Source organism: Nocardia vaccinii NBRC 15922, assembly GCF_001613305.1.
GTDB classification, from domain to species: Bacteria; Actinomycetota; Actinomycetes; order Mycobacteriales; family Mycobacteriaceae; genus Nocardia; species Nocardia vaccinii.
Window position 1 is genome coordinate 1 of the sequence record NZ_BDCC01000012.1, and the last position, 57,671, is coordinate 57,671.

General features: G+C 68.3%; 56 protein-coding genes (1 of these 56 running past the window's edge). 37 read left to right on the forward strand and 19 right to left on the reverse strand.

The genetic code is table 11. The features are described 5' to 3' along the window. Nucleotides 1-79 precede the first annotated feature (79 nt). On the reverse strand, nt 80-2,146 hold the full coding sequence (locus NV1_RS08570) for a ribonuclease J (RefSeq protein WP_174557417.1): 2,067 nt from the start codon (nt 2,144-2,146) through the stop codon (nt 80-82). Further along, on the reverse strand, nt 2,143-3,051 hold the full coding sequence (gene dapA, locus NV1_RS08575) for a 4-hydroxy-tetrahydrodipicolinate synthase (RefSeq protein ID WP_067887625.1): 909 nt from the start codon (nt 3,049-3,051) through the stop codon (nt 2,143-2,145). The genes NV1_RS08570 and dapA overlap by 4 nt, the downstream gene beginning before the upstream one ends. A 152-nt stretch (nt 3,052-3,203) precedes the next feature. Between dapA and NV1_RS08580 the strand changes: the two genes are divergently transcribed. Continuing rightward, on the forward strand, nt 3,204-3,656 hold the full coding sequence (locus NV1_RS08580; protein ID WP_067887636.1) for a hypothetical protein: 453 nt from the start codon (nt 3,204-3,206) through the stop codon (nt 3,654-3,656). A gap of 141 nt (nt 3,657-3,797) precedes the next feature. Here the strand turns inward: NV1_RS08580 and NV1_RS08585 are convergent, their stop codons facing one another. The 5 genes from NV1_RS08585 to NV1_RS08605 form a co-directional block, all read right to left on the reverse strand. Further along, nucleotides 3,798-4,844 (reverse strand): DUF8320 family protein, encoded by a 1,047-nt coding sequence (locus tag NV1_RS08585; protein ID WP_067888712.1) that lies wholly within the window; start codon nt 4,842-4,844, stop codon nt 3,798-3,800. Further along, nucleotides 4,831-6,075 (reverse strand): sensor histidine kinase, encoded by a 1,245-nt coding sequence (locus NV1_RS08590; RefSeq protein WP_174557418.1) that lies wholly within the window; start codon nt 6,073-6,075, stop codon nt 4,831-4,833. The genes NV1_RS08585 and NV1_RS08590 overlap by 14 nt, the downstream gene beginning before the upstream one ends. Nucleotides 6,076-6,158: 83 nt before the next feature. After that, nucleotides 6,159-6,836 carry a response regulator transcription factor gene (locus NV1_RS08595; RefSeq protein ID WP_067887642.1) on the reverse strand — a complete coding sequence of 226 codons (678 nt, stop codon included), beginning with the start codon at nt 6,834-6,836 and terminating at the stop codon, nt 6,159-6,161. A 179-nt stretch (nt 6,837-7,015) separates the two neighbouring features. Further along, on the reverse strand, nt 7,016-7,468 hold the full coding sequence (locus NV1_RS08600) for a flavodoxin family protein (protein WP_067887644.1): 453 nt from the start codon (nt 7,466-7,468) through the stop codon (nt 7,016-7,018). 52 nt (nt 7,469-7,520) lie between these two features. Further along, on the reverse strand, nt 7,521-8,240 hold the full coding sequence (locus NV1_RS08605) for an enoyl-CoA hydratase/isomerase family protein (protein WP_067888715.1): 720 nt from the start codon (nt 8,238-8,240) through the stop codon (nt 7,521-7,523). Between the two features lie 158 nt (nt 8,241-8,398). On the opposite strand from NV1_RS08605, the gene NV1_RS08610 reads away from it, so the two are divergent. The 22 genes from NV1_RS08610 to NV1_RS08710 all read left to right on the forward strand — a co-directional run bounded on the left by NV1_RS08610 (nt 8,399) and on the right by NV1_RS08710 (nt 30,533). Continuing rightward, on the forward strand, nt 8,399-9,931 hold the full coding sequence (locus tag NV1_RS08610) for an AMP-binding protein (RefSeq protein ID WP_067888718.1): 1,533 nt from the start codon (nt 8,399-8,401) through the stop codon (nt 9,929-9,931). 193 nt (nt 9,932-10,124) lie between these two features. Further along, nucleotides 10,125-10,844, forward strand: coding sequence for a TetR/AcrR family transcriptional regulator (locus NV1_RS08615; RefSeq protein ID WP_245713615.1), 720 nt, complete (start codon nt 10,125-10,127; stop codon nt 10,842-10,844). Between the two features lie 160 nt (nt 10,845-11,004). Then, nucleotides 11,005-11,559 (forward strand): TetR/AcrR family transcriptional regulator, encoded by a 555-nt coding sequence (locus NV1_RS08620; RefSeq protein WP_067887646.1) that lies wholly within the window; start codon nt 11,005-11,007, stop codon nt 11,557-11,559. Between the two features lie 164 nt (nt 11,560-11,723). Next, nucleotides 11,724-13,310: a GMC oxidoreductase gene (locus NV1_RS08625; protein ID WP_067887648.1), complete on the forward strand. Its 1,587-nt coding sequence runs from the start codon at nt 11,724-11,726 to the stop codon at nt 13,308-13,310. Nucleotides 13,311-13,375: 65 nt separating this feature from the next. Continuing rightward, entirely contained in the window at nt 13,376-14,689 is a 1,314-nt protein-coding gene (locus NV1_RS08630) for a lipase family protein (protein ID WP_245713616.1), read from the forward strand. A gap of 385 nt (nt 14,690-15,074) precedes the next feature. After that, nucleotides 15,075-15,449 (forward strand): hydrogenase maturation nickel metallochaperone HypA/HybF, encoded by a 375-nt coding sequence (locus NV1_RS08635; RefSeq protein ID WP_067887649.1) that lies wholly within the window; start codon nt 15,075-15,077, stop codon nt 15,447-15,449. Then, nucleotides 15,407-16,204 (forward strand): hydrogenase nickel incorporation protein HypB, encoded by a 798-nt coding sequence (gene hypB, locus NV1_RS08640; protein ID WP_067887651.1) that lies wholly within the window; start codon nt 15,407-15,409, stop codon nt 16,202-16,204. Before NV1_RS08635 ends, hypB begins: the two co-directional genes overlap by 43 nt. A gap of 103 nt (nt 16,205-16,307) precedes the next feature. Beyond that, the gene (locus NV1_RS08645; RefSeq protein ID WP_067888724.1) at nt 16,308-17,366 is read left to right on the forward strand and encodes an NADH-quinone oxidoreductase subunit B family protein; all 1,059 of its coding nucleotides are present in this window, start codon (nt 16,308-16,310) and stop codon (nt 17,364-17,366) included. Nucleotides 17,367-17,378: 12 nt separating this feature from the next. After that, nucleotides 17,379-19,175 carry a nickel-dependent hydrogenase large subunit gene (locus NV1_RS08650; protein WP_067887654.1) on the forward strand — a complete coding sequence of 599 codons (1,797 nt, stop codon included), beginning with the start codon at nt 17,379-17,381 and terminating at the stop codon, nt 19,173-19,175. 43 nt (nt 19,176-19,218) lie between these two features. After that, nucleotides 19,219-20,121, forward strand: a complete 903-nt coding sequence (locus NV1_RS08655; protein WP_067888727.1) for a NifU family protein — start codon at nt 19,219-19,221, stop codon at nt 20,119-20,121. Next, nucleotides 20,121-20,774, forward strand: coding sequence for a DUF5947 family protein (locus tag NV1_RS08660; RefSeq protein WP_067887657.1), 654 nt, complete (start codon nt 20,121-20,123; stop codon nt 20,772-20,774). Before NV1_RS08655 ends, NV1_RS08660 begins: the two co-directional genes overlap by 1 nt. Beyond that, on the forward strand, nt 20,771-21,418 hold the full coding sequence (locus NV1_RS08665) for a DUF6084 family protein (protein WP_067887661.1): 648 nt from the start codon (nt 20,771-20,773) through the stop codon (nt 21,416-21,418). The genes NV1_RS08660 and NV1_RS08665 overlap by 4 nt, the downstream gene beginning before the upstream one ends. A gap of 128 nt (nt 21,419-21,546) precedes the next feature. After that, the gene (locus tag NV1_RS08670) at nt 21,547-22,935 is read left to right on the forward strand and encodes a hypothetical protein (RefSeq protein WP_245713617.1); all 1,389 of its coding nucleotides are present in this window, start codon (nt 21,547-21,549) and stop codon (nt 22,933-22,935) included. A gap of 52 nt (nt 22,936-22,987) precedes the next feature. Continuing rightward, nucleotides 22,988-23,098, forward strand: a complete 111-nt coding sequence (locus NV1_RS46740) for a DUF6893 family small protein (protein WP_373864601.1) — start codon at nt 22,988-22,990, stop codon at nt 23,096-23,098. Then, complete coding sequence (locus NV1_RS08675; protein WP_067887671.1) at nt 23,095-23,571, forward strand: hydrogenase maturation protease; 477 nt, start codon at nt 23,095-23,097, stop codon at nt 23,569-23,571. The genes NV1_RS46740 and NV1_RS08675 overlap by 4 nt, the downstream gene beginning before the upstream one ends. A gap of 2 nt (nt 23,572-23,573) precedes the next feature. Beyond that, nucleotides 23,574-23,816: a HypC/HybG/HupF family hydrogenase formation chaperone gene (locus NV1_RS08680; RefSeq protein ID WP_067887674.1), complete on the forward strand. Its 243-nt coding sequence runs from the start codon at nt 23,574-23,576 to the stop codon at nt 23,814-23,816. Next, nucleotides 23,813-26,116 (forward strand): carbamoyltransferase HypF, encoded by a 2,304-nt coding sequence (hypF, locus tag NV1_RS08685; RefSeq protein ID WP_067887686.1) that lies wholly within the window; start codon nt 23,813-23,815, stop codon nt 26,114-26,116. Before NV1_RS08680 ends, hypF begins: the two co-directional genes overlap by 4 nt. A gap of 20 nt (nt 26,117-26,136) precedes the next feature. After that, complete coding sequence (locus NV1_RS08690) at nt 26,137-26,466, forward strand: HypC/HybG/HupF family hydrogenase formation chaperone (protein ID WP_067888733.1); 330 nt, start codon at nt 26,137-26,139, stop codon at nt 26,464-26,466. Next, nucleotides 26,463-27,575 (forward strand): hydrogenase formation protein HypD, encoded by a 1,113-nt coding sequence (gene hypD, locus NV1_RS08695; protein ID WP_067887688.1) that lies wholly within the window; start codon nt 26,463-26,465, stop codon nt 27,573-27,575. Before NV1_RS08690 ends, hypD begins: the two co-directional genes overlap by 4 nt. Next, a complete protein-coding gene (gene hypE / locus NV1_RS08700; protein WP_067887691.1) occupies nt 27,568-28,653 on the forward strand; it encodes a hydrogenase expression/formation protein HypE in 1,086 nt (361 codons plus the stop codon). The genes hypD and hypE overlap by 8 nt, the downstream gene beginning before the upstream one ends. 18 nt (nt 28,654-28,671) lie before the next feature. Beyond that, entirely contained in the window at nt 28,672-29,805 is a 1,134-nt protein-coding gene (nicT, locus tag NV1_RS08705; protein WP_218026940.1) for a Nickel transporter NicT, read from the forward strand. After that, the gene (locus tag NV1_RS08710; protein WP_067887695.1) at nt 29,802-30,533 is read left to right on the forward strand and encodes a DUF6390 family protein; all 732 of its coding nucleotides are present in this window, start codon (nt 29,802-29,804) and stop codon (nt 30,531-30,533) included. The genes nicT and NV1_RS08710 overlap by 4 nt, the downstream gene beginning before the upstream one ends. A 33-nt stretch (nt 30,534-30,566) precedes the next feature. On the opposite strand, the gene NV1_RS08715 is transcribed toward NV1_RS08710, so the two are convergent. Further along, a complete protein-coding gene (locus NV1_RS08715) occupies nt 30,567-31,211 on the reverse strand; it encodes a TetR/AcrR family transcriptional regulator (protein WP_067887698.1) in 645 nt (214 codons plus the stop codon). A 101-nt stretch (nt 31,212-31,312) separates the two neighbouring features. Between NV1_RS08715 and NV1_RS08720 the strand changes: the two genes are divergently transcribed. The 3 genes from NV1_RS08720 (at nt 31,313) to NV1_RS08730 (ending at nt 35,579) form a co-directional block, all read left to right on the forward strand. Then, nucleotides 31,313-32,863, forward strand: coding sequence for an MFS transporter (locus NV1_RS08720; protein WP_067887700.1), 1,551 nt, complete (start codon nt 31,313-31,315; stop codon nt 32,861-32,863). An 88-nt stretch (nt 32,864-32,951) separates the two neighbouring features. Next, nucleotides 32,952-34,133 carry an amidohydrolase family protein gene (locus tag NV1_RS08725; protein WP_067887703.1) on the forward strand — a complete coding sequence of 394 codons (1,182 nt, stop codon included), beginning with the start codon at nt 32,952-32,954 and terminating at the stop codon, nt 34,131-34,133. Nucleotides 34,134-34,148: 15 nt separating this feature from the next. Then, nucleotides 34,149-35,579 (forward strand): FadD3 family acyl-CoA ligase, encoded by a 1,431-nt coding sequence (locus NV1_RS08730; RefSeq protein WP_067888739.1) that lies wholly within the window; start codon nt 34,149-34,151, stop codon nt 35,577-35,579. On the opposite strand, the gene NV1_RS08735 is transcribed toward NV1_RS08730, so the two are convergent. Together NV1_RS08735 and NV1_RS08740 are read right to left on the reverse strand one after the other, a co-directional pair. Then, nucleotides 35,560-36,417 carry an LLM class flavin-dependent oxidoreductase gene (locus NV1_RS08735; protein WP_067887705.1) on the reverse strand — a complete coding sequence of 286 codons (858 nt, stop codon included), beginning with the start codon at nt 36,415-36,417 and terminating at the stop codon, nt 35,560-35,562. The two genes, NV1_RS08730 and NV1_RS08735, sit on opposite strands and share 20 nt — an antisense overlap. A gap of 15 nt (nt 36,418-36,432) precedes the next feature. Next, nucleotides 36,433-37,269, reverse strand: coding sequence for a mycofactocin-coupled SDR family oxidoreductase (locus tag NV1_RS08740; protein ID WP_245713618.1), 837 nt, complete (start codon nt 37,267-37,269; stop codon nt 36,433-36,435). Between the two features lie 320 nt (nt 37,270-37,589). Here NV1_RS08740 and NV1_RS08745 point away from each other — a divergent pair, with 320 nt between their 5' ends. Then, nucleotides 37,590-37,886: a DUF4286 family protein gene (locus NV1_RS08745; protein ID WP_157116710.1), complete on the forward strand. Its 297-nt coding sequence runs from the start codon at nt 37,590-37,592 to the stop codon at nt 37,884-37,886. Nucleotides 37,887-37,896: 10 nt separating this feature from the next. Here the strand turns inward: NV1_RS08745 and NV1_RS08750 are convergent, their stop codons facing one another. Beyond that, nucleotides 37,897-38,541 carry a TetR/AcrR family transcriptional regulator gene (locus tag NV1_RS08750; protein WP_067888744.1) on the reverse strand — a complete coding sequence of 215 codons (645 nt, stop codon included), beginning with the start codon at nt 38,539-38,541 and terminating at the stop codon, nt 37,897-37,899. Between the two features lie 109 nt (nt 38,542-38,650). Between NV1_RS08750 and NV1_RS43355 the strand changes: the two genes are divergently transcribed. Both NV1_RS43355 and NV1_RS08760 read left to right on the forward strand, forming a co-directional pair. Further along, a complete protein-coding gene (locus NV1_RS43355; protein ID WP_067888748.1) occupies nt 38,651-40,012 on the forward strand; it encodes a hypothetical protein in 1,362 nt (453 codons plus the stop codon). Then, nucleotides 40,009-41,436: an acyl-CoA reductase gene (locus NV1_RS08760; RefSeq protein ID WP_067887709.1), complete on the forward strand. Its 1,428-nt coding sequence runs from the start codon at nt 40,009-40,011 to the stop codon at nt 41,434-41,436. Before NV1_RS43355 ends, NV1_RS08760 begins: the two co-directional genes overlap by 4 nt. An 8-nt stretch (nt 41,437-41,444) precedes the next feature. On the opposite strand, the gene NV1_RS08765 is transcribed toward NV1_RS08760, so the two are convergent. From NV1_RS08765 to NV1_RS08785, 5 genes are all read right to left on the reverse strand, one after another. Beyond that, the gene (locus tag NV1_RS08765) at nt 41,445-41,837 is read right to left on the reverse strand and encodes a hypothetical protein (protein ID WP_067887712.1); all 393 of its coding nucleotides are present in this window, start codon (nt 41,835-41,837) and stop codon (nt 41,445-41,447) included. 1 nt (nt 41,838) lies between these two features. Further along, nucleotides 41,839-42,999 carry a thiolase C-terminal domain-containing protein gene (locus NV1_RS08770; RefSeq protein WP_067887715.1) on the reverse strand — a complete coding sequence of 387 codons (1,161 nt, stop codon included), beginning with the start codon at nt 42,997-42,999 and terminating at the stop codon, nt 41,839-41,841. 145 nt (nt 43,000-43,144) lie between these two features. Next, nucleotides 43,145-44,317 (reverse strand): OB-fold domain-containing protein, encoded by a 1,173-nt coding sequence (locus NV1_RS08775; RefSeq protein ID WP_067887718.1) that lies wholly within the window; start codon nt 44,315-44,317, stop codon nt 43,145-43,147. Between the two features lie 15 nt (nt 44,318-44,332). Next, nucleotides 44,333-45,547, reverse strand: coding sequence for a CaiB/BaiF CoA transferase family protein (locus tag NV1_RS08780; RefSeq protein WP_067887721.1), 1,215 nt, complete (start codon nt 45,545-45,547; stop codon nt 44,333-44,335). Further along, nucleotides 45,544-47,007, reverse strand: coding sequence for an aldehyde dehydrogenase family protein (locus tag NV1_RS08785; protein WP_067887724.1), 1,464 nt, complete (start codon nt 47,005-47,007; stop codon nt 45,544-45,546). The genes NV1_RS08780 and NV1_RS08785 overlap by 4 nt, the downstream gene beginning before the upstream one ends. Nucleotides 47,008-47,214: 207 nt before the next feature. Between NV1_RS08785 and NV1_RS08790 the strand changes: the two genes are divergently transcribed. The 7 genes from NV1_RS08790 to NV1_RS08820 all read left to right on the forward strand — a co-directional run bounded on the left by NV1_RS08790 (nt 47,215) and on the right by NV1_RS08820 (nt 53,504). After that, on the forward strand, nt 47,215-47,922 hold the full coding sequence (locus tag NV1_RS08790) for an SDR family NAD(P)-dependent oxidoreductase (protein ID WP_067887727.1): 708 nt from the start codon (nt 47,215-47,217) through the stop codon (nt 47,920-47,922). Nucleotides 47,923-47,986: 64 nt separating this feature from the next. Continuing rightward, entirely contained in the window at nt 47,987-48,181 is a 195-nt protein-coding gene (locus NV1_RS08795) for a ferredoxin (protein ID WP_067887730.1), read from the forward strand. A gap of 11 nt (nt 48,182-48,192) precedes the next feature. Then, the gene (locus tag NV1_RS08800) at nt 48,193-49,542 is read left to right on the forward strand and encodes a cytochrome P450 (protein ID WP_067887735.1); all 1,350 of its coding nucleotides are present in this window, start codon (nt 48,193-48,195) and stop codon (nt 49,540-49,542) included. A 53-nt stretch (nt 49,543-49,595) separates the two neighbouring features. Next, entirely contained in the window at nt 49,596-51,257 is a 1,662-nt protein-coding gene (locus NV1_RS08805) for a thiolase C-terminal domain-containing protein (protein ID WP_067887737.1), read from the forward strand. A gap of 29 nt (nt 51,258-51,286) precedes the next feature. Then, the gene (locus tag NV1_RS08810) at nt 51,287-51,802 is read left to right on the forward strand and encodes a DoxX family protein (RefSeq protein ID WP_067887739.1); all 516 of its coding nucleotides are present in this window, start codon (nt 51,287-51,289) and stop codon (nt 51,800-51,802) included. A gap of 35 nt (nt 51,803-51,837) precedes the next feature. Next, entirely contained in the window at nt 51,838-52,653 is an 816-nt protein-coding gene (locus tag NV1_RS08815; RefSeq protein WP_067887741.1) for an NAD(P)-dependent oxidoreductase, read from the forward strand. A gap of 41 nt (nt 52,654-52,694) precedes the next feature. Further along, nucleotides 52,695-53,504 (forward strand): NAD(P)-dependent oxidoreductase, encoded by an 810-nt coding sequence (locus tag NV1_RS08820; RefSeq protein WP_067887743.1) that lies wholly within the window; start codon nt 52,695-52,697, stop codon nt 53,502-53,504. Between the two features lie 344 nt (nt 53,505-53,848). Here NV1_RS08820 and NV1_RS08830 read toward each other — a convergent pair whose 3' ends face one another. Beyond that, the gene (locus NV1_RS08830) at nt 53,849-54,883 is read right to left on the reverse strand and encodes a TIGR03617 family F420-dependent LLM class oxidoreductase (protein ID WP_067887748.1); all 1,035 of its coding nucleotides are present in this window, start codon (nt 54,881-54,883) and stop codon (nt 53,849-53,851) included. A 262-nt stretch (nt 54,884-55,145) separates the two neighbouring features. On the opposite strand from NV1_RS08830, the gene NV1_RS08835 reads away from it, so the two are divergent. Then, nucleotides 55,146-55,952: an enoyl-CoA hydratase gene (locus tag NV1_RS08835; protein WP_067887751.1), complete on the forward strand. Its 807-nt coding sequence runs from the start codon at nt 55,146-55,148 to the stop codon at nt 55,950-55,952. Here NV1_RS08835 and NV1_RS08840 read toward each other — a convergent pair. Together NV1_RS08840 and NV1_RS08845 are read right to left on the reverse strand one after the other, a co-directional pair. Then, on the reverse strand, nt 55,949-57,562 hold the full coding sequence (locus NV1_RS08840; protein ID WP_084525203.1) for an acyl-CoA synthetase: 1,614 nt from the start codon (nt 57,560-57,562) through the stop codon (nt 55,949-55,951). The two genes, NV1_RS08835 and NV1_RS08840, sit on opposite strands and share 4 nt — an antisense overlap. A 27-nt stretch (nt 57,563-57,589) precedes the next feature. After that, on the reverse strand, nt 57,590-57,671 hold the 3' end of the coding sequence (locus tag NV1_RS08845) for a ferredoxin (protein WP_067887754.1). 104 nt of this gene lie beyond the right edge of the window; 82 of the gene's 186 nt are visible here — the last part of the coding sequence; the start codon falls outside the window, past its right edge; its stop codon occupies nt 57,590-57,592.

Genomic DNA, 57,671 nt, shown 5'->3' on the forward strand with positions numbered 1-57,671 from the left:
GCCCGAGTCTCGAGGGCTGAACGACGAACCGTACAACGCCGAAAACCCGCCGGAGCGAAGCGGAGGCCGAAAATACAGCTCAGACACCCAGTACCGTCGGCACGATCATCGGGCGACGGCGGTAGGTGTCGGCGACCCAACGGCCGACCACGCGGCGGACGCTCTGGGCGATGCGGTGGGTGTCGGTGATGCTCTCACCGGCCAGACGCACCAGTTCGGCCTCGACCAGGATCTGAGCCTCGCTCAGCGCGTCGGGGTCATCGGAGAAGCCGCGACCGCTGACCTCGGGGGTGCTGATCGCCTTGCCGGTCGTCGCGTCGACGGCGACGGTGATCGAGATGAAACCGCCCTCACCCAGCACCAGGCGATCGGACAGGGTCGACTCGCCGACATCGCCGACCGACAGGCCGTCGACGTAGACCTGCCCGACCGGCACCCGGCCCACAATCGAGGCGATGCCGTCGACCAGATCGACCACCACGCCGTCCTCGGCCAGGATCACCCGATCGACCGGGACGCCGGTCGCCACCGCCAGTGCGCCGTTGGCCCGCAGGTGACGCCATTCGCCGTGCACCGGCATCGCATTGGTCGGCCGCACCGCGTTGTAGAGGTACAGCAGCTCGCCGGCCGAGGCATGGCCGGAGACGTGCACCTTGGCACTCTGCTGGGTAACCACGGTCGCGCCGAGCCGGGCCAGGCCGTTGACCACGCCGAACACGGCGTTCTCGTTGCCCGGGATGAGCGAGGAGGCCAGCACGACCAGATCGTCGGCGCGAATGTTGATCTGCCGATGATCCCCGCGCGCCATCCGGGACAGCGCCGAGAGCGGCTCGCCCTGCGATCCGGTGGAGATCAGCACCAGCTTGTGCACCGGCAGGTTGGCGGCCTGATCCAGATCCACCACCACGCCGTCGGGAATGCTCAGATAGCCCAGGTCCTGCGCGATCTGCATATTGCGCACCATGGATCGCCCGACGAAGCAGACCCTCCGGTCGTAGCGCTGAGCGACCTCGACGACCTGCTGGATGCGGTGCACGTGACTGGCGAAGGAAGCGACGATGACCCGTCCCTTGGCCTTGCCGATGACATTGTCCAGCACAGGCCCGATCTCACGCTCGGGCGTGACGAATCCGGGCACCTCGGCATTGGTGGAGTCGACCAGGAACAGATCCACCCCCTCGTCACCGAGTCGGGAGAATCCGGCCAGGTCGGTCAGGCGGCCGTCCAGGGGCAGCTGATCGAGTTTGATGTCCCCGGTGTGCAGCGCCAGGCCCGCCGGGGTGCGGATGGCGACGGCGATGGCGTCCGGAATCGAGTGGTTGACCGCGAAGTATTCGCATTCGAACGGACCGTGGGTGGTCTTCTCCCCCTCGGTGACCTCGATCAGTCTCGGCTGCAGCCGGTGCTCCCGGCATTTCGCCGCGACCAGGGCGAGGGTGAACTTCGAACCGATCACCGGGATGTCCCGGCGCTGGCGCAGCAGGAACGGCACCGCACCGATGTGATCCTCGTGACCGTGCGTCAGCACGACGGCGACCACATCGTCCATCCGGTCCTCGATCGGCCGGAAATCGGGCAGGATCAGGTCCACGCCGGGCTGCTGATCCTCCGGGAACAGCACACCGCAGTCGACGATCAGCAGTTTGCCGCCGAATTCGAAAACGGTCATATTGCGCCCGATTTCACCGATACCGCCGAGTGCGAAGACGCGTAATCCGTTGCGCGGCAACGCCGGAGGCAGACCCGCGGGCTGACCCGCGACCGAGGCCGGTTGCGGCGCAGCGGTTTCGGACCGCTTCGAGGGCTGACGACCACGACCCGACCGACGCGCGGAACCGCCGCGGTCGGATCTGTCCTGGTTTGCCTGCTCCGGCCCGGAGTCACTCTTCCCGGCGCGAGCGGCCTTCTCCGGCCGTGCGTCCTGTGCCCGGGTCTTCCCGGCCCGGGCCTCTTCCTTGGCCGATTTGGCCCGCCCGGACCTCTTCTGCGGCTCCTGCGAAACCGATTCCTGCGACACCTGCTCCCGCGAAACCGGCTCGGCCACAATCGGTTCCGGCGGCGGAGCGGGCGCGGGCGCACCGGCCGAGCGGGTCGCGGCCCGCCGGGGACGTCGGGTCACGGGCACGCCCGTATTCTCTTCACTCATTTCAGCACCCCCGCGGCCCGCAGATCCGCGGCGACCGCTTCGAGTTGTTCGGAATCGGGCATCAGCTGGGGCAGGCGCGGCTCACCGGTCTCCACCCCGAGCAGCCGCAACGCCGCTTTGGTCATCGACACACCGCCCACGCGGGCCATCGCCCGGCACAGCGGCAACATACTCACATGCAGCTCACGCGCCTTCACCACGTCACCGGCGAGATAGGCGTCGCGCAGCCGGCACAGCCGCTCGGGCACCAGATGCCCGATGACGCTGATGAATCCCACCGCGCCGACCGACAACCACGGCAGATTCAGGATGTCGTCGCCGGAGTAGTAGGCCAGATCGGTCTCGCTGATCAGCTGCGCGCCACCGGCCAGATCACCCTTGGCGTCCTTCACCGCGACGATCCGCGGATGCTCCGACAGGCGCAGGATCGTCTCGGAGGCGATCGGCACCACCGAGCGCGGCGGGATGTCATACAGCGTCACCGGCAGGTCGGTCGCGTCGGCGACCGCGGTGAAGTGCGCGATCAGGCCCTCCTGCGTGGGGCGCGAGTAGTACGGGGTCACCACCAGCAACCCCTGTGCGCCCGCGCGCTGGGCGTTGCGGGCCAGCTCGATGCTGTGCGCGGTGTCGTAGGTGCCCGCTCCGGCGATGACGGTCGCGCGGCCACCGATCCCGTCGACGACCGCTCGCAACAGATCGAACTTCTCCGAATCGGTGGTGGTCGGCGACTCGCCGGTGGTCCCGGAGATGGCGAGCAGATCGACCCCCCGATCGACCAGATGGTCGGCCAGTGCGACGCCGGCATCGACATCGAGCTTGCCGTCGGCAGTAAAGGGAGTCACCATCGCGACACCGACCGTGCCGGACGCGCGCAGCCCGGTCCCCGTCGATTCACCGTTCGTCATGGTCAAAAGGCTACTGGGTCTGTTGCCCCCGCTTCGCTCCGGCATGTTTTCTCCCGGCGTGGCCGCCACTTCGCTTCGGCTGTTTCGGCGCCCGAGGGCTTGTCACCGGCATTTTCCTTGAATGATGTCATCCATGACGTCACAATGGCGTCATGGATATCGATAAGTACACCGCGCGGCTGCGCGAGGACCTGGTCGCCGCTGCCGCACTCGGCGACGAGAAGACGCAGGCCACTGCCGCGGCGCTGGCATCCGCGACCGAGAACGCCGCGCGGCTGACCCTGCTGGCGGCGCTGTCGGATCTGGCCGCCGAGGTCAGCGAGGCGCTCGGCGATCGCACCGTGCACGTCTCGCTGAACGGGACGGACGCGACGGTCGACGTTCGCAAGAACGCGCCGTCGCCCGACGAGGAGGGGCCGACCCTCGAGGACATCACCGGCGACATCAGCCGCGTCACCCTGCGCATGGTCGACCAGATCAAGACCCGTGCGCAGCAGGCCGCCGAGCAGAACGGCATGTCGTTGAACTCGTGGCTGTCCAGCACCGTCCAGGACGCCTTGCGCGATCAGACGCGGTGGGGCGGGCCGGGGCGTCGAGAGGAATGAAACACATTCGGGCACAATGCATTTCGCAGAGCGTCAGCAATATGACGTCACCGTGACGCCAGGGCGGCGCCCGGGTGCACCGACTGTCCTCGCCCGAGCGGATCGATCACGCCTGCCGCGAAATATCACCGGCGCGCTCACTCACGTGCTCACCGCGACATTGCCGTCGGTATCGATCTCGGTGCGCCGGTCGTCGTCGGCGGCGTGCGCCAAAACGGTGGCCAGCACTCGCCGCCCCAGCGGCAGCACCCGCACCGTCACCGATCCCGAGTTCGCGGCGTCCAATTGCTTCACGGCGGAATCGATCACGCGTTGACGCACCCACTGCGGCACCCCCTCGAAACCTCCGTCGTCGAGAAGTACCACCTCGACCCCGCGTGACCGCGCACCCCGGGCCGCGCCGCTGAGCTCCTCGGTCACCAACTGCGGCGCGCGCAGACCATCGCGCAGTTCGGCCTCGAGCAAACGGCACTGTTCGCGCTCGGCGGCGGTCAGGACGGCGCCGTCGGCAATCCGCTCCAGAATCGGCCGGGCCACCCGATCCAGCCGGGCCAGCTGGCGGATCCGCTCACCGTCCGCGGCGGCCATCGTCGCCTCGGCCGCCGCGCGGATCGTGGCCTCCTCGCGCAGCATCCGCAGCGAACGCTGGGTCGGCCGGATGATCACCGCGAACGCCGAAACGGCCGCGACCGTGCCGATCGGGACGATCGATGCCGAGACGATCGCGTCGAACCGCACGTCGATCCGCAGGCCCGCGGTCACCAGGACCGACGCCGAGGCGGCCACGCTCACCCACGCCGCCGCGATCCGGCCGCGCACCACCAGCGCGGCCAGGACGTAGGAGCAGGCGAAGGCCGTCCACACGACGTGGTGCGCGGGCGCGGATCCCAGATCAACCGCCGTCAGCGCGGTCGCCACGGGCCCCGCTGCGGTGACGAACACCGTCGCGGGCCACGGCAGCGGATCGACCGGCACCAGCAGTACCAGCGCCCCGGCCACGGCCATGATCGCGAGCGCGACCAGGGTCTGCGTCACGGACGCGGCCTGCAGATTGCCGAGCATGTACAGCACGATGATCAGTTCCAGGATCAGTACGAACAGCCACGCCATACCGCCGCGCAGGCCCAGCAGATCCTGTAGCACGAATCGGGGATCCGAATCGGCGCCGCCCGCGTCACGCCGATCCATCGCCACCCCACACCAGCGTCACGGTGGTGCCCTCGCCCGGTTGCGATTCGACGAAACCAGCGCCACCGGCCAGTTGACGCATCCGTCCCAGAATGCTCACCGAGATGCCCAGCCGGTCCACGGATACCCGCGCCACATCGAAACCCGCGCCGTCGTCGTTGAATACGAGCCGGATACTGCCCGCGCTGATGGTGCAGGTGACCGTGCGGTGCACCGGCTGTCCGGGGATCGCGGCGTGGCGCAGGCTGTTGCGAACCGCCTCGCCCAGCGCCGCGGCCAACGTCCCGGCGACGGCGACGGGCATGCGCAGATCGTCGAATCCGGGCCAGGTGCGAGTGGCGAAACGAATACCGGGATTGATCTCGTGCACCGCCGAACGCAGGAAGATCACCGCCGACCGCGCGTCGAGCACATCGGGTTCGCGCACGTCGACCCGGATCTCGTCGAGCTGATCCAGCGTCGACTGCGCCTGCCGCCGCAGCACCGAGACCTCGCCGGGTGAGCTGCCGGGACAGGGTTTGGGGGCGCCCGCGGGCGCGTCCTCGGCGCCCCGGGAGGCATCCAGCAGCGTGGACAGCACCGCGTCGTGGATGAGCGCGGCGAACCGGGCGCGTTCGTGGTCGCGGGCGGTGGATGCGGCCGTCGCGGCCGCGCGCCGACCGGCAACGGCGGACTCCCGATCGACCCGCGCGGCCGCGCCCTCGGCGCAGGTCACACACCACAGAAATAGGGTCGCAAGCCCGCAGGCTCGCAGCAGACCGCTCAGGGCCGACATCGCGCTGAACTGCTCGACCAGATACACGTTGACGAATGCCACCGCGGTCGACCCGACCAGCAGGTAAGTCACCGAGTACAGCAGCCGCCAGGCCAACGCGGCGGCGAGCATGCCCAGCGGCAGCATCCGATACAGCCATACCGAGGACGCGTCGAGCGTGTGCGGCCGCACAACGATCGGCGTGATCGCCAGTGCGACAAGGAAACTCAGCGCCGTCACGCCCGACACCGCGCGGATCACCGCGGGACGCGACCGGACCGACACCGCGGCCAGCACCGGGAATCCGCCGAAGGTGAGCAGCGCCGCGACCGGACTCCACCAGCCCGGCGCCGCCCGGCCCTGCTCGAGGATCTCCGGCACGGTCACCAGGCCCATGATCACCCCGCCCAGCCCCATTGACAGGCCCAGGCGCCGCCTGATCCTCTCCGACGCGGTCGGCGAGACATGGTGCGACACAACATATCTCCCCGTCCGGCGGATACCTTCCGCCGCCCGCGCACCGGAACCCGCGCGCGGGAGGCCCCGCACCGCGGACACGGTCATGCCCGTGGGTTGCGTTCGGGCACCGGCAGCCACCCGTCCTCCACCGCCCGCTTGTAGAGATCCGTCTTGGTGGGTGCGGGACGCCCGGCGTCGGCGTACTTCTGCCGGATCCGGCCGAGGTAGTCGTTGACGGTCTGCTCGGACAGACCGGTCATCCGCGCCACCCGCGAGGCCTTCTCCCCCGAGGCGTACAGCGTGAGCACCTCCTGCTGACGCGGACTGAGCCCGACGTCGGGCAGTTGCGGATCTCCGTCGATGGCCGCGGCCCAATCGGTGGTGACCACCTGTTCACCCGATGCGGCCGCGCGTACCGCGGACACCACCGTCTGCACATCCTCGGATTTGCGGACCACCCCGAGCACCCCCGCTCGGGCGGCCGCGCGGACCAGGAACGGGTTGTCCGCGCCGGTGAAGACGAGCACCTCGTGCCCGCTCGCGCGCAGCGTGCGCACGTTGTCCTCCGGCGCCGATCCGTCGGCAAGCCGCAGATCGAGTACTACCAAATCCAATTCCGTTGCAGCAGAGAGTAATTCAGCCACGGTGCCGACGGTGATGATCAGGTCCAGATCCGGCTCGGGAGCCAGCATGCTGGCCAGCCCGAGCGCCACGGATTCGTGATCCTCGACCAGCCCGATCCGTCGCGGCCGGACCGCCCCCTGATATGTCGACTCCACAGCGTTCTCACCTCTTCCCAGTCCCGTATGCCGGGAACGACCACCTCGCCCCACCGGCCGGCACGCGCACCGGCCGAATCTCGGAACGTATCGCGTTCGAGTATGCCGGGGCCGCAGCCCCGGCGTGAGCCGTTGATTTCAGGGGGAAGCCGAAAGCGTCCGGGCGGCGGGGGTCTTCACTACCCCATGAGTTGAGCGGCAACCGTCGCGCCGAGTTCCCAGCATGCCTCGATATCGCCCTTGCTGGGCTTGTTCGACGCGATGACGTACTCGGCGGCCTTCACCCACCCCAGCCCTGTCGTGATCGAATCCACCGCGCGCACAGCCCCTTCGGTGCCCTCGTTGCCGTGCAGGTAGAGGCCGAACGGACGGCCCTTGGTCGAGTCCAGGCACGGGTAGTAAATGGTGTCCAGTGCGTGTTTGAGCGCACCGCTGACGTATCCGAGGTTGGCCGGGGTGCCGAGCAGGTAGCCGTCGGCGGCCAGCGCATCCGGCGCGGTGACCTCCAGCGCGGCGCGGCGCACGACCTCCACGCCCTCGATCTCCGGATCGGTCGCACCCGAGACCACGGCTTCGAACATCGCCTGCAGGTGCGGCGACGGGGTGTGATGGATGATCAGCAAGCGAGGCACGAGTTCAGGCTAGTTCGCGGTGTGCGGGGCACGCGTGAGGTGACCCGGCGCGCTACTTCTTCACCTTGTTCAGCGCCCGGTCCGCCGCGGCCCAGTGTTCATCCGAAATCCACAGGTGGGCAAAGGCATCCACGGCCTCGGCGGGGGTGACTCCGGACAGGACGTGTTTGATGCGGCCGGCCGGGACGTTGGCCAGGGAGCGGGCCGCCGCACGCCAGCCCTCCTCGAAGGACTCGCGCGGGAGTACGCGATCGATCAGGCCGAGGCGTTCGGCCTCGGCGGCGTCGAGCACCGTGCCCGCACCCGCGAGCAGGAGCGCGCGGCCGCGGCCGACGAGTGCGGCCAGGCGCTCCGCGCCGCCCCAGGCCGGCATGATGCCGAGGGCGACCTGATTGAATCCGATCCGGATGTCGTCGGCGGCGATCCGGATATCCGCGGCGACGGCCACCTCCGCACCGCCGCCGAAGGCGTGTCCGTTGAGGGCGGCGATCACCGGGGCCGGGAATTCCGCGAGTCGATCGCAGATGCCGCGCATGCGCCAGGCCATCTCCGCCGCACCGTCGAGGGTGCGAATCGCGGCGAGCTGTTTGAGGTCACCGCCCGAGACGAACGCCTTGTCCCCGGCGCCCCGGATCACCAGAGCGCGAGCGCCCTTGGCGGCGTCCAGCGCCTCGTCGAGCTGATCCATCGTCTCGGGCGCGATGGCGTTGCGCGCTTGGGGGCGGTCGATGGTGACCACTGCCAGCCCGTCGTCCAACTCGAGGTCCACCACGGCCGGTTCTCCAATCGAGATATTGGAATTCTTGTAATCGGAGAATAGTATATCCGCCACGGACAGCCCCCGTTGCCCTCGTTTCGATGATCCCTGCAACCACCCGGCAGCCCGCGGGTGTGGCCGTCACGCCCGCGCATCCGGACTTGGAGTCCACCATGCGCACGATCCCCACCGAACTGGTCAAACGCTATGAAGACGAGGGGTGGTGGACCCGCGACACCCTGGGCGACCTGCTGGCGCGCGGCCTGGCCTCGGCACCCGGCGCGACATTGCGCGTCCACTCCGCGATCCGGCCCTACACCGGCACATTCGGCGAGGTCGAACTGATCGCTCGCCGCCTGGCCCAGGGGCTGCGCGAGCGCGGCGTGGGGCCGGGCGACGCCGTCGCCTTCCAACTGCCCAATTGGATGGAGGCCGCCGCAACCTTCTGGGCCACAACATTTCTCGGCGCGATGGTGGTCCCGATCGTGCACATCTACGGCCCCCGCGAGGTGCGGTACATCCTGGACGCGGTGCGACCCAAGGCATTCGTGACCACCGACCACTTCGGATCGATCAGCTACGACCCCGCGGTGTACGAGCAGGTGCCGGTCACCGGAATCGTCGGGAGCACCTTCGAGGACCTGCTCGCGGCCGAGCCGTTCGAGGGAGTGACCGCGGTGGACCCCAGCGGCCCCGCCCTGATCGCGTTCACCTCCGGAACCACCCGCGCGCCCAAAGGCGTGGTGCACAGCCATCAGACCCTCGGCTGCGAGACCCGCCAGCTCGCCGAGCATTACCCCGACGATCTGGGCCCGCAGATCACCGCCGCACCGGTCGGGCATTTCATCGGCATGCTCAACGCATTCCTCATCCCGATCCGCGACGGCATCTCGGTCGACCTGGTGGACACCTGGAATCCGGAGCTGATCCTGAACCTGATGACCACCTATGACGTCACCATCGGCGGCGGGGTGCCATACTACCTGACCAGCCTCATCGAACATCCCACCTTCGGCCCGGCCCACCTGGCGCGGATGAAGTACGCCGGCATGGGCGGCGCGTCGGTCCCGGCCTCGGTCACCGAACGCCTCACCGATCTGGGCCTGACGGTCTACCGCTCCTACGGCAGTACCGAACATCCCTCGATCACCGCATCGGACGCCACCGACCCACGCCACAAGCGCCTCTACACCGATGGCGATCCGCAACCCGGCGTCGAGATCATGCTCACCGAGGACGGCGAAATCCTCAGTCGCGGACCGGATCTGTGCCTCGGCTACACCGACGACGCCCTCACCGAGAAGGCGTTCGACGCGCAGGGCTGGTACCACACCGGCGATATCGGCGTCCTGGACGCGGACGGCTACCTGACCATCACCGACCGCACCACCGATCTGATCATCCGCGGCGGGGAGAACATCAGCGCACTCGAGGTGGAGGAGGTGTTGCTGAGCATGCCGCACATCGCCGAGGCCGTCGCCGTCGCCGCACCCGATGCCCGCCTCGGTGAGCACGTCGCGGCGGTGGTGCGCCTGGCCGCGGGCTCGCCCGCACCGTCGCTCGAGGAGCTGCGCGCGCAATTCGCCGAGGTGGGCCTGGCCAAGCAGAAGTGGCCAGAGGAGATCCACGTGGTCGAGGATTTTCCGCGCACCCCCAGCGGCAAGATCCAGAAATACAAGGTGCGGCAGAGCATGATTCGCGATTGATCCCACACCCCGCCGCCGCCCGCGATCGGCGGGCGCGTATCGTCGTCCCGTTCGGCAGCGCGACCGGGGCGTCAATGCCGTTGTGCCGCAAACGCTCCGCGCACGTTCGGCAATTCCGCCGATTTCCCCGCCGAGCACGGCCCGGGAAAGCCGAGTAACAATGTTACTGCGGTAACCGTGTTACAGTAATCGAGTGAGTCGGGCCCCTGGACGCGACGCGTCGGAGCAGATCATCGACGTGGTGCTCACGTTGCTGCAAACCGAAGGTTACGACGCGGTGCAGCTGCGGGAGGTGGCTCGTCGTGCCCGCGTTTCGCTGGCGACGGTCTACAAGCTGTTCCACACCCGAGACGAACTGATCGTCACCGCGATCGAGCGGTGGATGGCCGATCACGCGTACCCGGACCTCGCACCGCCCGCACCGGAGGAGACGCTGCACGACGGCCTGATGCGCGTGCTGCACAGCGTGTTCCAGCCGTGGGAACGCAGCCCGAAGATGCTCGAGGCCTTCCACCGCGCCCGTTCGGGTCCGGGCGGGACGCGGCTGGACACCCAGGGCCTGGACGCGGTACTGCCGGTGGCCGGGCAGATCTTCGGCGGCGCGGAGCTGGAGTACATCGAGGATGTCGGCCTGGTCCTGGCCAATATGTCCTATGCGCTGATGGGCCGGGTCGCGGACAAGACGTTGGAGATCACCGAGATCCTGCCCATCCTGGAGCGGGTGATGCGCCGGTTGACCGCGAACAACGAGCCGGCCGCCCGCCGCGCCCGCGACCGGCCGGCCACACAGGATCCCGCCCAGCCGTTCCGCCTGGATCCGACCGTCATCGCGGCCTTCAACCGCGGTATGGAGGTGGCCTCGGGTTCCTCCTCCGACGAACGCGACACCGTGCGCCACTCCGACGCGGGCTGATTTCGGTTCAGTGTGCCTGTTGCCGAGAAATCGCTCTCAACGTGTCGCTGCCATGCCCGATCGCTCGGCTCCGGCCGGCGCCGGACACAGCGACTCGGGCCTGCGGCACGCCCGGCAACGTTCAGCAACGCCCCCGCCGACGATCGCAGATACTGGTGAGATGCGGTCGCGGAGGAAGATTCTGGACGCCACGCTCGAACTGATCGCGAGCGAGGGCTTCGGCGGTGTGAACATCGCCGCCGCCGCGCACGCGGCCGGGGTGACCCGCCAGACCGTGTACTCCAATTTCGGCTCCCGCGAGGATCTGGTCTCCGAGGCGATGGCGGATCTGCTGCTGCGCGCCACGAGCGGACTGCGCGACCGGCTCGGCGAGATCGATACGGCCGCCGAATACATCGTCGAACTGTTCGTCGTGGGGCGCGCGGTGGTCCGGGACGACCCGATCCTGTCGCGCTTGATCCGCATCGAGCCCGGAAATCCGATCTTCGACGCCGATATGATCTCCCGCGCGAAACCCATTGCCCACGAATTGCTCCGTCCGCTGACGAAGCTGGATCCGGCGATCGAGCCACAGTTCGACGATATCGCCCAAATCGGGATCCGCCTGGGATTGTCGGTGGTCCTCTTCGACGATCCGGACGTCGAGTCCGACGACGATCTGCGGCGACTGATCACGCGCTGGGTGGTGCCTGCGTTGTCGCTCACACAGCATTGATCTCCAAGCACGACAGTAATTCTTGACACTTTTACTCTGGACTGTCTAGTTTTAGCGAGCCCGAACACGCCGATTCGGGCAAACTTCCGCAGTGTGGCGGACGGTCGGGATGTTCGGCCTCACGCGACGTGCGGAGATGTCCGTCGGCGTTCTGGAGGTCATCCATGCCCGCACTCTCGCGTCGTTCCTTCCTGGGCGCGACCGCCGCCACCGGGATCGCGCTGGCGAGCCCGGGAATCGCACGCGCCCAACGGAATCCGGCCGCACGCGTGCGGGTCACCCGCGAGGAACATCGCGTCATCGTGATCGGCTCGGGCTTCGGCGGTGGCGTGGCGTCACTGCGATTGGCACAGGCGGGGGTTCCGGTCCTGGTGCTCGAGCGCGGCCGGCGCTGGCAGACCGGTCCGAACTCGACCACATTCCCGCTGGCCACCAAGCCGGACAAGCGCATCCTCTGGTACCGCTCGAACCCGAACGTCTTCGGCACGCCGTTGATCTTCGAGCCCTACACCGGTCTGGTCGAGGCGGTGGCCGGGGACAATATGACCGCCCTGTGCGCGGCCGGTGTCGGCGGCGGATCGCTTGTCTACCAAGGGATGTCACTCCAGCCGACCGAGGCCGTGTTCAACTCCCTGTTCCCGGCGGAGATGGACTGGCAGACGATGAACCGGGTGCACTATCCGCGCGTGGCGCGCATGCTGCAACTGCAGACCGCACCCGATGCGCTGATCGACAGCCCGAACTACCAGGCCGCCCGGATCTTCGCCGAACACGCCCGCAAGGCCGGGCTGCCGGTATCGAAGATCCCGATGCCGATCGACTGGAACTACGCGCTGGACGAGTTGCGCGGCAAGATGACCCCCTCCTACACCAATGGCGCGGGAGCGATGGGGGTCAACAACGGCGGTAAGCATTCGGTCGACGTCACCTACATCGCCGCGGGCGAGGCCACCGGCAAGGTCGAGGTCCGCACACTGCACGAGGTCACCGATATCCAACGGGCCAAGGACGGCCGCTGGAGCGTCTCGGTGAACCGGATCGACACCTCCGGCAAGGTCCTGGAGAATCTGATCCTCATCACCCCGGCGCTGATCATGGCCGCGGGCAGCCTCAACACCACCAAGCTGCTCGTGCGCACCGCGGGCAAGGGCCACATCCCGGATATGCCCGATGGGCTGGGTGGCAACTGGGGCACCAATGCCGACCGCATCTACGTCTGGGCCCAGCCCGACGAGGCATTCGGCTACCCGCAGGGCGGCCCGGTCGTCTTCGGCAGCCTGAACTGGAGTGATCCGGCCACCGCGGCGACGATCATCCAGGCGTCCATCCCGCCGATGGGGATGGATCTGCACAGCACGATGATGGTCGGCTACGGCGTGAGCAAGACGCGCGGCCACTTCGACTACACCTCGGCCGACGACAACGCCGTGCTGCGCTGGCCGCTGGAGGGCGATACGGCCATCCAGAACGGCCGGATCGGGCCGCTGGCGCACAAGATCGCCGGGCCGAACGCCGTCCTGACCGATACCAACCTCGAGTTCCCCTCGACCTGGCATCCGCTCGGCGGGGCGAGTATGGGCGCGGTGTGCGACGTCGACGGCCGGGTGCACGGGCAGCGCGGACTCTATGTGCTCGACGGCGCGCTGATCCCGGGCAACTGCGGGGCGTGCAACCCCTCGATGACCATCGCGGCCGTCGCCGAACGCGCCATGGACCACCTGGTGCCGCGGGACGTGGGCACCGTCATCTGAGTCCGCCGCGACCAGCCGAATCCACGCTCGCCCGGCTTGGGGCATCAACAGAGGGGAAATATCCAGTGCGACAACTCGACTCGCGACTACGGCGGTTCGCCGCGTGCACCGTCGCCGCCGTGGCCGTGGCGGCCGGATCCTACGCCGGAACCTGCGGGTCCGCCGCTGCCGCACCGTCCGGCGCCTTCTACACCCCGCCTGCCCAGCTGCCCGCCCAGGCGGGAGCGATCGTCAAATCCGAGCCGATGCCGGTCTTCGCGACGCTGCCGGGTGGCGGCGGGCAGTGGCCGGTGGCCGCACAGCGCGTGATGTACACCTCACGCACCCAGGACGGGACGCCCGCCGCGGTCAGCGGCACCTACATCGAGCCGACGCGGCCGTGGCAGCGGTCCGGCCCGCGGCCGACGGTGGTGATCGCGCCGGGCACGGTCGGTCAGGGCACCCAGTGCGCGCCCTCGATCGCGTTCTCCACCGGATTCGTCGTCAGCACCGACCCGCTGTCGATGTCGCCCAATCAGGAGGCGATCGCCGCGGCGGCGTGGAGTTCGATGGGTGCGCGCGTTCTGGTCACCGATTACATCGGCCTCGGCACACCTGGCATCCACACCTATGTGAATCGGGTCGAAGAGGCGCACGCGGTCCTGGACGGCGCGCGGGCCGCGGACCGTCTCGGCGGCGTTCCGGAGAGCACTCCCCTGGTCTTCTGGGGTTACTCCCAGGGCGGCGGGGCGACCGCGGCGGCCGCGGAGTTGCAGCCGAGCTACGCGCCCGAGCTGAATCTGAAGGGCACCTGGGCGGGCGCGCCGCCCGCGGATCTGGCCAAGGTGCTCGGCCAGGTCGACGGGACGCTGATCAGCGGGGTGATCGGCTTCGCGATCAACGGATTCGTCGCGCGGTACCCGCAGCTGCGCAGCGCGCTGGAAACCACGGCCACCCCGCAGGGACGCGCGGTGCTCGACACCCTGGCCACCGAATGCATCGGCGACGTCATCGTGCGGCAGCCGTTCATGCACACCAGTGCGCTCACCGTCGACCACCGCTCGATGCTGGACAACCTCAACGCCATCCCCGCGGCCGTGCGGGTCCTGGACGACCAGCGCATCGGCACCCTGCGCCCCAGCTCCCCGGTGCTGATCACCAGCGGCCGCAACGACGACACCGTGCCCTACGGCCAGGCCCGCCGGCTCGCCGCGGACTGGTGCGCGAAGGGGGCCACGGTCACCTTCCGCACCAACGACCTGCCGCCCGTCCTCCCCGGCGCGGTCCTGCCCAACCACTTCGGCCCCGAACTGATCGACGGCTACGGCACCAACAACGCCATCGGCTACCTGGTCGACCGCTTGGCCGGAAAACCGGTCTCCGGCTGCGCATTCGACTAACCGGCTCGCCGAACCTCTTTCAGGCCATAGGTATTCGTCACGCCGTGACCAATACCTCTGGCCTCCAAGCATTTCCGGCATAGCGGGCAACCTCGTGGGCAAGAGCCCCTCCGGTCGCTCACGAGTGCTGCCGGTTCTGCCGAACCGCGATACCTCCTCGTCGACACGTCGCACCGCACGACTGCCCGGCCTCGACAGCGGCATACCCCTCACAGATCGCAACATTGGAGCAATCCTTCGTCGCCATCCGAGGGATGATGCCCCTCAGGTGTCGGCCGACCACCCCAGCGGCATCTGCGTACCTGTTCCGCAGCGATGTCGCGGGGGTATGCTCAGTGAGTCGGCGTTCCGCGATCGATGAGTATCCGAGGAATCGAGATATCTCATGCATGAGCTGGCAATTGCACAGGGAATCATCAGCGGGGCATGTGAGCATGCGGCGGGTCGGCGAATATATCGCGTGACCGTCGCGGTCGGAGCGCTGTGCGCGGTGGTGCCGGACGCCCTGCAGTTCTGTTTCGAACTGGCGGCCGAGGGCAGCCTCGCCGAGGGCGCCGAGCTGATCATCGAGGAGGTTCCCGCCCGGGGACACTGTCATCGTTGCGGGCGCGAGTTCACCCTGTACGAGCCGATTCCCCTGTGCGACTGCGGAAGTGCGGACGTCGATATCAGCGCGGGCCGAGACCTGCGAATTCGTTCGATGGAGGTGAGCGATCCATGTGCGCTACCTGCGGATGCGGCCGCGACAGCACAGCGGTGATCACCGAACCACACGACCACGAGCACGAGCACGAGCATCCGCACCCCCATGATCACGGTCATCCGGCCACCGAGACGGTGATCCTGGAACAGCGGGTGCTCGCCAAGAACGACGAACTGGCACAGCGCAATCGGCAGTGGTTCGCCGACCGCGGAATCCTGGCGCTGAACCTGACCAGCTCGCCCGGCGCGGGCAAGACCACGCTGCTCGAGCGAACCATCCGCGAATGCCCGAACCTCCCGATCGGGGTCATCGAGGGCGATCAGGAGACCGCGCTCGACTCCCAGCGCATCGCGTCCACGGGCTGCCGGGTCGTGCAGATCAACACCGGCGCGGGCTGTCATCTGGACGCGGCGATGACTCGGAGGGCACTGGACGCGCTGAACCCGCCGGACCGCGGCGTCGTCTTCATCGAGAACGTCGGAAATCTGGTGTGCCCGGCGCTGTTCGACCTCGGCGAGCAGGCCAAGGTCGTGATCGTCTCGGTCACCGAGGGGACGGACAAACCGCTGAAGTATCCGCACATGTTCGCCGCGGCCGGGCTGGTGCTGATCAACAAGATCGACCTGCTGCCCTACGTCGATTTCGATCTCGACGAGTGCGCACACTACGCCCGCGCGACGAATCCGAGCGTCGAAGTGCTGGCGCTGTCGGCGACGACGGGCGAAGGACTCGGCGAATGGTACGACCGGCTGAACGACAGGCGTCGTTTCATCCCCGAGCGGCCCATTGAGGTTACTTTCCAGCAAGCTTAAAATGATGTGGCAGATGTGACCTGAATCACAGGTTGGTATACAGTAGATCGAGACGCTTCGAGCCGGACCGGCCAGCCCCCGCCGGCTCGGGAAGGTGGCGCTGATGCCCACACAGGAAGCAGTCGAGGCCGAGCAAACGCTGATACACGTGCTGTGGATCAACGCGGGCCTGAGTTGCGACGGCGATTCGGTGGCGTTGACTGCCGCCACCCAGCCCAGTGTCGAGGAGATCGCTCTCGGAGCGCTTCCCGGCTTGCCCAAGATCGCCGTACATTGGCCGCTCATCGATTTCGAATGCGGCCCGACCGGCGGAGCCGACGATTTCCTCGAATGGTTCTTCAAGGCCGATCGCGGTGAACTCGAGCCGTTCGTACTCGTCGTCGAGGGATCCATTCCCAACGAACAGATTCACGGCGACGGCGGCTATTGGTGCGGCTTCGGTAACAATCCCGAGACGAATCAGCCCATGACGACCAGCGAATGGCTCGATCGCCTGACGCCGAAAGCCACCGCCGTGGTTGCGGTCGGCACCTGCGCGACCTACGGCGGAATTCACGCGATGGCCGGTAATCCGACCGGCGCGATGGGTGTGCCGGACTATCTCGGCTGGGACTGGAAGTCCAAGGCCGGTATTCCGATCGTCTGCGTGCCCGGCTGCCCGATCCAGCCGGACAATCTGTCCGAGACGCTGACCTATCTGCTCTATATGGCCACCGGGCAAGCCCCGATGATTCCGCTCGACGAAGCCCTGCGACCCAAATGGCTGTTCGGCGCGACGGTCCACGAGGGCTGCGACCGCGCGGGGTACTACGAGGAGGGCGATTTCGCCGGCGAATACGGCTCGCCGAAATGCATCGTGAAGCTGGGATGCTGGGGGCCGGTCGTGAAATGCAATGTGCCCAAACGCGGTTGGCTCAACGGCGTGGGCGGGTGCCCGAATGTCGGCGGCATCTGCATCGGCTGCACGATGCCGGGCTTCCCGGACATGTTCATGCCGTTCATGGACGAACCACCCGGCGGAAAACTCTCGTCCACGGCATCGGAGCTGTACGGATCGGTGATCCGCAGCCTGCGGCACATCACCGGTCGCACGGTCGACAGGGAGCCGCACTGGCGGCACCGGGGGGAGAAATTGGATACAGGGGCCACTCGCACCTGGTAGGAGGATCTCCCGATGACCCAGATCATCCCGGAGGCTTCACACAAGAAGATCGAGCCGGATTCGCTCGTCGAAATGGCGTGGGACCCGATCACCCGCATCGTGGGCAGCCTCGGCATCTATACGAAGATCGATTTCGAGAACCGGGAAGTGGTCGAATGTCACAGCACCTCGTCCATCTTCCGCGGCTACTCGATATTCATGCGCGGCAAGGATCCGCGCGACGCGCATTTCATCACCAGCCGCATCTGCGGCATCTGCGGTGACAACCACGCGACCTGTTCCTGCTACTGCCAGAACATGGCCTACGGGGTGAAACCGCCGCATCTGGGTGAATGGATCGTCAATCTCGGCGAGGCCGCGGAATACATGTTCGACCACAACATCTTCCAGGAGAATCTGGTCGGCGTGGACTTCTGCGAGAAAATGGTCGCCGAGACCAATCCCAGCGTCCTGGACACCGCCCGCAGGACCGAGGCGCCGCACGCGGCGATGCACGGCTACCGCACCATCGGCGAGATCATGGAGGCGCTCAATCCGTTCACCGGTGAGTTCTACCGGGAGGCGCTACAGGTCAGCCGCTATACGCGAGAGATGTTCTGCCTCATGGAAGGTCGGCACGTACATCCCTCCACGCTGTATCCCGGCGGCGTCGGAACGGTGGCAACCATCCAGCTGATGACCGATTACATGTCGCGGCTGATGCGGTACGTGGAATTCATGAAGAAGGTCGTGCCGATGCACGACGATCTGTTCGACTTCTTCTACACCGCCATACCCGGCTACGAGAAGGTCGGGCTGCGGCGCACGCTGCTGGGCTGCTGGGGTTCGTTCCAGGATCCGGAGGTCTGCAACTTCACCTACCGGGACATGGAGAACTGGGGTCGGAAGATGTTCGTGACCCCGGGCGTGGTCGTGGACGGCAAACTGGTCACCACCTCGCTCGTCGACATCAACCTCGGCATCCGAATCCTTTTGGGCAGTTCGTATTACGACGACTGGACCGACCAGGAGATGTTCGTGAAGACCGATCCGCTGGGCAATCCGGTGGACCGGCGGCACCCCTGGAACCAACACACCAACCCCAAACCGCAGAAGCGTGATCTGGACGAGAAGTACAGCTGGGTGATGTCACCGCGCTGGTTCGACGGCACCGATCACCTCGCCCTGGACACCGGCGGCGGCCCGCTGGCCCGGCTGTGGTCGACCGCGCTGGCCGGACTGGTCGACATCGGCTATGTGCGTTCGACCGGACACAGCGTGCAGATCAATCTGCCCAAGACCGCGCTGAAGGGGCCGGTGGAGTTCGAGTGGAAGATCCCGGCGTACGGGAGCAACACCATCGAACGCGACCGCGCCCGCACCTACTTCCAGGCCTATGCGGCCGCCTGCGCACTGCACTTCGCCGAGCAGGCGCTCGCCGAGATCCGCGCCGGCCACACCAAGACCTGGGAGAAGTTCGAGGTGCCCGACGAAAGCATCGGCTGCGGATTCACCGAGGCCGTGCGCGGCGTGCTCTCGCACCACATGGTGATCCGCGACGGCAAGATCGCCAACTACCACCCGTATCCGCCGACGCCGTGGAATGCGAACCCGCGCGACAGTTTCGGCACCCCGGGCCCCTACGAGGACGCGGTGCAGGGCCAGCCGATCTTCGAGGAGAACGATCGGGAGCATTTCAAGGGCATCGACATCATGCGCACGGTGCGCAGCTTCGATCCCTGCCTGCCCTGCGGCGTGCACATGTATCTGGGCAAGGGCAAATCGCTGGATGCCCTGCACTCCCCGACCCAGACGCTGACCGGCGAATAACGCCCGGCCCGGTCGCACCGGCCGGGCCACGGTGGAGGAGGCGATGCTCACGCGCTCCGAAGACAACGATCCCGACGCAGCGGTCGATGACGACCGGTGGCGCGGTGTGGGCGATCGGATCGAGAGCCTGCTCGATGCCGCGTCGGCGCACGGCACGGTGGCCCGGGAACGAGCCGAGGCGCTCGTCGGCGAGGTCGTGGATCTGTACGGCGCCGGGCTGCGGCGCATCGTCGAGAGCCTCGACGACGTCGCGGTGCGGCGCCTGATCCAGGACGATCTCGTGGCCAGTCTGCTGTTGGTCCACGGTCTGCATCCGCACGACGTGCGGACCCGGGTCGCCGCCGGGCTCGACAGTGTGCGCCCGTACCTGGGTTCGCACGGTGGCGATGTGCGCCTGCTCGACATCACCGGGGAGGGCGTGGTCCGGCTCGAACTGACCGGCAGCTGCCGCAGTTGCCCGTCCTCGGCGGTGACATTGGAGCTGGCGGTGGAGGATGCGGTGCGCGCGGCCGCGCCGGAGATCACCGCGATCGAGGTAGCCGCGGCCGAACCGTCCGGCGAGGCCGCGGTGATCGCACCGGACACGCTGTTCTCTCGTGTGCGATCCGGCGGAAACTGGCTTGCCGCACCGGAATTGGCCGATCTGGCAGCCGGCGAGGTGGGCGGGTTCGAACTGGGCGGTACCGCGCTGCTGGCCTGCCGCGTCGGCGAGGAGGTCTACGTCTACCGCGACTTGTGCGCGGTGTGCGGGCGGTCCCTGGCGGGCGCGGCGCTGCACCGCGGACTCGGGTCCGGTGATCCGGTGTTGCGCTGTCCGAGTTGCCGTGCCCACTTCGACGTGGTGCACGCCGGGGACCGGCTCGACGGCGACGGCCATCTGGAACCGTTCCCGGTGCTGGTGCGCTCGGGCGAACTGTCGGTCGCGGTGCCCGCGGGGGTGACCTGATGAATCCGACGGTACGGGCACTGCGGCGGATCGCGGCCGATCGGCCACCCGCCCCGGCCCCCGGCGAGCGGTGTGAGATGTGCGCGGAAGCCATCGCCGAGGAACATCAGCACGTCGTCGACGTCGAAGCGCGACAACTGATGTGCGTATGCCGCGGCTGCTATCTGCTGTTCACCGACCGTCGCGCCGCGCTGCGCTTCCGGGCCGTGCCGCAGCGGTACCTGTCGTTTCCGGACTTCACCCTGAGCCTGCCGGAATGGGACGGGCTGGAGATCCCGGTCGGCCTGGCCTTCTTCTTCCGCAACTCGGCCGCGAACCGCACCGTCGCCCTGTATCCCGGCCCGGCCGGGGCGACCGAATCCGAACTGCCGCTCCGTGATTGGCAGCGCTTCGTCGAACGGCACGGCGAATTCGCCGATCTCGCGGACGATGTGGAGGCGCTGTTGATCAGGGTGCCCGATCGCGATGCCGCCGCGGCGCAGTGCCTGCTGTTGCCGATCGACGCGTGCTACGAGTTCGTCGGGCGAATCCGCCTGCTGTGGCACGGTTTCGACGGTGGTTCGGCGGTGCACCGTTACGTGGACGAGTTCTTCGCCACGATGTCGGCCAGGGCTCGCCCGGCCGAGGTGGCGGGATCCGGGGAGGTCTCGTGAGCCCGGCCTACTCCACGACGTTCGCGGTGCTGGGCATCCGCCCCGAACCCTATGCGGTGACCCCGATCCTGTCCGCGCGGATCGGGATCGCCTCGGTCGGGGACGAACCCGTGCACGCGATCGCCCTGCGCGCCCAGGTGCGGATCGAGCCGGGCCGGCGCGGCTACACCGACGCCGAGAGCGCCGGGCTGCTGGATCTGTTCGGACCGCGCGAACGCTGGGCGCAGACGCAGCGATCCTTTCTCTGGATGCACTGCGCGACAACGATTCCAGGGTTCAGCGGCGGCTCGGAGGTGGACCTGCCGATGTCGTGCACCTACGATTTCGAGGTCGCCGGATCGAAATATCTGCACGCGCTGCGAGAGGGCACCATCCCGCTGCAGTTCCTGTTCAGCGGCACGGTGTTCACCCGTGGCAGTTCGGGTTTCGCGGTCCAGCAGATCCCCTGGGATCGCGAGGACCGATACGAGATGCCGGTCGCGGTATGGCGCGAGCTGATGGCGGCGCACTTCCCGAACGCGGGCTGGGTTCGCCTGCGCGAGGACACCATGACCGCGCTCGCCGCGTTCAAGGCCCAGCACGGCCTGCTCGGATTCGACGACACCGTCGAGCGACTGCTCGCCACCGCCGGGGAGTCGGCATGAGCGGGTCAGGGCCGGAGACGGCAGCGCAGCGTCACCACGAAGGCCCCCCGCCCATGCCCAGCGAACACAGCATGAGCGGGTCAGGGCCGGAGACGGCAGCGCAGCGTCACCACGAAGGCCCCCCGCCCATGCCCAGCGAACACAGCATGAGCGGGTCGGGGCCGGAGGCGGCAGCGGGGCGGCCGGAGACGGGAGCGCGGTCCGGCCGGGACCGTGCCCGCGCGGTCGCCGATGCGGTGCTCTACGAGGGATACCTGCTGTACCCGTACCGGGCCGATGCGCGAAAGAACCGCTCCCGGTGGCAGTTCGGCGTCCTGGGCCCGGTCGATGCGGCAGCGGACGGGTTCGGCGAGGACAGCGAATTCAGCGGGCAGGCGCTGCTGGATGTCATCGGTGCCTGCTCGCTGCGAATCACCGTGCGGTTCCTGCAAATTCAGCATCGCGGCATCCGCGATGCCGGCGACGAGCCCGTCGCGGAGCTGACCGCCGCCGGACGGACCTGGCTGGACTGGGACGAGGCGGTCGAGCGGGAGGTCGTCCTGGAACCCGGTGCGCCCGTGGCGTTCACCGCGCCGATCGAGATTCCCGGCGGCATCGACGTCGAGCGACTCGGCGACCCGGCGGGCGACCCCGAGGGCTCGGTCGTACGCACCCGGTGCGCGCTGGACGGACAGTTCGAACTGGCCGTCGAACCGGACGACGGATATCTGCGCCTCACCATGACGGTGCGCAATATCGCGGAACCCGCCACCGACCAGCGGGACGCCATCACCCGATCGTTGATCGGCGCCCACATCATCGCTGAAACCGAAGGCGCGCGGTTCGTTTCGCTGCTCGAACCGCCGCCGGAGGCCGAAGCGGCGGTGCGCCGCTGCGCGCACCATCGCTGTTTCCCCGTGCTGGCCGGACCGCCCGGCGATCACAGCCTGCTGCTGGTCTCGCCGATCATCCTCTACGACCACCCCGAGATCGCCGAGCAGAGCCCCGAACCGCTGTTCGACTCGACCGAGATCGACGAGATCCTGACGCTGCGCGTGATGACGATGACCGACGAGGAGAAGGCCGTCGCGCGGGCGACCGATCCGCGCGCGGCGCGCATCGTGGACCGCTGCGATGCGATGACCGCGCAAGACCTCGCCGGGCTGCACGGCGTCCTGCGCGACCCGCACGCCGCCGAGGTCCGCGCGATCCCGGAGATCCCGCCCGATGTGGACTGGTGGGATCCGGCCGCCGACGGTGCGGTCCGGCCGGAATCGGATGCGGTGCCCATCGCGGGTGTGCTGGTGCGCCGGGGCAGCCGGGTGCGACTGCATCCCGCCCGCCGCGCGGACATCCACGACATGTTCTTCGACGGCCGTGACGCGCGGGTCACCTCGGTGCACGCCGACGTGGACGGACGCACCCACGTGGGCGTGGTCATCCTCGACGACCCCGGCGCCGACCTGCACGAATGGTACGGGCGCTACGTGTATTTCGACCCGGACGAGCTGGAACCGCTCGAGGGACCGGACAACTGAACCCACGACCGCCCGCGACGCGGGCACGAGGAAAGGAGCACCCGTGGAGATCATGGGAATCATCTTGACGGTGATCGTCGTGGTGGCGATCCTCTTCGCCGCGGCGATCGGCCTGCGGTCCATCCCCGACGTGCGGCGTTACCTGCGAATGCGGCGGATGTGACCGGTCGGGTCCTGGTTGCCGGGATCGGCAACATCTTCCTGAGCGACGACGGCTTCGGCCCGGAGGTGGTGCGCCGGATGCCTTCCGTCCCCGGGGAATCGGCGCGGATCGTCGATTACGGCATCCGCGGTATGCACCTGGCCTACGACCTGCTCGGGGACTGGGATGCGCTGGTGCTCGTGGACGCCGTGCCGAACCGAGGTGAGCCGGGCCGGCTCGAGGTGATCCGCGCCGAACCCGATCGGGACCGTCCGGCCGATCTCGATGCGCACGGTATGGATCCGGCCGCGGTGTTCGCCGGTGTGCGTGCGCTGGGCGGAGCGGTGCCGCCCACGCTGGTCGTCGGCTGTCAGGCGCTTTCGACCGAGGAGGGCATCGGGTTGTCCGATCCCGTTGCGGCCGCGGTGGATCCGGCCATCGACACCGTCCGACGGGTCGTGGCCGATCTGTGTGACCAGCGAGCGGAGGTGTGAGCATGTGTCTCGGGATTCCCGGACGCGTCGTGGAGATCGTCGAGGGCTACAACCGGCAGCTGGCCCTGGTCGACGTCTCCGGCGAGCAGCGGAAGGTGAATATCGGCCTGCTCCAGGATGATCCGGTAGAAGCCGGAGAGTGGGTGATCATCCACATGGGGCTGGCGGTCGAACGGACCGACGAGGCGGGGGCGCGCCGGGCGCTGGCGGGCTTGGAACTGATGGGCCGGGGTGAGCCGTCGTGAGCGAGCGTGCGAGCGAACCATCGACACAGCGCACCGAGCGCGGCCGCTGCCGGTTGCTGGTGCGCGGCGTCGTGCAGGGCGTGGGATTTCGGCCGTTCGTCTACAGCACGGCCGCCGAACTCGCGTTGACCGGCAGCGTCGCCAACGACAGCGCCGGAGTGATCATCGAAATCGAGGGCGCGCCCACCGCCCTGCGCGAGTTCACCGAACGCTTACAGCACCGGCCGCCCCCGTTGGCGGTCATCGACTCGATCGAACGCATCGAACTGCCGGTGCGCGGCGGAACCGGATTCCGGATCGCCGGAACCACCCGGGGCAGTGGCCGCACCCTGGCCTCGCCCGATGTGGCGATCTGCGCGGACTGTGCGCGCGAACTGACCGATCCGGACGATCGCCGGTACCGTCACCCGTTCATCAACTGCACCAACTGCGGTCCCCGGTTCACCATCATCGCGAGCCTGCCGTACGACCGCGATCGGACCTCGATGGCCGATTTCGCGATGTGCGAGCGGTGCGCCCGCGAATATCACGATCCGGCGGACCGCCGCTTCCACGCCCAGCCGATCGCCTGCCCGGATTGCGGCCCTGGACTCACCTATTCCATTGCCGATAGCGGTGATCCGCTCGCTGAAGCGCGGAAGCTGCTGCGCGACGGCGGAATTCTCGCGGTCAAGGGGATCGGCGGATATCACCTGGCGTGCGACGCCGGCAACGAGGACGCCGTGGCACTGCTGCGGGCCCGGAAACGGCGCGGCGACAAGCCTTTCGCCGTGATGGTCGCCGATCCGGCCACCGCGGGCGCGATCGCCGATGTCGACGGCGACGCCGCCGTGATCCTGACCGGGCCGCAGCGTCCGATTCTGTTGCTGCCGCGCGGAACCCGACCCGTCGCAGGGTCGGTGGCTCCGGGCAATCGGGATCTCGGCGTGATGCTGGCCTACACGCCGCTGCATCTGCTGCTGTTCGGGCTGCCCGGTGATCCGCCCGGCCCGGACGTGCTGGTGATGACCTCGGCCAATCTCGGCGGCGAGCCGATTTGCTACACCGACGACGATGCCGCGCAACGACTCACGGATCTCGCCGATGCGGTCCTCGGGCACAACCGGCGCATTCTGGTGCCCTGCGACGATTCGGTGGTCCGGCTCGTCGACGGCGAGGAGTTGCCGATCCGCCGGTCGCGCGGATACGCGCCGCTGCCGCTGGCACTGCCGATGCCACTGGCACCCACCGTCGCGGTCGGCGCGGATGTGAAGAACACCTGCGCGGTCGCCGACGGGCGGTACGCGTGGCTGAGCCAGCACATCGGCGATATGGACGAGCTGGCCACCCTGCGCGCGTTCGAGGCCGCCGAGGCTCATCTCGAGGAACTCACCGGCGTCCGGCCGCGACAGCTGGCCGCCGACGCCCACCCGGGCTATCGCTCGAGTGCGTGGGCGCACCGCACCGCGGGCGAGCGCCCGGTGTCCTCGGTGCAGCACCATCACGCGCACATCGCGGCGGTGATGGGCGAGCACGGCCTGCCCGGTTCCGCGACGGTCACCGGAATCGCGTTCGACGGCACCGGATTCGGCGCCGACGGGGCGATCTGGGGCGGGGAGATACTCGCCGCGGGGTACAAGGGTTTCCGCCGCCTCGCGCACCTGGCCTACGTCCCGCTGCCGGGCGGTGACACCAGCGTGCACCGGCCCTACCGGATGGCGCTGGCGCACCTGCACGCCGCCGGGATCGACTGGTCCGAGGCGATCGGATCGGTCGCCGCCTGCCCGCCCGACGAACGCCGGATCCTGCTGCACCAGTTGACGACCGGACTGGGCTGCGTACCGACCTCGAGCATGGGGCGGCTGTTCGACGCGGTGTCCTCGCTGGCCGGTGTGCGGCATCGCGTCGACTACGAGGCGCAGGCCGCCATCGAACTCGAGGGCCTGGCCCGCGATATCGCGCCCGAGCACGCCTACCGCTTCGAGATCACCGATCCGGACGCCGACGGGGTCGCCCGCATCTGTCCCGCATCCCTGCTGGCCGCGGTGGTCGCCGACGCGCTCGCGGGCGCCGGAGCCGAGCTGATCGGCGCGCGATTCCATGCGGCGGTGGCGGAGTTGATCCTGGACGCGGCGTGCCGATTCGGCGAACCGGGCGTCCCGGTCGCCCTGTCCGGTGGAGTGTTCCAGAACGCTCTGCTGTTGTCGCTCGCGCGTCGTCGCCTGCAGGAGAACGGATTTCACGTCATCACCCACCACAGGGTGCCACCCAACGACGGCGGCCTGGCCTTCGGGCAGTTGCTCGCTGCCGGAGCCCGATGAGCGAAAGGCAGGAACCGATCATGTGCCTGGCAGTCCCGGGGAAGGTGCTCGAACTCTACGAGCGCGACGAAACCCTGATGTCGGTGGTCGACTTCGGTGGTGTCCACAAGGACGTCTGCTTGCAATACATCCCGGACGCGGCCGTCGGCGACTACGTCGTCGTCCACGTCGGATTCGCCATCCAGCGCCTCGACGAGGAATCGGCCCTGAGCACCCTGGCCGAATTCCAGCATCTGGGCGTGCTGAAGGAGGAATTCGGCGACGGGTTCGCCAGCGCGGCCCGTCAGTCCGGCCTGCCCGACCCGACCGCACCGTCCCAGCCCGCTTGCGACAACGAGGTGAACCCGTGAAATACCTGGACGAATTCAGCAATCCCGAGCTGGCCCAACGCCTGCTCGAACGTATTCGCGCCACCACCACACGCCGCTGGGCGATCATGGAAGTCTGTGGCGGACAGACGCATTCGATCATCCGGCACGGTATCGACCAGTTGCTGCCGGATCAGATCGAGATGATCCACGGCCCCGGCTGCCCGGTCTGTGTCACCCCGCTGGAAATCATCGACAAGGCGCTCGAGATCGCCGCGCGCCCGAACGTGATCTTCTGCTCCTTCGGCGACATGCTGCGCGTACCGGGAAGTTCGAAGGATCTGTTCCGGGTCAAGAGCGAGGGCGGCGATGTGCGCGTGGTGTATTCGCCGCTGGACGCGCTCACCATCGCCAAGGAGAATCCCGACCGGCAGGTGGTGTTCTTCGGCATCGGATTCGAGACCACCGCCCCGGCCAACGCGATGACGGTGTATCAGGCGCAGCGCCTGGGCATCGAGAACTTCTCGCTGCTGGTCTCGCATGTGCTCGTACCGCCCGCGATTGCCGCCATCATGGAATCACCCGACTGCCGGGTGCAGGCATTTCTCGCCGCGGGGCACGTCTGCTCGGTGATGGGCACCGCGGAGTATCCGCCGCTGGCGGAGCAGTACCGAGTTCCCATGGTGGTCACCGGATTCGAGCCGCTGGACATCCTCGAAGGCATCCGCCGCACGGTGATCCAGCTGGAGGAGGGCAGGCACGAGGTCGAGAACGCCTACCCGCGCGCGGTTCCGGCGCAGGGCAATCCGGCCGCGAAGGCGATGCTCGAAGACGTATTCGAGGTCACCGATCGCGGCTGGCGCGGTATCGGCGTGATTCCGCGCAGCGGCTGGCGACTGTCCGCGGCGTACCGCGACTACGACGCCGAATACCGGTTCAGCGTGACGGACGTGCACACCGACGAGTCCCCGGTCTGCCGGTCCGGTGAGGTGTTGCAGGGCCTGATCAAACCGACCGACTGCGCGGCGTTCGGCACGAAGTGCACACCGCGTAATCCGTTGGGCGCCACCATGGTGTCCTCCGAGGGCGCATGCGCCGCCTACTACCTGTACCGGCGGCTGGATCAGCCCGCGGAGGTGGCACATGCTTGACCGGACCGGAATCTCCGTCTCGCCGCCGGAATTCGATGCCGGCAGCTGGGTGTGCCCACTGCCGCTACGGGATTCGCCGACGATCGTGATGGCGCACGGCGGCGGTGGCGCGATGTCGGGGGAATTGATCGAGCACCTGTTCCTGCCCGCGTTCGGGGCGGCCGCCGACGCCGCTCTCGGCGATGCGGCGGTAATCGACGTGGCCGGTGTCCGCCTGGCGTTCTCGACCGATTCATTCGTGGTCAAACCGCTGACGTTTCCCGGGGGCACGATCGGCGAACTGGCGGTCAACGGCACCGTCAACGATCTGGCCATGATGGGCGCGCGTCCGCTGGTCCTGTCCACCGCCTTCATCCTCGAGGAGGGCACCGAACTGGCCGAGATCGCCCGTGTCGCAGAATCTCTCGGCACCGCGGCCGCCATCGCGGGGGTGAAACTGGTCACCGGCGACACCAAGGTCGTCGATGCCGGACACGGCGACGGGATATTCGTCAACACCGCCGGAATCGGCCTCGTCCCCGAGGGTGTGGACATCGGCCCGCATCGGGCGCGCCCCGGTGACGTCGTGCTGATCAGCGGCGATATCGGTGTGCACGGGGTCGCGGTGATGAGTTGCCGCGAGGGCCTGGAATTCGGCACCACCGTGCGCAGCGACACCGCACCCCTGAACGGTCTGGTCGCCGACCTGCTGGCCACCGGCGCGGATGTGCACGTGATGCGTGACCCGACCCGCGGCGGCGTGGCGGCGGCGCTCAACGAGATCGCCGCCCTGGCGAATGTCGGTGTGCGACTGGACGAACGCGCATTGCCGATTCCCGATCCGGTGCGCGACGCCTGCGGTCTGCTCGGTCTCGATCCGCTGTACGTCGCGAACGAGGGCAAGCTCGTCGCCTTCCTCGCGCCGCAGGACGCGGATCGCGCGCTCGAGGCGATGCGAGCGCATCCGCTCGGTGCGCGAGCACAGGCGATCGGGGTCTGCGTCGACGACCATCCGGGTATGGTTGTCGCCCGGACCGCACTGGGCGGAACGCGCGTGGTGGACCTTCCCGCCGGTGAACAGCTGCCGCGGATCTGCTGAGCGATCACCGGCGAGGCGATGCGGCAGGCAGCAGTGCGGACGCGCCCGGCGATCCCGGCGGCGCTCACCCGGATCTGGACGAAATCCACCCGGGCGCAACGTCGTAGCGTGACGCTGATGACGAGCGTCGTGCTGATTCTGCATCTGGGCGGCTGGGGCATGCTGCTCACCCTCGTCGCACCCGGTCACTACACGGCCGGTACGACGGTCTTCGGAATCGGCTTGGGCGTCACCGCGTACACGCTGGGCATCCGGCACGCCTTCGACGCCGACCACATCGCCGCCATAGACAACGCCACCCGGAAACTGGTGTCCGACAACCGGAAACCGCTGTCGGCCGGATTCTGGTTCTCCCTGGGGCATTCGACGGTCGTCTTCGTGATGGTGCTGGCGCTCGGGCTCGGCGGGCGGGCGCTGACGCACGGCATCGAGAACCGGAATTCGGGCCTGCAACGGTGGACCGGGGTCGTCGGCACCGGAGTGTCGGGCGCCTTCCTCATCCTGCTCGGCCTGCTGAACCTGGTATCGCTGATCGGCATCGGCCGGGTGTTCGGCACGGCCCGGCGCGGGCGGTACGACGAGCGCGAACTCGAGCGACGGCTGCAATCGCGGGGCGCGGTCAACCGGGTGCTCGCGCCGCTGCTGCGCGCGGTCCGCGCGCCGGGGCAGCTGTACCCGGTCGGGCTGCTGTTCGGCCTGGGATTCGACACCGTCACCGAGGTGAGCCTGCTGGTGCTGGCCGGAGGCGCGGCCACCACCGGCATGCCCTGGTACGCGATCGTCGTTCTGCCCCTGCTGTTCTCGGCGGGCATGACGCTGTTCGACTCGCTCGACGGCGCGTACATGAACTACGCCTACGGCTGGGCCTTCGCCGAACCGGTCCGCAAGATCTACTACAACCTGGTCATGACCGGACTGTCGGTCACCGTCGCGCTGCTCATCGGCGCGCAGGAGATCATCTCCATCCTGGCCGATCGGCTCGACATCACCTCCGGGCCGCTGGCATGGATCGGCGATCTCGATCTGGGCTCGATGGGCGTCGTCCTGGTGGCGCTGTTCCTCGGGACGTGGCTGCTGGCTCTGGCCCTGTGGCGGTACACCGCACTGGGCCGACGCCGCGGCGACGAGCTGATCGCCGGGCCCCCGTCGTGACCGCCGTGAGCGGGCCGCAACTGTTCGCGCGCTACGCCTACGCCCCCAACGCCCTCGGCTACTGCGGTCCCCCGGACGCGGCGGCCATGGCCGGGGGGACCGACGCCGAAATCCGCTCGCTGGCACGCCGGTTCTCGGGGGTGTGGCCGTATCTGCGGGTGCTGTCGAAAATGACCGGAATCACCGATCCGCTGGATTCGCGGCTGGTCGAATCCTATTGGCTCGGTGGCGGAGTCGGCGCGAATGTCGACCGCGCGGAGTTCCTGTCGAATCTGCTCGCGCTCATCGGCCCGATCGCGGGAGGGTACTGGCAGCACCTCACCGCGGATCTGTCGGAGGAGGCCGCCGCCGATCACGGCTTCCACGTCTTCGGCATCTATCCGTGGACCCGGCTGCTGGGCCGCGGCCCGGACGAGCTACCGCTGCGGATTCTGGACAACTGCCGGATAACCCCGGCGCGGGTCTGCGAACGGGACGGCTCGGCCCTCGTGGTCCTCGCCCGCCGCCTGTGCTGGGACGGCGAGCAGTTGTTCCTATCCGAGGAGATCCCGCGTGTGGTCGAGATAACCGGCCCGGCAGACGAATCCGTGGCCGATATCGGGATCGGCCACGATATCGCCCTGCACTGGGACCACGTCTGCGGCCGCCTCGACAGCGACCACGTCGAGCATCTGGCGACCGCCACCGAACGCCGGCTGACGGCGACCAATCACCGCCTGAACAGATGACGGGCGGTGGTGCTCGAGACTGCCGCTGATCGATCAGGCCGAAGCCGAGGGCTCACCGTTCGAAACCGCTGCGGCAGTGAGGAAGTCGTCGACTATGCGGGTGCAGTCGGCCCGGGTGGCATAGCCGATGCCGGTGAGGCGGGGAAAGATGATGGGGCCGATGAGCTGGGCCAGCACCGTGGCCATTTCGCGGCCCGCGAGCAGCGGGCGCGCCTCGGGGGCTTCGAACAATTCGTCGAAGGGCTTGCGGTACTGCTCGATCAGGCGGTGTCGCAGGGAACCGACGCGGGCGCCGGCGCTGTCGTCGGCGCGTTCCGCGGTGGCCAGCCAGGCCAGGGTCGTCAGGTATACGGGGGCCTCGTTGATCGCATCGGCCTGACGGGTGACCAGTTCGATCAGGCGTTCGCGCAGGGTGCCCTCGGCGGGAGCCCGTACCACCGGCGGCAGCATGCGTTCGAGGGTGGCGGCGCGCAGCTGCACCACATTGTCGAAATGCCGGTACAGGGTCGTGCGGGCGACATGCGACATTCGCGTGACGCCGTCGATGGTCACCGCCTCGAGCCCGCCCGACTCGAGCAACGCGGTGGCGGCGTCGAGCAGGCGGGCGCGTGAGCGCACCTTGCGTGGATCGCCGTCGTCATCGTGCTCCGGCCGAGCATCGGCACCGCTCCTGGTCATGTACGGCGAAGGCTCCTCGGGGATATCTGTCGTTATCAGCCACACTATGATACTGGTAGTTGCGTAGCGATACCCATAGTTTCGTTTCTTGGGAGGCAACGATGAACCACCCGGTGGCGCAGATGTCCGCAAGAATGCGATGGGTCGTGTCGCTGTCCTGCCTGGCCGTGGCGCTGGTCGTCGCGGCGATGGCCGCGCTGTATACCGCATTGCCGCACATCGCCACCGAAACCGGTGCGACCCAGGGACAACTCACCTGGATCATCGACGGGTACACCCTGGCCCTGGCATGTCTGGTACTGCCTGCCGGAGCTCTCGGCGACCGCTTCGGCCGACGGCTGATGCTGCTGGGCGGGCTGGCGGTATTCACCGTCGCCTCGATCGTGCCACTGATCGTCCACGGGCCGATCTGGCTGATCGCGGCACGCGCGATCGCCGGGGCCGGGGCCGCGTTCGTGATGCCGTCCACGCTGTCGATCCTCACCGCCGGGCTGCCCCGCGACCGGCGCAACATCGCGGTGGGCATCTGGGCCGGCACGGTGGGCGTCGGGGCGATCGTGGGCATTCTCGGCTCGGGACTGCTGCTGACGTGCTTCTCGTGGGAGTCCATCATGGTCGCGATGGCCGCCGTGGGCGGCGTGCTGACGATCGCGACCGGCACCGTCCCGGAATCGCGCGACTCCTCCCGCCCGGCCTTCGATCCCTGGGGCGCGCTGTCCGGCGCGGTCACGGTGGCGCTGGCCGTGATCGCCGCGCTCGAAGCGCCACAACAGGGTTGGACCTCCCCGATCGTCATCGGTGCGGCGATCGGCGCGGTGGCGGTGGGCGCGGGATTCGCGGTGATCGAACTGCGCGTCGCGCATCCGCTGCTGGACGTGCGCCTGTTGGCCCGTCGCGGATTCGGTACCGGAACCGCTTCCGTCGCAGTGCAATTCATGGTGTCGTTCGGGCTCTTCATGCTGATCGTGCAGTACATGCAGCTGATCCTGGGGTACCAGCCCCTGATGTCGGCGGTGGCGATGGCCCCGATGATCGTGCCCATGGTCACGCTGGCGCTGATCTCGCCGTGGCTCGCCGAACGCTACGGGCTGCGACTGCCTACCACCAGCGGCCTGGCGATCGTCGGCGTCGGCCTGCTCGCGCTCGGGCGTCTGGGATTGCACAGCACGTTCATCGATCTGCTGTGGCCGCTGCTGATCATGAGCACCGGGCTCGGTCTGTCCGCGGCCCCGGCGACTGCGGCCATCGTCAACGACGCACCGCCCGACAAGCACGGCGTCGCCGCGGCGGTGAACGACGCGGCGCGGGAGGTGGGCGCGGCGATCGGCATCGCTCTGGCGGGCAGCATCCTGGCCGCGGGGTACAGCAACCGCATCTCGAGTGTGATTCCGCTCATTCCGGAACAGATCCGCGGGCCGGTTTCCGGCTCGCTCGCGGGCGCGCTGGCGGTCACCGACCGGATCGGCCCGCAGGCGCAGCCCCTCGCCGATATGGCCGAGGCGGCCTTCGTCCACGGGTTGCACCAGGCCACAACCGTGCTGGGTACGGCCGCCGTGGCGGTCGCGGTGCTGCTGGGGGCCTGGGCTCCCGGACGCAGAGCCCGCACGGCCTCCGCACCCGCCGAACCGGAAGTCACCGTCGGCGTCGACTGAACCGCGCTCACCCCACCGGTCTCGACCAAGCGATTGCCATGCATCGCCTATGAGAATAAGATTCTCCTAACAAGCGAAGGAGGATCTCATGCCAGTGCGGACCTTGCCGTACCCGCTGTTCGACGCCGACAACCATCTCTACGAAACCGAAGAGTCGCTGACGAAGTACCTTCCCGATCGGTACAAGAACGCGATCCAGTACGTGAATGTCAACGGGCGCACCAAGATTGCCGTACGCGGTCAGATCAGCGACTACATCCCCAACCCCACCTTCGAGGTGGTCGCGCGGCCCGGCGCGATGGAGGACTACTTCAAGAACGGCAATCCCGAAGGCAAGAGCCGCCGGGAAATCTTCGGTAAGTCGATGAAGTCGATCCCGGCCTTCCGGGAGCCCGGCGCCCGGCTGGAGCTGATGGACGAGCTCGGGGTGCAGCGCTCGCTGATGTTCCCGACGCTGGCCAGCCTCGTGGAGGAGCGCATGCGCGATGATCCGAAGCTGATCGTCGCCGTCGTGCACGCCCTCAACGAATGGCTGCTGGACGTCTGGAAGTTCAACTACAAGGACCGCATCTTCACCACGCCGGTGATCAGCCTGCCGTTCGTGGACAAGGCGATCGAGGAGCTGGACTGGGTTGTCGCCAACGGCGCCAAGGCGATTCTGGTACGTCCCGCGCCGGTGCCCGGCCTGGAGGGCCCGCGCTCGTTCGCGCTGCCGGAGTTCGACCCGTTCTGGCAGCGCGTGGTCGAGCACGACATCCTGGTCGCGATGCACTCCTCGGACAGCGGCTACTCCCGCTTCGACGCCGAATGGGAGGGCAACAGCAGCGAGATGCTGCCGTTCGTGACCAACGCCTTCCGGATGGTCAACGAGTGGCGGCCGGTGCAGGACACGGTCGCCTCGTGGGTCTGCCACGGCGCGCTGTTCCGTTACCCGAAGCTGAAGATCGCCGTCATCGAGAACGGCTCGGCGTGGCTGAAGCCGCTGCTCGAGACCCTCGCCGACGTCTACAAGAAGGCCCCCGAGGGCTTCGGCATGCAGGATCCGGTCGCCGCGATCAAGAAGAGCATCCACGTGAGCCCGTTCTACGAGGAGGGCGTCACCGATCTGATCGATCTGATCGGCGTGGACCGGGTGCTGTTCGGCTCGGACTACCCGCATCCGGAGGGCCTTGCCGAGCCGACCCACTTCGCCGATATGCTCGGCCACCTGTCCGAGACCGACCAGGCGAAGATCATGGGCGGCAACCTGGCACGGCTGCTGGGCGTGTGAGTGGTCGGTCACGCGGTGAGTGCTGACTGCGACACCCTCGCGGAATTGGTGTCGAGTGCGGGCGACCGCTTCGGTTCGGCCGAAGCGGTCGTCGACGGGCCGATACGCTGGAGTTTCGCCGAACTCGCCGATCGGGTACGCCGTGCCGCGGGCGCATTCGCGGCGGCGGGGATCGCGAAGGGTGAGCGCGTCGCGATCTGGGCGCCCAATTCGGCGCAGTGGATCGTCGCGGCCTTCGGAGTGCTGACCGCGGGTGCTGTGCTGGTTCCGGTGAACACCCGCTTCACCGCCGCCGAGGCCGACGACGTGATTCGCCGCAGCGGTGCGCGAATGGTGTTGGCGGAACAGGGATTCCTGGGACGCGAGTACACCGCCGACGTGCCGGTGATCGATCTCGCCTCGGAATTCCTCTCCAGCGCAGAGCCTTTCGGGGCGCAGATGCTGGGCACCGATGTCGCGGACGTGATCTACACCTCCGGTACGACCGGAAAACCCAAGGGCGTCATGATGAATCACCGTCAGACGCTGCGCCTGTACGCCGAGTGGTGCGATCTGGCCGATCTGCGGGAGGGCGACCGGTATCTGCTGGTCAATCCGTTCTTCCACACCTTCGGCTACAAGGCGGGACTGGTCGCCTCGCTGACCCGCGGCGCGACCATGCTGCCGGTGCGGGTGCTCGATATGCCCGCGGTGCTGGACCTCATCGAACGCGAACGGGTGACCATGCTGCCCGGCCCGCCGACGCTGTATCACTCGCTGCTGGAGGCCCGGGGCAGCGGGCACGATCTGTCCTCGCTGCGCGCGGCGGTGACCGGCGCGGCCGATATTCCGGTCGAACTGATCCGTCGCATGCGCGAGGAGCTGCCGTTCCGTTCGATCATGACCGGTTACGGGCTGACCGAGGCCGGGACCGCCACCGCCTCGCGGCCGGGCGACACCTTCGAGCAGATCGCCACCACCGCGGGCACGGCCTGCGACGGCATCGAGGTCGAGATCGGCGACGACGGCGAGGTGCTGGTGCGCGGATATTCGGTCATGCAGGGCTATCTCGACGATCCCGAGGCCACGGCCGCGGCCATCGATCGCGACGGCTGGCTGCACACCGGCGATCTGGGCGAACTCGACCCGGACGGGCGGCTGCGCATCGTCGGCCGCAAGAAGGACATGTTCATCGTCGGCGGTTTCAATGCCTACCCGGCCGAGATCGAGGGTTTCCTGCTGGAACATCCGGCCGTGGCGCAGGTCGCGGTGATCGGAGTGCCCGATGAGCGGCTCGGCCAGGTCGGCAAGGCGTTCATCGTGCCGAAAAGCCCTGTGACAGAGGAGGAATTGCTGCGCTGGAGCAAGGATCGGATGGCCGGGTTCAAGGTGCCGCGGTCACTGGAGTTCCGTACCTCGCTGCCGATGAACGCCACCGGCAAGGTGGTCAAGGACCAGTTGCGGTGAGTTCGGCGATGACGGTTTCGCCGAACTCGGCGAGGGTGCGCGGCGCGGCGAAATCGGCGAACCACACGTAGAACCGCTCGACCCCGCGCTGCGCCAGCCCCGCGAAGTGATCGACGAGCTCTGCCGCGTCGCCGACGACGAGACCGTCACGCAGATAACCGAATCGGCGCTCACTGCGTGCACGCACCTGTTCGGCGTCGCCTTCCCGCCCGACGAATCCGACCATCTGCTGTACCGAGACTCGCGCCGAACCGACCTCGGTCCTGAGCGAATCCAGCCGATCCAGGTGCGAGACGGGCAGATTCCACCACGCGGCGTGGCGACGCACCAGCTCGAGGACCGGTGCGCTCGATCCACCGACGACGATCGGGATCGGCGTGCCCGGACGCGGCGGCTGCACCGGCTCGTTCTCGGTGAAACCCCAATACTGTTGCAGCAGTTCGAGAGTGTGCCCGAGTCGTTCCCGCCGGGCCGCGGCCTTGTCCCGGGTGATGTCGAAGCCGGCCAACTCCGCGGGCACCGACCCCGCGCCCAACCCGAGTTCGAAGCGGCCACCGGACGCCTCCTGCAGGGTGACCGCTTGTTTGGCCAGCACCGCCGGATGCCGGAACGCGTCGCACAGCACCAGATGGCCGAGCTTCAGCCGCTCGGTCCGCGCGGCTACCCAGGTCGCGACCGTCATCGCCTCCCACAGCGGCTGATGTTCGGCGCCGGGCGCGAGCAGATGGTCGATGAACGCCATCCCGTCGAATCCCGCGGCTTCGGCCGCCTGTGCCCGCTCGACGATATCGGGCATACCCATGCGGATCTGCGGCAGGAACACGAACCACTCAACCATCGGAACTCCGTTTCCTCACAGGGCCAAGCCACCGTCGACCGGCACCACCGCACCGGTCATCGCACTACTGTCCGGACCGGCGAGAAAGGCGAGCACCGAGGCGATTTCGGCCGGGTCCAGAACTCGGCCGAGCGGCTGCTGCCCGCCCATGCGCGCCGCGTCGGGCAGGTGGTAGATCCGCGCGGTCTCGGCCAGCACCTCGGTATCGGTGGATCCCGGACTCACCGCATTGGCGCTGATCCCGGTACCGCCCAGTTCCGCGCCCAGCGCCCGGATCAGCCCCGCCACACCGGCTTTCGCCGCACAGTACGCCGCCAGCCGAGGCAGGCCCTTGGTGGCCGCGGCCGAGGCGACGGCCAGGAAACGTCCGGTGCGCGGCTCCGGACGCGCCAGCAGCGCCGGAATCGCGGCGCGGGCCAGATTCATCACCCCGCCCAGGCAGATGTCCATGACGGCGCGTTCCCGCTCGACCGGCATCTCCCACAGCGGTTCTCCGCCCGCGATGACCCCCGCCACCGCGATCGCCGCGTCCAATCCGCCCCAGGTCTCGACCGCCTCGCCCACCGCGGCGCGCAATGCCTCCGGATCGCGCACATCGGCCACGAAGGGCCGTACCGCGCCGACCCGGCTGACCCGGCTGCTCGCCTCGGTCGCCACCGCCACCAGTTCACTCTTGCTGCCCATCGGATATCGCAGCGCCGGATCGTCGCCCGCGACGTCCACCGCGAGCACCGACCAACCCCGATCGGCGAGTTCCAGCACGGTGGCCGCGCCGATCCCCCGCGCCGCGCCCGTCACCAGCGCCACCCGCCGATGCTCCCCCGAGTTCACCTTCCCGTGCGGACGCGCCACGACCCGCTCCCTTCTTCGCGATCACTTGCGATACAACAACTCTCGCCGAATCCTCGGCCGCGGACGCGGCACGACGCCGCGCCTGGAGCACACACCGCACCCGCCATCGATCGGGACAGCTTCGACCAGCGATCCGCGGCTGTCACGACGTCGAGGGCCGCGGCGGCATGGTCGTTCATGAGCCCTCCCGCAACGCCGGTCGCAGCACTGCGCGAATCTAGTGGAAATGTGATTCTTTAAATAAGATAATGGTGTTTCATGACAGGGACAAGACCGGCGGCGCATGCCGCGTCCGCACGGCCACACGAATGGAGGGCTCCATGAAGATGCTGGTGAACTCGCGCGCGATCGCGGGTAAGGACGAGGAGTACAACACCTGGTACGCCACGGTGCACGTCCCGGAGATGCTCGCCATTGACGGCGTGAGTTCCTGTTCGCGCCACCGGCTTCGGACCGGCGCGGGCGGGCCCGTCGAATTCCTCGCGATCTACGAGATCGACGGCGATATCGACACCGTGCGCAAGGAGATCGGCGCGCGATTGAAGGACGGCCGCATGTCGGCGAGCACCCTGGGCGATCCCGAGCACACCACGATGACGGTCTGGGAACCGATCTGACCAGGGCGGTTCAGCGCGGGCGCAACCCGTCCAGCAGCAGGCGAACGGTGAACCCCACCCGCTCCTCGAGCTGCGCGGCGCTGGGCGGGCGCCCCGCCACCACACTGCGCACCTGCCCGCCGACCACCATGCTCATGAAGGCGCGGGCGGCCTGGTCGGTATCGATCGGCGCGACGGCGCCATCCGCGATCGCGCGATCGAGCACACCGGCCACGAAGTCGATCACCGGCCCGGCGCTCACCTCGTAATTCGCCACGAAAATCTCCGGGAAACGGTAGCCTTCGGTATTGATGATCCGTTGCAGCCGTAAGCCGTTGGGCGTCATCACCTGAGCGATCCGCAGCCGCGCCACCGATTCGAGCGTGCCCGCGAGATCTCCTGCGTCCAAATCCTCGAGCGTCTCGCGCGGCACGACCTGGCGTTCGATCGCGCGATGCACCGCGGCCAGGAACAACGCAGACTTGTCCCGATAGCGGGCGTAGATGGTGCGCTTGGTCATATTCACCCGGGACGCGATCATCTCCACGGTGGTTAGCTCGAATCCGTTCTCCAGGAACAGATCCAGCGCCGTGTCGAGCAACTCCCGCTGGCGCGCCGCCGCCTGCTCACGGGTGGGCCGGCCGGCCCCGCGGCGCACGGGTGCGTCCTCGCTCATCCGGTCCTCCTCGCTCTCACCTCTTGCCGCCATTCTGCCGTCGAGTCATAATGAAACGCATGAGTCGCCATTATTGTCACCGGGCGGCGACAACGGAAAGGCCGCAATCGTGAGTTCCGCCGTCGAGAAATTGACCGCCCGGATCGCCGCACCCGACCGTTTCGCCCACTCCCACGCCGATCTGCTCGATACGCAGATCGAAGCGCTGCACGAGAGGTTCACCGATCGTCGCGACCGGATCAAGCTGCTGGGTCATCGGGCGCGCGAGGCCGGGATCGAACAGATCCGCACCCTCGCCGAAGCCGTTCCGCTACTGTTCCCGCATTCGGTGTACAAGAGCTATCCGGAAAGCTTTCTGAGCGAACAGAGGTGGGATCGGCTGGGCAAATGGCTCGGCACGGTCTCGCCGTATCCGATCACGCCGATCGACACTTCGGACATCGCCGGTATCGACGACTGGGTCGATCGCCTCGGCGCGGTGGGCCACTACGTCTCCTGCTCCAGCGGCACCACCGGAAAATCTGCGATGCTGCCGGCCTCCGAACGGGATATGGACTGGTCGCGCATCGATACGGTCAACGTCTTCGCCTGGGGCTCGGGTGTGCGACCGGCCCGGGACCGCCGCATGTTCGGCATCGCGGCCACCGCCGCGGTCCCGAAGAACCGGGTGATCGGCGAGGCGCAGCACGCGGCATTCGGCGACCCGGCCAAGGACCGGTTCGGCCTGCCCATCCCGCCGATCACCATCGGCTCACTGACCTCGATGGTGGTGCTGCGCAAGAAGATCGCCGACGGCACCGCCGCACCCGAGGAACTCGCGGCCTTCGAACGCACCTCCGCGCAACGGCAGCGGGCGCTGGACGAGGCGATGGACGTGGCCGCCGAGCGGCTGATCGAGCATCGCGCGGACAAGCTGTACGTCTCGGGTCAGTGGAACGCGCTGTACCAGGTGGCCGCGCGGGTGCGCGAGCGGGGCTACTCGGGCAAGGACTTCCATCCCGACAACTGCCTGTACGTCGGCGGTGGACTGAAACGGGCTCAGCTGCCCGCGGACTATCGGCAGTTCGTGCACGAAACCTTCGGCATCCCAGCGGAACACGATTTCCAGAACTACTCCATGCAGGAGCTCAACTCCGGAATGCCCAAGTGCCGCAGGGGCAATCGCTATCACATACCGCCCTGGGTCGTGCCCTTCGCGTTGGACGAGGCCGGCCAGGCGTTGCTGCCGCACGAATCCGGCCGGGTCCAGGGCCGCGCGGCGTTCTTCGACCTGTCCCTGGACGGACGCTGGGGCGGGGTGATCACCGGTGACCGGATCACCCTCGACTTCGAGCCGTGCGCCTGCGGATGCGCGGGCCCGAGCATCGCCGACGATATCGTCCGCTACGCCGATCTGGCCGGTCCCGACGGCGTGGACGACAAGATCGGCTGCGCCGGAACCGTCGACGCGTACGTGCGGGGGTTGTCGTGACCACACTGCCCGCCGAGTCCGCCGCACCCGAGAGCACCCTCGTCTCCGCTCCGTTCTTCCTGCGCGGCGCGGTCGTCGAGGGGGATGAGGTGATCCACCGATCGCGCGATCGCGGCACCGGATTCAGCACGCCCCGTATCGATCTCGACCGCACGGTGCATCCGCGCACCGAGGTTCCGCCGCTGCTGAACGTACCGCTCGCGGAGATCATCGAATTCCTGGTGGAAACCGGCGAGCGGATCCGCGACCCGCGAAATCCGTTCGTACAGGACTGCATCGACCGCATGGCCGCAACGCACGTCCTGCCGCGCCCGGTGCTGGCCGCGCAGGTCGCGGGCGCGGCCGGCTATCTGGACGAACGGCTGCTGTGGACCGTGGTCGAACAGAACTTCCCCGATCCCCGGGCGCTGGACGAGTGGATTCCCAAGCGGGACTTCACCGGTCGCAAGAGTTTCGTGCGCGCGTTCGCGCCTCGTCTGATCCACGTGCTGCCCGGCAACTCCCCCGGTGTCGCGGTCAAATCCATCGCCCAGGGCGCGATGGTCAAGGCCGTGAACCTGTTCAAGATGTCCTCCAGCGATCCGTTCACCACCGTCGCGATCCTGCGCACCATGGCCGATATCGATCCGGACCATCCCGTGGTGCGGTCCATGTCGGCGGTGTACTGGCGCGGCGGGGACGCGGCCGTGGAGCGGGCCCTGTACCGGCCGCAGTACTTCGACAAGATCGTGGCGTGGGGCGGCGGTGCGGCGATCGACAACGTCGTCAAGTATCTGGGTCCGGGATTCCAGCTGGTCTCCTTCGATCCGAAGACCTCGATATCGATGATCGGGCGCGAGGCGTTCGCCGACGAGCGCACCCTCGACGCGACCGCCGAGCTGGCCGCCTCGGACGTCATGGTGCTCAACCAGGAAGCCTGTGTGGCAAGCCGTTTCCTGTATCTGGAGGCGAATACCGCCGACGCCGACCGCTTCTGCGAACGGCTGTACACTCGGATCGTCGCCAAGGCCGCGGCCTCGGGCGACGCGCGCCCGCTGGAGCCGGACCTGCGTGAGCAGATCGACACCCTGTCGCTGCTGGACGACGACTATCGGGTGTGGGGCCGCACCGACGGCACCGGCGTGGTGGTGCGCTCGGCCGAACCGGTGGACTTCCATCCGATCGGCAAGACCGCCAACGTGGTTCGGGTCGATTCGCTCGACGATGCGATCCGCTGCGTCACCGTGGCCACCCAGACCGTCGGCTGCTATCCGTTCGATCGCATGTCCGGCTACCGCGACCGGCTCGCCAGCGCCGGGGCACAGCGCGTCGTCCGATTGGGCGAGGCGGGGCCGAGCACGATCGGCAATCCACACGACGCGATGTATCCGCTGCACCGCTTCGTGCACTGGATGGCCCACGAGGACGGGGTGGCGCCGGATTAGCCCGCCCCTCAACGAGGTTCGGGCCGCACCACGCGGATCGAGGGCGGCCGCGGCATCCAGGAGCGGCGGGGCAGCACGGCGACCACCCCCGCCAGCTTCGCCCGGCGCAGCGCCTGCCCGGCCGCGCCCAGGGCGGCGTACTGCCACGTCCAGCCGCAGCCGTGCGGAGCGAGAATGGTTGCGGTGCGGTGGAAGTCGACGTGCTCGCGGTACCCTTCGTCCAGCACGAAGCCGGTCAGCGCGATCGAGCCGGTCAGCAGCGGTTCGGGCATGCCGTCGCAGACCACGTGCACGGTTCCGGTGCGCCCGACGTGTCGTGCGGCCCATTCGAGGATGATCCGGCGCACCGACGGCCTGCCGGAGATCAGGGCGACCACCTCGGGCCCCGGTGCTGCGGTCATCTCAGGCTCCGGGCCCCTCCAGAAGGGTCACCGCCGACACGGCGGTCGGCCCACCGAGGTTGTGCGCCAACCCGATTCGCGCGCCCGCCACCTGATTGGCCGCCTCACCGCGCAACTGCTCGAACAGCTCGACGCACTGCGCCACACCGGTCGCCCCCGGGGGATGCCCCTTGGTCTTGAGTCCGCCGCTCGGATTCACCGGCAGCGTGCCGCCCACGCTGGTCGCGCCGGTCTCCAGCAGTTTGTACCCCTCGAAGCGTTCGGCGAAGCCGAGGTCCTCGTAACTGATCAGCTCGATACCGGTGAAGAAGTCGTGCACCTCGGCGACGTCCACGTCACTCGGGGACAGACCGGCCATGGTGAATGCCGCCCGGGCCGCGCGCACCGTCGCGGGGAACGTCGTCATATCGCGCTTGTGCTGATGCATCACCGAATCCAGCCCGAGCCCGACGCCCCGGATCCACACCGGACGGGAGGTATAGCGGTCCACCACGTCCTCGGCGGCCAACAGCAGCGCGGCGGCCCCGTCGCTCTGCGGTGCGCAGTCGTACACCCCGAACGGACCGGCCACCATCGGCGCCTCCAGCACCTGCTGCATGGTGATCTCGAACCGCAGGCGCGCCTTGGGATTGCATACGCCGTGCCGGTGGTTCTTCACCGCCACCATGGCCAGATGCTCACGGGTGGCGGGTGATTCGTGCAGATAGCGCGAGACGTGCAGGGCGAATCCGGCGGGCGCGATCAGGCCGAGCGGATAATCCCACGCCATATCGCGGGCCATCGCCTCCCACTCCCAGAGCATGTCCTTCTGCGCGGTCTCGCGCAGTTTGTCCGCGCCGACCACCAGGGCCACGTCGCACGCTCCCGAGGCGATGCCGAACAGGGCGTTGCGCACGGCGTCGTTACCTGTGGCACAGGAGTTCTCGACGCGGGTCACCGGCAGATCGGGCATACCGAGCGCGTCGGCGAGGATGCCCGCCGAGAAGCCGTCGGTATTGCCCATCGCACCGAACCAGGCGGCCTGCACATCGGCCTTGGCCATCCCCCGGTCCACTCCGCCGAGACATTCGGCGAAGGCCATCGGCACCAGATCCTTGATGCCCAGGGCGAAATGCTCGGCGAACGGGGTCATCCCCGCGCCGACGATGGCCACCCGTCTCATGGCTCTGCTTCCTCTCCGACGTGACCGGGGGCCTGCGTGGTTACGCTCCGCTGCCGCTGTATTCGATGGCGGCGCTCCCGGGTCGCTACGTGGTTACGCAGGCTGCCGCCTCCGCTCCTGCCGATCGCACCGCGGCCCTGACCGTTCACGTCGCAGCCTCCGGGTCGAATGCGTAGCCGTAGTCGGGCACGCCGGATCGAACTGCCACCCGCCGCAGCACCATTCGTCCGCGGTCGCCGATCGCCACCGTCCCGGGATCGGTGCCGGTGACCTTCGCCAGCGCCCGCACGCCGACGTCGTCGAGTTCCACGATGACCAGGGTGTAGGGCGTGGGCAGGCCCGGAACCGGAACCGCGACGGTGCATTCGGTATAGACGGTGCCGGTGCGCGGTAGCGGCACGAGGGTGTACTCGGTGCTCAGCGTGCCGTCCTCGCCGATCCGATAGCGCGGCGGGAAGTCCAGTTCCGCACTGCCGGAATGCTTTCCGGCCTCCCAGCGCACCTTCGCCTCGAACGCGCGTTCGTAGGCCGCCAGCGAGATGGGAATCTCCGAGCCGGGCACCAGATCGCTGGGCGGCAGATCCCGTGCCGCCGGTTCGCGGCGGTGTACCGCGGCCTGCCCGCCGACGACCGTCAGCCCGGACAGTCCGGCCTGTTCCACGCCGACCAGCAAACCCGTTGTGCCCCAATCGACCATGGCCGCCAGCGCGAACAGGCTCGCACTCGCACCGAGGGTCGGCAGCGAGGGCGGGATCGAGCGGCACAGGTCCGCGGCCTGTTTGTCACCGACGCCGGCCACCGCGGCGGGGGTGTCCAGCCAGGCCGCGGCCAGGGAGGCCACCAGACCGCGCTCGTGCAGCAGCCGCGGATCGCCGTAGTCGTGCACCGTGCCGATCGCATTGCGGGTGCGCACCGGCAGACTCCGCGCCACCCGGGCGGCGATGCGGATCTGCAGGCCGTGATCGGAGACCAGTACCGCCGCCGCACCGGCCGGATCCAGATCCACCCCGATGATCAGCGTGCGCGCACGCGCGGAGCTGAGTGCGTCGAGGGTGGCGGGCGCACCGCCGAGCCGCTCGATCACCTCCAGTTCCGGATCCAGGCCCAGCCCCGCCAGCAGCACCGCGGCATTACTGCTGCCGACCAGCGGCAGATCCCGGCTGACCACCACGACCCGTTCCACCGGGCCGGCGTCGTACAGCGCCGCGCGCCCGGCCTCCACGGCGAGGGTGACCGCGTCCTCGTCCGATCCGGGCACCCGGTACCGCGGCGCGCCCCAGCACGGCAGGTACGTTCCCAGCGATGCGATGAACGGCATTGGTACTCCAGCGAATTACGTGACCGCGCCCGCGGATTTGAGCGCGATGATGCGGTCCCAGTCCAGGCCGAGATCCTGCAGCACCTCGTCGGTCTGCGCGGCGAACTCCGGGCCTGGCCGCAGCTCCGGCGGGGTCAGGTCGAATTGCACCGGACTCGAAACCAGTTGCAGCTCACCGGCTTCGCGGATGTACTCGTTGGCCCGCACCTGCGGATCGGCGAGCACTTGCAGCGCATCCTGCACCGGCGCCCACGGGCCGGACAGGGTGCCGAACCGCTCGGTCCACTCCGCGAGGGTCCGCGTGCCGATGACCTCGCGCAGAATTTCCACCGCCGCAGCGGTATTGGCCGCGATCGACGCCGCGTCCGCGAACCGCGGATCCTCGGCCAACTCGGGCCGGTCGATGTGGCGGCACACGTCGGCCCAGAATTTGCCCGGCTGCAGCATCACCAGCGACAGATACCGGCCGTCCTTGGTGGCGTACAGCCCCGAGAGCGGATTCGACGGTGAGCCGTGCGCCCCGGTCGGCCCGGCCTGCAGCGGTTCGCCCACGTACGACGACAGCGCGATGGTGTGGCCCATCGACCACAGGCCGCTGCTGAGCAGCGAAACGTCCACCACCGAGGTCTCCCCCGTGCGCTCGCGCTTGAACAGCGCCGCGGCGATGCCGCCGGCCAGGTTGGTGCCCGAGATGGTATCCCCGAACGCCGGGCCGGGCGGACCGATCAGCCCGGTCACATCGGGCGGGGTGATGGTCGCGGCGACACTGCCGCGGCACCAGTAGGCGGTCATGTCGTAGCCGCCCTTGTCCGCCTCCGCACCGCGCGGGCCCAGACCGCTGCCGCGGGCGTAGACGATGTCCGGATTCACCGCGCGGATATCGTCCACATCGATGCCGAACTTGCGCCGGTGCTGCGGCAGGAAACTGGTCAGGAACACATCGGCGGTCTCGGCCAGCTCGTGGATCAGCTCTCGCCCCTCCGGAACCGACATGTCCACCCCGATGCTGCGCTTACCCCGATTGGCATGCTCCACATTGGGATTCGGGTCGCCTTCGACCTTGAACGTCCCGATCTGCCGCAGTCCGCGCTGCGGATCGCCGGTGACCGCGTGCTCCACCTTGATCACGTCCGCGCCCCAGTCGGACAGCACCGCACCCGCCGAGGGCACGAAGCCGTACATCGCGACCTCGAGGACCCGGATGCCGGCCAGCGGCCCGGTCCCACTCATGACGCCGCCGCGTAGGTCTTGATCTCCAGGAACTCCTCCATACCCGCAACTCCCATCTCGCGGCCGATGCCGGACTGCTTGTACCCGCCGAAGGGCGCGTCGGCGCCGAAGTAATTGCCGCCGTTGATACTCATGGTTCCGGTGCGAATACGGCGCGCCACCGCGATCGCACGGTCTTCGTCGGCGCTGAACACGCCGCCGGACAGGCCGTAGATCGAGTTGTTGGCGATGCGCACCGCATCGTCGTCGTCCTCGTACGGGATCACCGCGAGGACCGGCCCGAAGACCTCCTCCTGGGCGATCTCACTGTCCGGATCCACCCCGGCCAGCAGGGTGGGCTTGTAGAAGTAGCCCGGATCGACCTTCTCGCCGCCGGTGACCAGCTTCGCCCCGGCAGCCACCGCGCGCTGCACCAGACCGTCGACCTTCTCCCGCTGACGCTCGCTGATCAGCGGTCCCATATAGGTCTGCGGATCGGCCGGGTCGCCGTACTTGACCATGCCCAGGAAGTTGGCCACCTGCTCCACGACCGCGTCGTGGTCCTTGCGCGGGACCAGCAGCCGCGAGGTGAGCGCACAACCCTGACCCGCGTGGCTGACGATGCTGAACGCCGCGAACATCGCGCTGGTGTTGTAGTCCGCGTCGTCCAGCAGGACCATCGCCGATTTGCCGCCGAGCTCGAGGAAGACCCGCTTGAGCGAGCTCGCGGCGGCGGCCATGATCTTGCGCCCGACGGGTGTCGAACCGGTGAAGGTGACCACATCCACGTCCGGGTGCGTGGTCATCCGCTCGCCAACCGAAACATCCGAGGAGGCAAGCACATTCACCACGCCAGCGGGAATGTCGGTGTGCTGGGCGATGATCTCGCCCAGGGCGAGGGTGGCCAGCGGAGTGTCGGGACCGCCCTTGAGCACGACGGTGCATCCGGCCGCGAGCGCGGGCGAGAGTTTGGCCAGCGCGAGCTGATGCGGGTAGTTGTAGGCCGCGATGGCCGAGACGACGCCCGCGGCCTCCTTCTCCACCCAGCGCCGATGCGGGCGGCCACGGAACTCGATGGCGCCCAGGTCCTCGCTGAAGGAGTACTTCGGCAGCAGATCCGCGTAGTACCGGACGATCTCGAACGGGATCTCCAGCTGATTGCCCTGGGTGAGCTGACGGGTCGCGCCGACCTCGGCGATGGTCAGTTCACGCAGTTCCTCCACGTTGTCCCGCAACGCCTTGTACAGCTGATCGAGGCAGCGCGCCCGGAACGCGGCGTCGGTGGTCCAGGTCGTGGTGTCGAACGCGCGCCGGGCCGCGGCCACGGCCGCATCGGTCTCGGCGACACCGGCCTCGGGCGCGTACCCGTACACCTGCCCCGTCGCGGGGTTGAGCGAGGCGAGCGTGCGCTCGGTCTCGACCAGACGCCCGTCGATGAGCAGCCGTCGTGTGACACCCGCCTCCTGCTGTTGCCCTGACATCGCGTCTCCTAGCTGCGCGTGAAAATTACATTCTCTTTAATGGAGAATGATACATTCTTCCCCAGCGGACCGTAACAGCAATCGGCGACTCGGCAAACACCTCAGCCCGGAACGCCCCGCCACCACTCGGTTTCGCCACCGCGGAAACCTTGCGCACCCGTTCAGCGCGAGAGTACCGTTCTCAGCATTCGGAAGGGAGATTCTTTCGTGAAAACCGCCGTAGTCACCGGCGGCGCGTCCGGTATCGGTCTCGGTATCGCCGAGCGCCTGCGCGCCGACGGCCTGCACGTCGCCACCCTCGACCTGAACCCCGCCCCCGACGACGATTTCGCCTATCAGGCCGATGTCACCGACCCGGAACAGATCGGCGCGGCCCTGACCGACGTCCGCGCGAAACTGGGCCCGGTGACCGTGCTGGTGAACGCGGCCGGCGTGGAGAAGTACCGGCGGTTCCAGAACCTCGACTTCGAGGAATGGAAGAAGATCATCGACGTCAACCTGCACGGGGTCTTCCACACCGTGCAGGCCGTGCTGCCGGACATGATGTCCGCGAACTGGGGTCGGGTGGTGAACATCTCCTCCTCGAGCACCCACTCCGGCCAGCCGTTCATGTCGGCCTACGTCGCCGCCAAATCGGGTCTCAACGGCCTGACCAAATCCCTTGCGCTGGAGCTGGGTCCGTACGGGATCACGGTCAACGCCGTCCCGCCGGGCTTCATCGACACCCCCATGCTGCGCCGCTCGGAGGAGAAGCGACTGCTGGGCGGCACCATCGAGGAGCACATCCAACGCACCCCCGTACGCCGCGTCGGCAAGCCCGCCGACATCGCCGCGGCCTGTTCGTTCCTGATCTCCGAGGACGCCGGGTACATCACCGGGCAGATTCTCGGTGTCAACGGCGGCCGCAACACCTGATCTCGCGCGCCGCCGGTGGCCGTCTCGAGTGGTACGACTACCACGTTCGAAGGGAAGAAATATCGTGAAGGTTCATGTCGACTCCGATCGCTGCCAGGGCCACACCCTCTGCTCGATGATCGCCCCGAAGATGTTCGAACTCAGTGAGATCGACGGTCACTCCTCGCCCATCAGCGAGGACGTGCCGGCCGATCAGGAGGAGAACGTGCGCGAGGCCGTGCGCTCGTGCCCCGAGCGCGCGATCGCGATCACCGAGTAGGGAACCGCGTCATGAGCGTGGAGAACGTCACCGACGCCGAGCGCAGGCGGCCGGTCTTTCATTTCGACCGGCACACCCCGCGGTACCGCGAGCAGTTCACCGCGATCACCGAGCAGATGCAGGACGGCTGCCCGATCGCCTGGACCGAGACCTACGGCGGGCACTGGGTCGCCGCGGGCAACCGGGAGGTCTTCGAACTGGCCCGCTGCCCGTACACCTCCAACGATCACGACCCGGAGGGAATTCGCCGCGGCTACAAGGGAATCACCATCCCCACGCCCGAACGCGGGGCAGCCCGGCGTTCGGGAATCTTGGAGATGGACCCGCCCGAGCAGAAGGAACTGCGCGCCGCACTCAACCCGTATCTGTCCCCCGCGGCCGTGCAGCGCTGGATTCCGTTGGCGGACGAGGTGATTCGCGCCAGTATCGATGAGAAGATCGAATCCGGACGGATCGATTTCGTCGACGAGCTGGCCAATATCGTTCCCGCGGTGCTCACCCTGGCGATGATGGGCATCCCGCTGGACAACTGGACCATCTACAACGAACCGGCGCACGCCTCGGTCTACACCCCGCCCGATTCCCCGGACAACGCACGGGTCGGCGAGATGAACCAGGCCATGGGCATGGACCTGCTCACCAATTACCTGGAGATCAAACGCAATCCGCGCCCCGGCCTGATCGACGCGGTGGCCCGGTCCACCCTGTCCGGCGAGCCGATCTCCGATATGGACGCCATCGGCATGCTCGCGCTGATCATCGGCGGCGGTTTCGACACCACCACCGCGCTCACCGCGCACGCGCTGGAATGGCTGTCCGAACATCCCGATCAACGCGAATTACTCAGCCGCGAACGGGATCTCATGCTCGACTCGGCGACCGAGGAATTCCTGCGCTACTTCACCCCCGCCCCCGGCGACGGCCGCACCATCGCCGAGGACTGCGAGGTCGCCGGTACTCGATTCGTCGAGGGCGAACGACTGTGGCTGTCCTGGGCGATGGCCAACCGCGACCCACGGGTGTTCGACAATCCGAACGAGATCGATCTCGAACGCCGGGGCAACCGGCACTACAGCTTCGGCCTCGGCGTGCACCGCTGCATCGGATCGAATATGGCGCGCATGGTGTTCAAGCGGATGCTGCTGGCCGTCCTGGACCGGATGCCGGACTTCCGCTGCGATCCCGAAGGCACGGTGCACTACGACACCATCGGCGTCATCCAGGGCATGCGACATCTGCCCGCGAGTTTCACCCCGGGTGAGCGCCTGGGCGCGGGACTCGACGAGACTTTGGTCGCGCTGCAGCGCATCTGCGACGAACAGCGCTTGGCCGAACCGGTCACGGCCCGCAAAGACATCTGATCCGGCCCGGCGGAAATCGGATCCGGCACAGCACGGCGAGGTAAGGAGGCGATATGGCCGAAGAATCGGGACGACCGCTACCGTTGCTCACTCTGGAGAACGAATTCTTCTGGACCTCCGGGGAAGACGGCAATCTGCGGATACAGGAGTGCGAATCCTGTGCGGCACTGATTCATCCGCCGCAGCCGATCTGCCGGTACTGCCGCGGCCGCGAGCTCGGCGTGCGCGTGGTGTCGGGTTTCGGCACGCTCGCGAGCTTCACCGTCAACGAGCGGTTCAGCCTGCCGGGTATGCCCGCGCCGTACGTCATCGCGCAGGTCGCGCTCGAGGACGATCCGCGAGTTCGCCTGACCACCAACATCATCGACGCCGATCCGGAGTCGCTGGTGCTGGGCATGCGGGTCGAGGTCACCTTCCTCCCCGACGGCGACGTGTGGCTGCCGGTGTTCCGGCCGGTGACGCCCCGGCCCGCGCCCGCGCCACTGCCGCCGGACGAGATCGATCCGGCGCGATTCGGCGAATTCGTGCGGCCGATGGTCCGCACCGAGAAGTTCGAGGACCGGGTCGCGCTCACCGGAATCGGGATGTCGCAGATCGGGCGGCGGCTCATGCGCCCGCCGCTGGAACTGACCGTCGACGCCTGCGAGCAGGCGGTCGCCGATGCGGGACTGACCATGGCCGATATCGACGGCCTGTCGACCTATCCCGGCGGCGGCAATCTCGGCGGGTTCGCCGAGGGCGGGGTCACCGCCCTCGAAGCGGCCCTCGGTCTGCGGCCCACCTGGCACAACGGCGGAATCGAGACGTTCGGGCCCGGCGGTTCGGTGATCGCGGCGATGCTCGCGGTCGCCGGTGGCCTGGCCCGGCACGTGCTGTGCTTCCGCACCGTGTGGGAGGCGACGTTCAACGAACGCATGCGCGCGGGCAAGGCGCCCGCGCCCGGCGGCGGGCGCACGACGAGCTGGCTGATGCCCTTCGGCGCGTCCTCGGCGGCGCATACCCTCGCGCAGAACGCGCAGCGGCACTTCCACCGCTATGGGACCACGCGCGAGACGCTCGGCTGGATCGCGCTGAATCAACGGGCCAACGCGGAGTTGAATCCCAGTGCGGTGTACCGGGATCCGATGACGATGGAGGATTATCTCGGCGCGCGGACCATCACCACCCCGTTCGGCCTGTACGACTGCGATGTGCCGTGCGACGGCGCGGTCGCGGTCATCGTCTCCGCGGTCGAGGCCGCGCGCGATCTGGCCGTCCCGCCGGTACTGGTGGAGGCGGTGGGCACCCAGATCATCGAGCGCATCGACTGGGATCAGAGCACGCTGACCCACGAACCGCAGTCGCTCGGGCCCGCGGCGCATCTGTGGAGCCGGACCTCGTTGCGTCCCAGCGACGTCGACGTGGCCGAACTGTACGACGGGTTCAGCTTCAACTGCCTGTCCTGGATCGAGGCGCTGGGCTTCTGCGGTATCGGCGAGGCCAAGGATTTCCTGGACGGCGGCAAGAACATCGCCCGCGACGGGCTGCTGCCGCTGAACACGCACGGCGGCCAGCTCTCACACGGCCGAACGCACGGTATGGGCCTGCTACACGAGGCTATCCTGCAGTTGCGCGACGAGGGTGGTGCCCGGCAGGTCACCGACGCCCACGTCGCGGTCGTCTCCAGCGGCGGCCTGACCCCGGGCGGGGCGCTGCTGCTGCGCAGCGACACCTGATCGGCCGAATGCTATCGCAAGGAGTTGTCATGAACGTGACCGATGTCGCGTTGTTGCTGGTGCGAGTCGTGCTGGGCGGCACCATGATCGCGCACGGAGTCAACCACTGGGTGGGCGGCGGCAAGATCGCCGGCACCGCCGGGTGGTTCGGCGGCCTCGGTCTGCGTCAGCCGGTGCTGCAGGCCTGGCTGAGCGTGCTGACCGAGATCGCGGCGGGGGTACTGCTGGTGTTCGGCCTGCTCACCTCGTTCGCGGCCGCGGCGGTGATCTCGGTGATGTTGGTCGCCGGACTGCTCGCCCATCGCAACAACGGATTCTTCGTCTTCAAGGAGGGCTACGAGTACGTGCTGGTGCTGGGCGTGGTGGCGCTCGCACTGGGCATTCTCGGGCCGGGATGGCTGTCGGTGGATCATGCGGCCGGTATCGAGATCACCGGCTGGGCCGGCGGGGGTATCGCCCTGATTCTCGGCGCGGTCGCGACCGGCGGGCTGCTGGCCACGTTCTACCGGCCCCAGCCCGCGGCCGAGGCCGCAACGCAAAACTAGTTTTCGGCAACACTTTTCGACATGGAGGACAGCGAATGCGGGTCGGATTCATCGGATTGGGCAGTCAGGGCGGCCCGATGGCCCGCCGGATCGTCGAGGAGGGGTACCAGACGACCCTCTGGGCGCGCCGACCCGCATCGCTGGAGCCGTACGCCGACACCGCCGCCGAGACTGCGGCCACCCCGGCGGAGCTGGCCGCGGCCAGTGATCTGGTGTGCCTGTGCGTGGTCGGCGACGACGACGTGCGCCAGGTGCTCACGGGCGAGCAGGGCGTGCTGGCCGGAATGCAGTCCGGCGGCATCGTCGCCATCCACAGCACCATCCATCCCGACACCTGCCGGGAGCTGGCCGAAAAGGCTGCCGCCCAGGGTATCTCACTGATCGACGCGCCCGTCAGCGGCGGCGGTATGGCCGCGGAGGCGCGGCGGCTGCTGGTGATGGTCGGTGGTGCGGACGATGCGGTCGAGCGGGCCCGCCCGGTCTTCGCGACCTACGCCGACCCGATCGTGCACCTGGGCGGCGTCGGCTCGGGGCAGACCACCAAACTGCTGAACAACCTGCTGTTCACCGCGAATCTGGCCACCGCCAAGAGCACCCTCGACCTCGGTCTCGCGCTCGGGGTGGACGCGGACCGCCTGGGTGAGGTGATCACGCACGGCACCGCGAACAGCTTCGCACTCGGCCGGATCACCGGCGGCGGGACGCTCGAGCGGCTGGCCGCGCATGCGGCCGGTCTGCTGCGCAAGGACGTGGGACTCATCGCGGGCCTGGCCTCGGGTGCGAACACCGAGCCCGGGATCGTCCTCACCGCGGCCGACGCGACACTCGCGATGATGCAGAGCCCACGCTGATTGCCCACGCTGAATTCGATTGCCGGACAGGGATACACGTGATGCGAATCGGATTCGTCGGGGCGGGCCGGATGGGGCAGCCGATGGTCCGGCGGTTGGTGGCGGCCGGGTACGAGGTGCACGCGCTGGGCCGCAGCGCCGATACCCGCCGGGCCCTGGCCGATCTGGGCGCGCACCCGGCGTCCTTCGCCGCGGCCACCGGAACACATGCGGACGCGGTGATCGTCTGCGTATTCACCGATGAGCAGGTGCGGGCGGTCTGCCTGGACACGCCGCTGCTCGAGACCATGCCGCCCGGTTCGGTCCTGGCCGTGCACACCACCGGCAGCCCGAAGACCGTGGAAGCCATTGCCGCAGTGGCCGATTCGCATGATATCGACGTGCTCGACGTCCCGGTCAGCGGCGGCCCGCACGATATCGAGGCCGGACAGCTCACTTTGTTCGGCGGCGGAAACCCAGCGGCGCTCGAGCGCATCCGGCCCGCGCTGGCGGCCTACGGGGATCCGATCCTGCACCTCGGGCCGCTGGGTTCGGGGCAGCGGGTCAAGCTGATCAACAATGTGCTGTTCGCCGCGCAGATCGGCCTGGTGGCCGAATCCATCCGGCTCGCAACACAACTCGGCGTCGAGGAGTCCGCGCTGCTGTCGGCGCTGCCGCACGCCAGCAGCGCGGGGCGCGCGCTGGGCAGCGTCGCGGCCAAGGGATCGGTCGCGGCGTTCGCCGAATCGGTCGGCGAATTCCTGCGCAAGGATGTGTCGGTGGCCCGCGACCTCGCCGCCGAGCTGAACGCTGACCTCGGCCCGCTCGCCACGGCCATCGACGCCGCGGACTACCGGAATCCCGGCGATTAACCGCGCCACCTGCGGCCGCCGCGCGTCCGTGTTGAACGAATTGCGCTGGGCTGGCTCATCCCGGAGGTCTCACCGCGCCCAGGGCATCCCGGCCCCAGGCCGTGTTGACGCCGATCTGCACCGAAGTGCCCCGAAACGGCTTGCACGGTGCGGAATCCAGGCATCGGACCCTGCCCTCGACGATGCGGGCGGACGTCATCCAGGCCGAGGCCAGTCGATGCCATCGAGACGACCACGGCCGGAACAGGTAGTGAATCGCCACCTGGGACACAGGTTCTATCGCCGCCCCGTTCGATGCGAACGTCGCACCGGACAGCCCGGCCGACAACGGATCACGGCCTGGGTCAACCTCTGTGGCTCGCCTCTCGCGACATGCATTCCGCACGGATGCGGCGGGCCAGGTCGGCGGCCTGGTCACGGTCCAGGGTCGGCGGGAGGGTGAGCGACAGGCGGGTGAGCAGGCCGGCGAAGCGGTCGACGATGCGCGAGGGCAGCTCGTGCGGTGGGGCGATGATCGCGAAGGCGTCGAGCATCTCGTCGGTGATCAGGGGTGCCATCTCGGCCCAGCGGCCCGCCTTGGACAGGACGGTCAGGCGCTCGCGGGTCTCCGCCCAGTCATGGAGTTCGAAGATGCCGCGGTAGGCGGGCGTCGAGGCGTAGAACGCGATGCGTTGCCGGACTGTGGGTATCGTCGCGGCGATCTGCGCCGCGCTGCCGGTGATGACGAAAGGCGTTGCGACCATGTCGAATCCGTCCATGGTCGCACCGGCGCGCGCCCGACCCTCGCGCAGTGCGGGTAGGGTGCGTTCGCGCAGCCAGCGGGCGGTGGTGAAACCGTGGCACAGGAAGCCGTCGGCGACCTCACCGGCGACCCGGGTCATCGCCTCACCCACTCCGGCCAGCAGGACCCGCGGCGGCCCGAAATCATGGCGCGGCGGAACGAAATCCGGCGGCATGAGGGTGTGCCGATAGAACTCTCCGTCGAAGGCCAGTGGTGTGCCCTCGTGCCAGCAGGACCAGATCGCCCGCAGTGCCAGCACGTACTCGCGCAGCTGTGCGGCGGGCCGTCCCCACGGCATCGCGAACCGCCGCACGATATGCGCCCGCACCTGCGAACCGAGTCCGAGGACGAGCCGACCGCGCGAATGCCGCTGTAGATCGTCGGCGGTGTAGGCCAGCGTCATGGGCGAGCGGGCGAAGGCCACCGCGATCGAGGTGCCGAGGCTGATCCGTTCGGTGGCCTCGGCGGCGACGGCGAGCGCCAGAAAGGGATCCTGATTCATCTCCCCGGCCCAGAGTCCGTCGAATTCGTCGGCCTCGAGTTCGGCCGCGCGTGCGAAGGCCACCCCGAGGCCCGCGATGGTGGCGTCGACCTTCATCACGAAACACCCCGGCGCCCAGGGTAATCGGCGGCAGTGAGCACATCCGGTGGGTGCACCCGCGCGAGTGCGGCCCATCTGGTTCGCGATGCACTGCCGATCAACATCTCACCTCCGAAAAACGCGGGGATCGCAGGCCACACGACCGCTCCGACCGCCCTGGGAAACTATATTCTCCTATTATAAGAACAACATATTCGCTACCGCATCGCAATCGATATGAGCAGGTGCGCCGGCAACCCACACAGTTCGGAGGTGCCCCATGACCGACGCCGAGATCCTGGTATGTGTCGAGACCGCGGATCGCGTCGCGACCCTCACACTGAACCGCCCCGCCGCGCGCAACGCCCTGAGCCGCGCTCTGATGGACGCGCTGTGGGATGCGGTCGCCGCGGCCGGGGCCGATCCCGGCATCGACGTCGTCGTGCTGACCGGCGCGGACCCCGTCTTCTGCGCCGGGGTGGACCTCACCGAGGCCGCGAGCGGAATCGCGCCGCCCCTGCGCGCACCCGGTGCTGGGCCCGGACGAGATGCCAACGGCCTGTTCCGATTTCTGCCGCCGATCGGCAAACCCGTCATCGGCGCGATCAACGGCGCGGCCGTCACCGGCGGCCTCGAAGTGGCCCTGCAGTGCACCTTCCTGATCGCCTCCGACCGCGCCCGTTTCGCCGACACCCACGCCCGCCTGGGCGTCATGCCCGGCGGCGGAGCCACGGTTCTGCTCGCCGCGACGGTCGGCCCACGCAAGGCCATCGAACTGTCCCTCACCGGAAACTTCCTCACCGCCGAGGAAGCCCTGCGCCTGGGCCTGGTGAACCACGTAGTGCCACATCGGGAGTTGCTCCCCTTCGCGCAGCGGCTCGCCGCCGACATCGCGGGCAACGACTCCCGCGCGGTCCGGCAGCTGCTGGCCCACTACAACGGCGTCGCCGACACCGCCACCCTCACCGAGGCGCATCTGCTGGAGGGCATCCTCGCCGAGACCTGGCGGCCGGGCACGAGCGATATCGCCGCCCGGCGAGCGGCGGTCGTCGCGCGCGGGCGCAGTCAGGTCCATGCGGAGCCTTAGCGCACCAGGCTGTCGTGGCCTTCCCAATACCGCCGGCGCAGTTGACGTTTGTACAGCTTCCCGCTGGGGTCGCGAGGTAGTTCGGTGACGAAATCGACCGTGCGGGGGCATTTGTAGGCGGCCAGTTCCGCACGACAGTGAGCGATCAGCTCGGCGGCCAGGGCAGGGTCGGCGGCAGAGGGTTCCACCAGTTGCACAACCGCTTTCACCGATTCGCCCATCTCCTCGTCGGGCACGCCGATCACGGCGACGTCGGCGACCGCGGGATGTGCGGCCAGAATGTTCTCGGCCTCCTGCGGGTAGATGTTCACCCCGCCGGAGATGATCATGTGCGCCTGCCGGTCGGTCAGGTACAGATAGCCGTCCTCGTCGAGGTAGCCCATATCCCCGAGAGTGCGCCAGCCCTTCTCGTGCGTGACCGACGCCGTCTTGGCCTCGTCGTGGTGATATTCGAACTGGCGGCCACCGGCGAAATAGACCACCCCGACCTGTCCGGTGGGCAGTTCGGCGCCGTCCTCGCCGACGATGTGACATTCCTGCGCGGGCCTGCCCACCGAGCCGGGATGCGCCAGCCACTCCGGGGCGGAGATGTAGGTGTTCCCCACATCCTCTGTGCCCGAATAATATTCGCTGATGATCGGTCCCCACCAATCCAGCATCTGCCGCTTGACCGGCACCGGGCAGGGCGCGGCCGAATGCACCGCGTCCACCAGACTGGAGACGTCGTAGCCCTCCCGCTCCGCGCGCGGCAGCCGCAACATTCGCACGAACATCGTCGGCACCAGCTGGGTATGGGTCACCCGATACCGCTGGACCAGTTCGAGATACAGCCGCGGATCGAACCGTTCCATCACGATCACCATCGCGCCCATCCGCTGCCAGGACATCGAGAAGACCAGCGGTGCACCGTGATACAGCGGCGCGGGCGAAAGGTACACCGCATCCTCGCGGGCGCCGCTGACCAGCAGACCCCGGGCGATCTGCACCGGTGGAGCAGCGGGATCGCCCAATGGCGTCGCCGGGAGCGGTTTGCGAATTCCCTTGGGCCGACCCGTCGTTCCCGAGGAGTAGAGCATCTCCCGGCCCTCGCACTCCTCGGACCCCAGCGGTTCGCCCGAGGACCCGGCCAGCATCTCCGGGTAATCCTCGAACCCCTCGATCCGGCCGGTCGCGCAGATCCGGATCGGTACCCGGGACAGATCCAGGCCCGAAACCACCTCGGCGAGCGATTCACTCGTGATCAGCGCGGCGGCGCCGCAGTCGTCCAGGATGTACTGCACCTCACCGGCGGTCAGATGCCGGTTGACCGCGGTGTAGTACAGCCCCGAACGCTGTGCCGCCCAGGCGATCTCGAGAAATTGCCGGTTGTTCTCCAGCAGGATCGCGATATGGTCGCCGACCTTCGGCCCACGTGTGCGCAGCGCCCGGGCGAACCGGATCGAGCGGTCCTCGAGTTGCGCGTACGTCACCACCTCGCCGCTGGCGGCCAGCACGATCGCGGGCCGGTCCGGCGTCCGCTCGGCATGCCACCCGGGCGTCAACGGCGCCGCACCGGGCGGCCGAACCTGCTCGGCCGCACCGGAATCGGACGACGTACCGGTTTCGCGCATCGCACGCTCCCTCCGATCGAAATCAGCTCAGTTCACGACGATGGCCTGTTCCGGACACGCCTGCGCAGCCTCCCGCACGGCGTTCTCGAACTCCGGAGCCACATCCGGG

Bases quoted from the DNA above. Each gene is read 5' to 3' on its own strand.
- NV1_RS08570 (WP_174557417.1), bottom strand. From the start codon at position 2,146: ATGAGTGAAGAGAATACGGGCGTGCCCGTGACCCGACGTCCCCGGCGG.
- dapA (WP_067887625.1), bottom strand. From the start codon at position 3,051: ATGACGAACGGTGAATCGACGGGGACCGGGCTGCGCGCGTCCGGCACG.
- NV1_RS08580 (WP_067887636.1), top strand. From the start codon at position 3,204: ATGGATATCGATAAGTACACCGCGCGGCTGCGCGAGGACCTGGTCGCC.
- NV1_RS08585 (WP_067888712.1), bottom strand. From the start codon at position 4,844: ATGGATCGGCGTGACGCGGGCGGCGCCGATTCGGATCCCCGATTCGTG.
- NV1_RS08610 (WP_067888718.1), top strand. From the start codon at position 8,399: ATGCGCACGATCCCCACCGAACTGGTCAAACGCTATGAAGACGAGGGG.
- NV1_RS08620 (WP_067887646.1), top strand. From the start codon at position 11,005: ATGCGGTCGCGGAGGAAGATTCTGGACGCCACGCTCGAACTGATCGCG.
- NV1_RS08625 (WP_067887648.1), top strand. From the start codon at position 11,724: ATGCCCGCACTCTCGCGTCGTTCCTTCCTGGGCGCGACCGCCGCCACC.
- NV1_RS08635 (WP_067887649.1), top strand. From the start codon at position 15,075: ATGCATGAGCTGGCAATTGCACAGGGAATCATCAGCGGGGCATGTGAG.
- hypB (WP_067887651.1), top strand. From the start codon at position 15,407: ATGTGCGCTACCTGCGGATGCGGCCGCGACAGCACAGCGGTGATCACC.
- NV1_RS08645 (WP_067888724.1), top strand. From the start codon at position 16,308: ATGCCCACACAGGAAGCAGTCGAGGCCGAGCAAACGCTGATACACGTG.
- NV1_RS08650 (WP_067887654.1), top strand. From the start codon at position 17,379: ATGACCCAGATCATCCCGGAGGCTTCACACAAGAAGATCGAGCCGGAT.
- NV1_RS08655 (WP_067888727.1), top strand. From the start codon at position 19,219: ATGCTCACGCGCTCCGAAGACAACGATCCCGACGCAGCGGTCGATGAC.
- NV1_RS08660 (WP_067887657.1), top strand. From the start codon at position 20,121: ATGAATCCGACGGTACGGGCACTGCGGCGGATCGCGGCCGATCGGCCA.
- NV1_RS08670 (WP_245713617.1), top strand. From the start codon at position 21,547: ATGCCCAGCGAACACAGCATGAGCGGGTCGGGGCCGGAGGCGGCAGCG.
- NV1_RS46740 (WP_373864601.1), top strand. From the start codon at position 22,988: ATGGGAATCATCTTGACGGTGATCGTCGTGGTGGCGATCCTCTTCGCC.
- NV1_RS08680 (WP_067887674.1), top strand. From the start codon at position 23,574: ATGTGTCTCGGGATTCCCGGACGCGTCGTGGAGATCGTCGAGGGCTAC.
- NV1_RS08690 (WP_067888733.1), top strand. From the start codon at position 26,137: ATGTGCCTGGCAGTCCCGGGGAAGGTGCTCGAACTCTACGAGCGCGAC.
- hypE (WP_067887691.1), top strand. From the start codon at position 27,568: ATGCTTGACCGGACCGGAATCTCCGTCTCGCCGCCGGAATTCGATGCC.
- nicT (WP_218026940.1), top strand. From the start codon at position 28,672: ATGCGGCAGGCAGCAGTGCGGACGCGCCCGGCGATCCCGGCGGCGCTC.
- NV1_RS08715 (WP_067887698.1), bottom strand. From the start codon at position 31,211: ATGACCAGGAGCGGTGCCGATGCTCGGCCGGAGCACGATGACGACGGC.
- NV1_RS08720 (WP_067887700.1), top strand. From the start codon at position 31,313: ATGAACCACCCGGTGGCGCAGATGTCCGCAAGAATGCGATGGGTCGTG.
- NV1_RS08725 (WP_067887703.1), top strand. From the start codon at position 32,952: ATGCCAGTGCGGACCTTGCCGTACCCGCTGTTCGACGCCGACAACCAT.
- NV1_RS08735 (WP_067887705.1), bottom strand. From the start codon at position 36,417: ATGGTTGAGTGGTTCGTGTTCCTGCCGCAGATCCGCATGGGTATGCCC.
- NV1_RS08745 (WP_157116710.1), top strand. From the start codon at position 37,590: ATGAAGATGCTGGTGAACTCGCGCGCGATCGCGGGTAAGGACGAGGAG.
- NV1_RS08750 (WP_067888744.1), bottom strand. From the start codon at position 38,541: ATGAGCGAGGACGCACCCGTGCGCCGCGGGGCCGGCCGGCCCACCCGT.
- NV1_RS08765 (WP_067887712.1), bottom strand. From the start codon at position 41,837: ATGACCGCAGCACCGGGGCCCGAGGTGGTCGCCCTGATCTCCGGCAGG.
- NV1_RS08770 (WP_067887715.1), bottom strand. From the start codon at position 42,999: ATGAGACGGGTGGCCATCGTCGGCGCGGGGATGACCCCGTTCGCCGAG.
- NV1_RS08775 (WP_067887718.1), bottom strand. From the start codon at position 44,317: ATGCCGTTCATCGCATCGCTGGGAACGTACCTGCCGTGCTGGGGCGCG.
- NV1_RS08780 (WP_067887721.1), bottom strand. From the start codon at position 45,547: ATGAGTGGGACCGGGCCGCTGGCCGGCATCCGGGTCCTCGAGGTCGCG.
- NV1_RS08785 (WP_067887724.1), bottom strand. From the start codon at position 47,007: ATGTCAGGGCAACAGCAGGAGGCGGGTGTCACACGACGGCTGCTCATC.
- NV1_RS08800 (WP_067887735.1), top strand. From the start codon at position 48,193: ATGAGCGTGGAGAACGTCACCGACGCCGAGCGCAGGCGGCCGGTCTTT.
- NV1_RS08805 (WP_067887737.1), top strand. From the start codon at position 49,596: ATGGCCGAAGAATCGGGACGACCGCTACCGTTGCTCACTCTGGAGAAC.
- NV1_RS08810 (WP_067887739.1), top strand. From the start codon at position 51,287: ATGAACGTGACCGATGTCGCGTTGTTGCTGGTGCGAGTCGTGCTGGGC.
- NV1_RS08815 (WP_067887741.1), top strand. From the start codon at position 51,838: ATGCGGGTCGGATTCATCGGATTGGGCAGTCAGGGCGGCCCGATGGCC.
- NV1_RS08820 (WP_067887743.1), top strand. From the start codon at position 52,695: ATGCGAATCGGATTCGTCGGGGCGGGCCGGATGGGGCAGCCGATGGTC.
- NV1_RS08830 (WP_067887748.1), bottom strand. From the start codon at position 54,883: ATGAAGGTCGACGCCACCATCGCGGGCCTCGGGGTGGCCTTCGCACGC.
- NV1_RS08835 (WP_067887751.1), top strand. From the start codon at position 55,146: ATGACCGACGCCGAGATCCTGGTATGTGTCGAGACCGCGGATCGCGTC.
- NV1_RS08840 (WP_084525203.1), bottom strand. From the start codon at position 57,562: ATGCGCGAAACCGGTACGTCGTCCGATTCCGGTGCGGCCGAGCAGGTT.